At 46.2% G+C, this 57,671-nt stretch carries 49 protein-coding genes (1 of these 49 running past the window's edge); 19 read left to right on the top strand and 30 right to left on the bottom strand.

Annotated features, from left to right (window positions below):
* The first annotated feature begins 124 nt into the window (after window positions 1-124).
* From ROJ03_RS01375 to ROJ03_RS01360, 4 genes are all read left to right on the top strand, one after another.
* The gene (locus ROJ03_RS01375) at window positions 125-616 is read left to right on the top strand and encodes a helix-turn-helix transcriptional regulator (protein ID WP_313725192.1); all 492 of its coding nucleotides are present in this window, start codon (window positions 125-127) and stop codon (window positions 614-616) included.
* Window positions 613-924: a hypothetical protein gene (locus ROJ03_RS01370; RefSeq protein WP_313725191.1), complete on the top strand. Its 312-nt coding sequence runs from the start codon at window positions 613-615 to the stop codon at window positions 922-924. Before ROJ03_RS01375 ends, ROJ03_RS01370 begins: the two co-directional genes overlap by 4 nt.
* Window positions 925-1,107: 183 nt before the next feature.
* Entirely contained in the window at window positions 1,108-1,527 is a 420-nt protein-coding gene (locus tag ROJ03_RS01365) for a hypothetical protein (RefSeq protein WP_313725190.1), read from the top strand.
* Between the two features lie 45 nt (window positions 1,528-1,572).
* Window positions 1,573-2,361 (top strand): transposase, encoded by a 789-nt coding sequence (locus tag ROJ03_RS01360; RefSeq protein WP_313725189.1) that lies wholly within the window; start codon window positions 1,573-1,575, stop codon window positions 2,359-2,361.
* 296 nt (window positions 2,362-2,657) lie between these two features.
* Here ROJ03_RS01360 and ROJ03_RS01355 read toward each other — a convergent pair whose 3' ends face one another.
* Window positions 2,658-3,059, bottom strand: coding sequence for a recombinase family protein (locus tag ROJ03_RS01355; RefSeq protein ID WP_313725188.1), 402 nt, complete (start codon window positions 3,057-3,059; stop codon window positions 2,658-2,660).
* 319 nt (window positions 3,060-3,378) lie between these two features.
* On the opposite strand from ROJ03_RS01355, the gene ROJ03_RS01350 reads away from it, so the two are divergent.
* From ROJ03_RS01350 to ROJ03_RS01340, 3 genes are all read left to right on the top strand, one after another.
* Window positions 3,379-3,828 carry a TFIIB-type zinc ribbon-containing protein gene (locus tag ROJ03_RS01350; RefSeq protein WP_313725187.1) on the top strand — a complete coding sequence of 150 codons (450 nt, stop codon included), beginning with the start codon at window positions 3,379-3,381 and terminating at the stop codon, window positions 3,826-3,828.
* On the top strand, window positions 3,821-4,531 hold the full coding sequence (locus ROJ03_RS01345; protein WP_313725186.1) for a hypothetical protein: 711 nt from the start codon (window positions 3,821-3,823) through the stop codon (window positions 4,529-4,531). The genes ROJ03_RS01350 and ROJ03_RS01345 overlap by 8 nt, the downstream gene beginning before the upstream one ends.
* Before the next feature lie 497 nt (window positions 4,532-5,028).
* The gene (locus tag ROJ03_RS01340; RefSeq protein WP_313725185.1) at window positions 5,029-6,381 is read left to right on the top strand and encodes an ATP-binding protein; all 1,353 of its coding nucleotides are present in this window, start codon (window positions 5,029-5,031) and stop codon (window positions 6,379-6,381) included.
* A gap of 90 nt (window positions 6,382-6,471) precedes the next feature.
* On the opposite strand, the gene ROJ03_RS01335 is transcribed toward ROJ03_RS01340, so the two are convergent.
* The 5 genes from ROJ03_RS01335 to ROJ03_RS01315 form a co-directional block, all read right to left on the bottom strand.
* Complete coding sequence (locus ROJ03_RS01335) at window positions 6,472-7,293, bottom strand: GIY-YIG nuclease family protein (RefSeq protein ID WP_313725184.1); 822 nt, start codon at window positions 7,291-7,293, stop codon at window positions 6,472-6,474.
* 71 nt (window positions 7,294-7,364) lie between these two features.
* Complete coding sequence (locus tag ROJ03_RS01330; protein WP_313725183.1) at window positions 7,365-10,343, bottom strand: DEAD/DEAH box helicase family protein; 2,979 nt, start codon at window positions 10,341-10,343, stop codon at window positions 7,365-7,367.
* Between the two features lie 2 nt (window positions 10,344-10,345).
* A complete protein-coding gene (locus ROJ03_RS01325) occupies window positions 10,346-11,740 on the bottom strand; it encodes a restriction endonuclease subunit S (protein ID WP_313725182.1) in 1,395 nt (464 codons plus the stop codon).
* Complete coding sequence (locus ROJ03_RS01320; protein ID WP_313725181.1) at window positions 11,733-13,742, bottom strand: class I SAM-dependent DNA methyltransferase; 2,010 nt, start codon at window positions 13,740-13,742, stop codon at window positions 11,733-11,735. Before ROJ03_RS01320 ends, ROJ03_RS01325 begins: the two co-directional genes overlap by 8 nt.
* A gap of 321 nt (window positions 13,743-14,063) precedes the next feature.
* On the bottom strand, window positions 14,064-14,954 hold the full coding sequence (locus tag ROJ03_RS01315; protein WP_313725180.1) for a helix-turn-helix transcriptional regulator: 891 nt from the start codon (window positions 14,952-14,954) through the stop codon (window positions 14,064-14,066).
* A 108-nt stretch (window positions 14,955-15,062) separates the two neighbouring features.
* Between ROJ03_RS01315 and ROJ03_RS01310 the strand changes: the two genes are divergently transcribed.
* The 4 genes from ROJ03_RS01310 to ROJ03_RS01295 all read left to right on the top strand — a co-directional run bounded on the left by ROJ03_RS01310 (window position 15,063) and on the right by ROJ03_RS01295 (window position 20,150).
* On the top strand, window positions 15,063-16,412 hold the full coding sequence (locus ROJ03_RS01310) for a sugar ABC transporter substrate-binding protein (RefSeq protein WP_313725179.1): 1,350 nt from the start codon (window positions 15,063-15,065) through the stop codon (window positions 16,410-16,412).
* A 64-nt stretch (window positions 16,413-16,476) separates the two neighbouring features.
* Window positions 16,477-17,382, top strand: coding sequence for a sugar ABC transporter permease (locus tag ROJ03_RS01305; RefSeq protein WP_313725178.1), 906 nt, complete (start codon window positions 16,477-16,479; stop codon window positions 17,380-17,382).
* Window positions 17,379-18,209: a carbohydrate ABC transporter permease gene (locus ROJ03_RS01300; RefSeq protein WP_313725177.1), complete on the top strand. Its 831-nt coding sequence runs from the start codon at window positions 17,379-17,381 to the stop codon at window positions 18,207-18,209. The genes ROJ03_RS01305 and ROJ03_RS01300 overlap by 4 nt, the downstream gene beginning before the upstream one ends.
* A 6-nt stretch (window positions 18,210-18,215) precedes the next feature.
* Entirely contained in the window at window positions 18,216-20,150 is a 1,935-nt protein-coding gene (locus ROJ03_RS01295) for a glycoside hydrolase family 127 protein (protein ID WP_313725176.1), read from the top strand.
* Between the two features lie 281 nt (window positions 20,151-20,431).
* Here ROJ03_RS01295 and ROJ03_RS01290 read toward each other — a convergent pair whose 3' ends face one another.
* The 6 genes from ROJ03_RS01290 to ROJ03_RS01265 form a co-directional block, all read right to left on the bottom strand.
* Window positions 20,432-20,842 (bottom strand): hypothetical protein, encoded by a 411-nt coding sequence (locus ROJ03_RS01290; protein WP_313725175.1) that lies wholly within the window; start codon window positions 20,840-20,842, stop codon window positions 20,432-20,434.
* Between the two features lie 673 nt (window positions 20,843-21,515).
* Window positions 21,516-22,820 carry a hypothetical protein gene (locus ROJ03_RS01285; RefSeq protein WP_313725174.1) on the bottom strand — a complete coding sequence of 435 codons (1,305 nt, stop codon included), beginning with the start codon at window positions 22,818-22,820 and terminating at the stop codon, window positions 21,516-21,518.
* A gap of 112 nt (window positions 22,821-22,932) precedes the next feature.
* Window positions 22,933-23,685: an ABC transporter ATP-binding protein gene (locus ROJ03_RS01280; RefSeq protein ID WP_313725173.1), complete on the bottom strand. Its 753-nt coding sequence runs from the start codon at window positions 23,683-23,685 to the stop codon at window positions 22,933-22,935.
* A gap of 18 nt (window positions 23,686-23,703) precedes the next feature.
* A complete protein-coding gene (locus ROJ03_RS01275) occupies window positions 23,704-25,839 on the bottom strand; it encodes an ABC transporter permease (protein ID WP_313725172.1) in 2,136 nt (711 codons plus the stop codon).
* 199 nt (window positions 25,840-26,038) lie between these two features.
* A complete protein-coding gene (locus ROJ03_RS01270) occupies window positions 26,039-27,322 on the bottom strand; it encodes an MFS transporter (protein WP_313725171.1) in 1,284 nt (427 codons plus the stop codon).
* Window positions 27,323-27,373: 51 nt separating this feature from the next.
* Window positions 27,374-28,000: a TetR/AcrR family transcriptional regulator gene (locus tag ROJ03_RS01265; protein WP_313725170.1), complete on the bottom strand. Its 627-nt coding sequence runs from the start codon at window positions 27,998-28,000 to the stop codon at window positions 27,374-27,376.
* Between the two features lie 344 nt (window positions 28,001-28,344).
* On the opposite strand from ROJ03_RS01265, the gene ROJ03_RS01260 reads away from it, so the two are divergent.
* Window positions 28,345-29,091 (top strand): hypothetical protein, encoded by a 747-nt coding sequence (locus ROJ03_RS01260; protein WP_313725169.1) that lies wholly within the window; start codon window positions 28,345-28,347, stop codon window positions 29,089-29,091.
* Window positions 29,092-29,394: 303 nt separating this feature from the next.
* On the opposite strand, the gene ROJ03_RS01255 is transcribed toward ROJ03_RS01260, so the two are convergent.
* From ROJ03_RS01255 to ROJ03_RS01245, 3 genes are all read right to left on the bottom strand, one after another.
* Window positions 29,395-30,192: an NERD domain-containing protein gene (locus ROJ03_RS01255; RefSeq protein ID WP_313725168.1), complete on the bottom strand. Its 798-nt coding sequence runs from the start codon at window positions 30,190-30,192 to the stop codon at window positions 29,395-29,397.
* A gap of 258 nt (window positions 30,193-30,450) precedes the next feature.
* Window positions 30,451-30,639 carry a hypothetical protein gene (locus ROJ03_RS01250; RefSeq protein WP_313725167.1) on the bottom strand — a complete coding sequence of 63 codons (189 nt, stop codon included), beginning with the start codon at window positions 30,637-30,639 and terminating at the stop codon, window positions 30,451-30,453.
* Between the two features lie 65 nt (window positions 30,640-30,704).
* Entirely contained in the window at window positions 30,705-30,926 is a 222-nt protein-coding gene (locus tag ROJ03_RS01245) for a hypothetical protein (RefSeq protein ID WP_313725166.1), read from the bottom strand.
* Window positions 30,927-31,334: 408 nt separating this feature from the next.
* Between ROJ03_RS01245 and ROJ03_RS01240 the strand changes: the two genes are divergently transcribed.
* Window positions 31,335-32,396: a hypothetical protein gene (locus ROJ03_RS01240; protein WP_313725165.1), complete on the top strand. Its 1,062-nt coding sequence runs from the start codon at window positions 31,335-31,337 to the stop codon at window positions 32,394-32,396.
* A gap of 199 nt (window positions 32,397-32,595) precedes the next feature.
* Here ROJ03_RS01240 and ROJ03_RS01235 read toward each other — a convergent pair whose 3' ends face one another.
* The 4 genes from ROJ03_RS01235 to ROJ03_RS01220 all read right to left on the bottom strand — a co-directional run bounded on the left by ROJ03_RS01235 (window position 32,596) and on the right by ROJ03_RS01220 (window position 37,537).
* On the bottom strand, window positions 32,596-33,384 hold the full coding sequence (locus ROJ03_RS01235; RefSeq protein WP_313725164.1) for a hypothetical protein: 789 nt from the start codon (window positions 33,382-33,384) through the stop codon (window positions 32,596-32,598).
* A gap of 430 nt (window positions 33,385-33,814) precedes the next feature.
* On the bottom strand, window positions 33,815-35,161 hold the full coding sequence (locus ROJ03_RS01230) for an MATE family efflux transporter (RefSeq protein WP_313725163.1): 1,347 nt from the start codon (window positions 35,159-35,161) through the stop codon (window positions 33,815-33,817).
* Window positions 35,148-35,597: a MarR family transcriptional regulator gene (locus ROJ03_RS01225; protein ID WP_313725162.1), complete on the bottom strand. Its 450-nt coding sequence runs from the start codon at window positions 35,595-35,597 to the stop codon at window positions 35,148-35,150. Before ROJ03_RS01225 ends, ROJ03_RS01230 begins: the two co-directional genes overlap by 14 nt.
* Before the next feature lie 116 nt (window positions 35,598-35,713).
* Window positions 35,714-37,537: a transposase gene (locus tag ROJ03_RS01220; protein ID WP_313725161.1), complete on the bottom strand. Its 1,824-nt coding sequence runs from the start codon at window positions 37,535-37,537 to the stop codon at window positions 35,714-35,716.
* Window positions 37,538-38,886: 1,349 nt separating this feature from the next.
* Between ROJ03_RS01220 and ROJ03_RS01215 the strand changes: the two genes are divergently transcribed.
* On the top strand, window positions 38,887-39,522 hold the full coding sequence (locus ROJ03_RS01215; protein ID WP_313725160.1) for a hypothetical protein: 636 nt from the start codon (window positions 38,887-38,889) through the stop codon (window positions 39,520-39,522).
* 300 nt (window positions 39,523-39,822) lie between these two features.
* Here ROJ03_RS01215 and ROJ03_RS01210 read toward each other — a convergent pair whose 3' ends face one another.
* The 9 genes from ROJ03_RS01210 to ROJ03_RS01170 all read right to left on the bottom strand — a co-directional run bounded on the left by ROJ03_RS01210 (window position 39,823) and on the right by ROJ03_RS01170 (window position 50,139).
* On the bottom strand, window positions 39,823-40,479 hold the full coding sequence (locus ROJ03_RS01210; RefSeq protein ID WP_313725159.1) for a VWA domain-containing protein: 657 nt from the start codon (window positions 40,477-40,479) through the stop codon (window positions 39,823-39,825).
* 78 nt (window positions 40,480-40,557) lie between these two features.
* A complete protein-coding gene (locus tag ROJ03_RS01205) occupies window positions 40,558-41,520 on the bottom strand; it encodes a macro domain-containing protein (protein ID WP_313725158.1) in 963 nt (320 codons plus the stop codon).
* 160 nt (window positions 41,521-41,680) lie between these two features.
* Entirely contained in the window at window positions 41,681-42,472 is a 792-nt protein-coding gene (locus ROJ03_RS01200) for a hypothetical protein (protein WP_313725157.1), read from the bottom strand.
* A gap of 353 nt (window positions 42,473-42,825) precedes the next feature.
* Window positions 42,826-43,677, bottom strand: a complete 852-nt coding sequence (locus ROJ03_RS01195; RefSeq protein WP_313725156.1) for a sugar phosphate isomerase/epimerase — start codon at window positions 43,675-43,677, stop codon at window positions 42,826-42,828.
* Window positions 43,678-43,759: 82 nt separating this feature from the next.
* The gene (locus tag ROJ03_RS01190; RefSeq protein WP_313725155.1) at window positions 43,760-44,836 is read right to left on the bottom strand and encodes a substrate-binding domain-containing protein; all 1,077 of its coding nucleotides are present in this window, start codon (window positions 44,834-44,836) and stop codon (window positions 43,760-43,762) included.
* Window positions 44,837-44,956: 120 nt separating this feature from the next.
* A complete protein-coding gene (locus tag ROJ03_RS01185; protein WP_313725154.1) occupies window positions 44,957-46,039 on the bottom strand; it encodes an ABC transporter permease in 1,083 nt (360 codons plus the stop codon).
* Window positions 46,036-47,517: a sugar ABC transporter ATP-binding protein gene (locus ROJ03_RS01180; protein WP_313725153.1), complete on the bottom strand. Its 1,482-nt coding sequence runs from the start codon at window positions 47,515-47,517 to the stop codon at window positions 46,036-46,038. The genes ROJ03_RS01185 and ROJ03_RS01180 overlap by 4 nt, the downstream gene beginning before the upstream one ends.
* 40 nt (window positions 47,518-47,557) lie before the next feature.
* On the bottom strand, window positions 47,558-48,667 hold the full coding sequence (locus ROJ03_RS01175; RefSeq protein WP_313725152.1) for a Gfo/Idh/MocA family oxidoreductase: 1,110 nt from the start codon (window positions 48,665-48,667) through the stop codon (window positions 47,558-47,560).
* Window positions 48,668-48,978: 311 nt separating this feature from the next.
* Window positions 48,979-50,139 (bottom strand): DNA-binding transcriptional regulator, encoded by a 1,161-nt coding sequence (locus tag ROJ03_RS01170; protein WP_313725151.1) that lies wholly within the window; start codon window positions 50,137-50,139, stop codon window positions 48,979-48,981.
* Window positions 50,140-50,471: 332 nt separating this feature from the next.
* Here ROJ03_RS01170 and ROJ03_RS01165 point away from each other — a divergent pair, with 332 nt between their 5' ends.
* Genes ROJ03_RS01165 through phoU form a run of 5 tightly spaced genes read left to right on the top strand, consistent with a single transcriptional unit; the run spans window position 50,472 to window position 55,183 of the window.
* Window positions 50,472-51,473, top strand: coding sequence for a PstS family phosphate ABC transporter substrate-binding protein (locus ROJ03_RS01165; protein ID WP_313725150.1), 1,002 nt, complete (start codon window positions 50,472-50,474; stop codon window positions 51,471-51,473).
* Between the two features lie 37 nt (window positions 51,474-51,510).
* Window positions 51,511-52,386, top strand: a complete 876-nt coding sequence (gene pstC, locus ROJ03_RS01160) for a phosphate ABC transporter permease subunit PstC (protein ID WP_313725149.1) — start codon at window positions 51,511-51,513, stop codon at window positions 52,384-52,386.
* A 1-nt stretch (window position 52,387) separates the two neighbouring features.
* The gene (gene pstA / locus ROJ03_RS01155; protein ID WP_313725148.1) at window positions 52,388-53,647 is read left to right on the top strand and encodes a phosphate ABC transporter permease PstA; all 1,260 of its coding nucleotides are present in this window, start codon (window positions 52,388-52,390) and stop codon (window positions 53,645-53,647) included.
* On the top strand, window positions 53,644-54,474 hold the full coding sequence (gene pstB, locus ROJ03_RS01150) for a phosphate ABC transporter ATP-binding protein PstB (RefSeq protein ID WP_313725147.1): 831 nt from the start codon (window positions 53,644-53,646) through the stop codon (window positions 54,472-54,474). Before pstA ends, pstB begins: the two co-directional genes overlap by 4 nt.
* Before the next feature lie 19 nt (window positions 54,475-54,493).
* The gene (gene phoU / locus ROJ03_RS01145; protein ID WP_313725146.1) at window positions 54,494-55,183 is read left to right on the top strand and encodes a phosphate signaling complex protein PhoU; all 690 of its coding nucleotides are present in this window, start codon (window positions 54,494-54,496) and stop codon (window positions 55,181-55,183) included.
* Here phoU and ROJ03_RS01140 read toward each other — a convergent pair whose 3' ends face one another.
* Window positions 55,184-57,022: an ATP-binding protein gene (locus tag ROJ03_RS01140; RefSeq protein WP_313725145.1), complete on the bottom strand. Its 1,839-nt coding sequence runs from the start codon at window positions 57,020-57,022 to the stop codon at window positions 55,184-55,186.
* A protein-coding gene (locus ROJ03_RS01135) for a response regulator transcription factor (protein ID WP_313725144.1) crosses the window boundary here: on the bottom strand, window positions 57,019-57,671 show its 3' portion. It continues 43 nt past the right edge of the window; 653 of the gene's 696 nt are visible here — the last part of the coding sequence; the start codon falls outside the window, past its right edge; its stop codon occupies window positions 57,019-57,021. Before ROJ03_RS01135 ends, ROJ03_RS01140 begins: the two co-directional genes overlap by 4 nt.

Here is a 57,671-nt window from a genome sequence, read left to right as displayed (position 1 = left end):
TCTTTTATGAGATTGGTTGCAACTACTGCGAGGCTACATATCCTCTTTGTTCTGAAAGACCAATTGAAGCAAAATGCATATATCGTGGCCTAAATAGTAAACGACCTATTTAGGAGGCGATGCCTTGCAATATCAAACCGCACTTTCTTTACTGATGGAACAAAAACAAATTTCAATCAAAACTCTTGTCAAACTAACAAACGTTTCTGAAAGATGGATTGAACAAATCCTGAAGAAGCAAAATTGGAATCCATGGTTAGATACCGTGATCAAAATCTCCGATGCATTAAAAATAAATCCTATTCAATTTATTGAATTTGCAGAAACCCGAGAATTTCCTAAAAAAAAGCATTTAGACCCAGTGAAAATCACTCCAACCAGCATATCCTCAACTTTAAAAAACATCCGTATCCAGAAAGGACTGTCTCAGACAGATTTGGTAAAGTTAACTCATTTTCAATTAAGTTCAATTAGCTTACGTGAGAACTCACGTTACCAAAGCTTTCCAACTTTATCTACTTTAGAAATCTACTGCAAAGCCTTTGAGATATCTGTCTCATCATTTTTATTAATTTCTAACAAAACAATTATAATACCTGAAGGATGTGAAATATGAATTTCCTATCAAGAAACGAAATCAATGCTTCCTATATTTCATTTTTAAGTGCACACCCTCAATGTGGCGAATTACCATATAGTGCTACCTTTGATTACTACCGTTTTTTAAGCCTTGAAGAAGTCGCTTCCCTTTTGGGGTTTGAATCGGCAGATCTTGCGGGTTTCATTTTAGCAAACCCAAAGATAGTTCCTTTCTTGAATTTTGGATCTGATGTATTTTTTGAAAGAGAAAAAATCTTTTCTTGGTTTCTCGAACAAGTCAAACCGTTACTTATGGAGCAAAACCAAAAGAACATAATTTCTTAATCTTTTAGCAATGTATTAAAATCATCAATCTGGAGTTTTTAATCAATGTTCACAACTTAGCGATTCCTAGAGATTAAACTTGCCCTAGAAATAAAAATATTTATATTTCCTGAAAGAAATTAAGACATTTTTTGCTTCTGGCATATAATAACGATATCATTATTAAATAGGTAAAGGTTGTCCATGAATCCTTTTCTCCGCTCTTGGTCCCTCCGTTTCCTTGCCGCTCTCAACGATCCGAAGCTGCTTGTAAGTTCAAGGATGGCAGCCTTCCCCCGTTCATTCACCCGCGAACGCAAGTTGAACTTGCACTCCACACTCCTTACAATGATGGATGTAGGACGTGAGTCAACCAGCCTGAAGCTACACAGACTGTGCAAGCATACCAAGGGATTGGGAGTGACAATGGAAGTCTCGCAGCAAGCCTTCAGAAAGGCAAGGAACCAGATTTCGGTGTACCCTCTCAGGCATCTCTTCGAAACGCAGATTGAGGCTGAACACCATGGGGAGATGGACAGGCTCCCCGCCCGTAGCCCCGACGGCTGGACCTATCTGGCCATCGACGGGATAAAGATAGCGCTTCCCAATCTGCCGCAGCTGTGAGAGAAATACTTCTGCACCGGTGCAGGAGGCTCATCGCCCACTGCCTTGGGTTCCTGCCTGTACGACATCAGCAACAACCGCTTCATCGACGCCGCCTTCTGCGCGAAGCCTGATGAACGTTCCTGTGCCGTCTCCCATATGGAAAGGTATGAGAAACTGCGTCCTGGGGACCAGATGAGCATGTTCATCCTTGACAGGGGGTATCCTTCCATCGGCCTCATCCAGGAATTCGAGAAAAGAGGGATGACCTACCTCATGCGTTGCAGGACCAAGTCCAACTGTGACATCGATGCCCTTCTCCTCGGATGTGACACCACGGTGGACATCGGGAGCTCGCCCGTAAGGGTCGTAAAGTTCGAGCTGGACTCGGGCCAGGTGGAGACAGTGATCACCAATGACACTGGGCACGATGCAGAAGATTTCAGGAAGATATTCTTTCTCAGATGGGGTATAGAAAACTCTTACGATTTGCTGAAAAACCGATTCCAGGTGGAAAACTTCACAGGAAAAACGGAGAACACCCTCAAGCAGGATTTCTGGACGACTATACTTGCCTCTACCATGCTCATGGTCATGGAAGAAGATATAGACGAGCAGCTCCGAAAAGAAAGAGAAGGCAAAGAGAACAAATACGAGTACCAGGTCAACCGTAACAAGTTCATAGGCATCATGCGTGACGACTTCATTCATGCCTTGACGGCAAGAAACCAAGTGACCCTGATAATGAAGAGAGCCCAAACCTTTGTCTGCCCCATCACGCCGGACCGAACAGTACCTAGGGCAAAAAACAAGAGAAAGACCAAATTCCATCACAATCTTAAGTCAAATTGCTGAGATTAAGAGGCCTTCTGGCTAAAGTTGTGAACATTGGTTTTTAATATATGTTACTAACAGTACACATGTAGGTTCAAAATAGATATTTGTACCGTTGATTGGTTGGTGGATAGAACATTAGTTCATCTAAGGGACGTCTTGCCGTGGACTTTGATACAATCATATTGGGATATAAAAAGCTAAAACAGGCCTTAGACGCACTATTTAAAGGTTTTAGTGCTAAAAACTTTTTACTGAGTATATTTTTAGCAGTAAAGATACTTCTCCAAACAGGAAGAATTATAAATTGAAACCTTCTAATAAAGACATAAAGGAAAAACCTTATTGTGCAACAGAAAATTATTGGATGAAAGAATATTATTCTGTCGATGGCCCGTATGGAAAGTAAGGAGGAACTTCCCTGCTTCGCTGAAAAGGAAAAGGTTCTCGTTTTGGAAGAAGACGTCCACCTGGAGTCCCTTCAGACGGCGGAGTGTCATCAGGAAGTCCATGCAGTTCCGGCCAAAGCGGCTGATCGCCTTTGTGTAGATAAGGTCGATCTTCCCCTCCTCACAATCGGCCATCATCTGCTTGAACCCTGGACGGGAGTTGATGCTGCGTCCGGACTTGATGTCGGTATAGGTATCGATGTACTTCCAATGGGGATGGTCCAGTATCTCCTCTTTCTGGAAATCCATCTGGGCCGAGAGGCTGTTCAACTACCTTTCCATCTTCGTGCTGACGCGGCAGTACAAGGCCACACGCTTGCGCCCGTATCGATATGGAATGGGCTTGATTATTGGGATTATACGTCTCTTTCTTTCCGGCTGTCCTTCATCTGGCATGATTGGTCCTGTATAGCACGGATCGTAGGGGATGAATAAATTTGGGCTATCAAATTTATGCAACCTAATTATATTTACTCTTTATTACATGGACTAATGTTTACATATGATATTTATAGGCTTATAGTTATATTGATTTTATAGATTATTTACCAACGATTACCTTAGTACTTTCAAAAAGGGAGGTCTAAGCATGGAATTCTCTATCAGCATTCCTGCCGATGACGATGGGTATGTACTCTTTCAATGTCCATTATGCAAAGAGCTTTTTAAAATCACACCAGATGATTTCCATGATGACAATGTAATGGAAATTTATTGCCCCTCTTGCGGTCTAGTGAATGATAATTACCTCACAGAAGATGTTGTCGAATTGGCGATAGCAAAAACCAAGAACTACATGAATGACCTAATATTCGATAAAATGAAAGCGATGGAACGAAAGCTCAATAATGGCGCGGTTACCTTCAAAGCTGGAAAGAAACCAAAACCAGAATATGAAAACCAGATAGACGCATCAATAGACAACTTGATAATCACAAAGTTCTCCTGTTGCCATCATAACGCAAAGGTCAGCCAATCACTTAGAATCAGTGGGTGTTACTGCCCATTCTGTGGGGTCAGGAATGATGAGTTTGAATAAAAGAGAACTTAAGAAACTGTTGCTTGAATTCAATGGTATTTCAAGTCGATTGATACGAGTAGATTACCAAGACTATAGTGATGTGCTGAAAAAATTCCTGATGTTCATTGAAGGCCAACCTGTCACTTACGACTTTATCATAGACTGTGGGCCCACCTCATATGATGTCGCAGAAGAAATTCAGCATGTTACTCGAGATCAGAGAGCAATTATTGAATTAGGTTCTAGTGAAAAAGAAGAAGTATCCAATATTTACCATATCCTGAAGTATTGTGCTGAAAATCAACTCAATATCCCTACTACAGTTGCAGATTCTTATTCAAGTTCTAACAAATATCAAGATATGTCAGACGAATTCAACAAGCGCGTTGTATATGTATTGATCGGACATATCAGGAAGTATCTTGAGAAGATAGGTGTTGACATGGGTATGGATGAAAATATCAGGTATTCAATCACTACAAACAATGGACAGGTCAATCTGGCTAGCGATCACGCCACAATAAACGCTACCCAGAATAACGGGGTGGATATGGCCATTCTGTTGAAGCTTATCGAGGAAGCGAAGAAAACAATATCCGATAACTTCTCCCCGCAAGAGAAAGAAGAAATTGAGGAAAGCTTGGAAGCTGTAAGAGATGAGTTATCCCAACCTTCTCCCAAGAAAGGTTACATTAAGGGGCTTGCAAACACTTACATTTAAATCAGTGCATTTTGCAGCGGCCATCGCCTCTATAAGTTCTTTCATCATACAAATTCCAGGTATCGGGGGGTGAATAATTGAAAACTAAAACAAATATCATCATTCTTGACTATCAATTTACACGTCAGGCAAATACTCTTCACTACAGTAATCATTAATATGAGTAATTATTTGATAGTTTGCGAGAATCATCCCAGAAGTTCGTATATTTATTTCAAATGCGGTCCTCTGTCCCTGAATTATGTCTTAAAAAATCAAACATCCATCGTAAGTATCAGAGTAATAATTACTAGGAGAAATGATAAAAAGGCAGTAATTGGTTACTGAGGTTCTGTCAGAAGTGTGTTTCATAGAGCATACAAGGTTGGAAGACATATAAGGTACAAGTTCGGCATGTTATATTTCGTCAGAGGCCGATCAGGAGAATGAAGAGTTTTTCCCGAATCATTCAATGGTCACCGTCAGTGATGGCGGATAGTCCGGATAGGAGCTATTACATGGAAATAAAGGAGCCTTTCGCCCAAGCATATTTGAATGAAATATTCAAGATTTCCTCGAAAAGTCCAGAAAGATTAGCCTCAAGGGAAAGTAGTAACCTAGAATTTAAAGAGTCATTTGGGTGGAATAGTTTGGCAAAATATCTCAAAACCAGTGCAGCATATGCTAATACAAAAGGAGGATATATAGTATTTGGTATAGCTAACAAGCCCCACTTGCTTCGAGGCCTCACAGGGGAAAGCTTGATTTTATTTGAAAACGTCGATCCTGAGAAGATATCAAGGAATTTCAACGAACACTTTTCCCCCGAAATAGCTTGGGAAATTCAAGAGTACGAACTTGAAGGCCATATTTTTGGCCTTTTATATATCTACGAGTCAAAAGATAAACCTGTAGTCTGTATAAAGGATGCTGGAAAGGAATTAAAAGAATGTGATATCTATTACCGATATCGAGGACGTACTGAACGCATAAAATATCCTGAGCTAAAAATGATCCTAGAATCAAAAAGAGAAAATGAACAACGTCTTTGGATGCACCATCTCGAAAGCATTGCGAGAATAGGTGTCCGTGAAGCCGGGATTTTTGATATTCACACTGGTAGTGTGACTGGGCTCGGCGGCTCATTTCTAATTGATGAATCATTGCTCAGCCAGCTATCCTTTATTAAAGAAGGTGAGTTTTCCGAAATTGAAGGGAAACCCGTTTTAAAATTGATTGGCACTTTAGAACCTCTTAGCGGAATTATTAGTGGCAAATCCAATAACCGTATTTTGAAAACCAAAGGAATTCGGACTTCCGATATAATTCTCAGCATGCTGAGACAGGACGATATTCCTGAGCCACAAGAATATATCAAGCAAATCTGTTTCGAAACTACTGGGTACCTACCTGTGTACCATTTTATCAGACAATCGGGAATGACCGTATCCAATACTATTGAGATGCTCGAGGGTGTGATTTCAAGATCAGCTACGCGAGGTAAACTTATCGAGCGCCTTAAAGATTCAAAAACTCAACAGCTTACAATCCCAAATAGTAACACAAGTTTAGCTATAAAAAAAAGAGAATATAAAAATCAAATTCTTAACAAGCAAATTAATAAAAACATTGAAGTTAATGACATCATCTATTGTCTACAAGCCATAAGAAGTTTGAATAAAGATGAAATTATCTCCAACTCTGAATATGTAAGAGAACTATTACAGATATGGTTTAACAAACACTATGCATCCGCTAAAGATAAATTAGCTGACAACTTGCGCCGAGCAATTTGTTGGATTGATGAAGGATTGAATCTAGAAGAATGTGTAGCAAGAACCGAAACTCAAAATATAACTCAAGGCCAATAGCGGATATTTAGTTCCTTGTTGCCTATCCTTATCATGAATGGGAATAGGATAATTTTTCCTATCAATCATCGATAAGAACAGGAACCTGATTCAGAATAAAGTGCAAGTCAATACATGACCGTCAATAACGAAAGCGGCAGCATAGGATGGACTCTTGAAGAGAACGTCCTCCTGTAAGATACCGTTTTCATTAACCTTGGCTTTTTGCCGGAATTCTTTAATGCCGGGTGGAATGCTGTCTGAATCATTTAGTTCAATATGACTACCCTTAAGAACAACGAAACCTTCCGTTGTTTGTTTACATTCAGCCTCAATCGTCTGTCTACTCTTGCGGCTTTTCCGTTTTAGATGAAGCAGAAGTCCATCTCCCTCAATAGTAATATCATTATTAATCTCTATAGGATGCTTCACTTCGGTAAGCGATTCAAACACCCTGTGTCCGAGGGTTCCCATCACTATTTTTGAGTAGTCAATAAACTCCTCCAGTTCGCTTTCTTTTTCCTCTGTAATATTGCCGGGTGAAGAGTCGTTTCCATTTTTAACAGCATAGCGTTTTGCTGTCAGAGCCATATTCGTAAAACGATTTTTAAGGTAGCTTATTTCCTTGTTTTCGAAGGAATTATTGGATGTTGTGAATACAACTGCTTCTGTCCAGTAATCTTTATCAGGGTTGCGTTTGTGTTCTTGCAAACGATATAAGGTTCCTTCGCCGTTTTTTCTTACACCTGCCTGGCCGATATAAACAACATTTTCTCCAGTTTGGTCGGATGTACCGAACAGAAAATAGATCCCGCTCTGTGAGAGGTCATCACGTCCCTTGCATAAATCCAGAGCAGTGCATGGATTTTTATAGGCGACGCCCGTCCAGTTGGCGAGGGTGCATTTTATACGCCCGCTGGCTTCCCCATCCATAAAAAAGAGATTTATACTTTTTCCCCGTTTTGAAATGATATTACCTCCAAAGTCCTGTTTTTCAGTGGGGGCTATTCCTGCGGCTTCTCGAATGGTTCACCTTTCTCGTTATATGTCAGGTTGAACACCAAATCCGAGAGCCACTTCTTGAACGACGGGTTGTCTTGGAACTGCTTAAACAGTTCCATATTATCAGCCATTATGCTGAAGATGACCTGCTGCAACGCTCGCTCGCTTTCCATACGAGCGCTTTGCTTGTCGGAGTTCTTCATGGCATTTTGATATTTCTCATCCTTAGATACCATTGCCGGGATCTCAAGAATCTGACGGCGTACATTGTCAGCGTCGTTCCAGTCGATGTTGCCGAACATATCATTAAACGCCATCAAAATAGAAGAGAGCAAGTCCAGCTCAGGGTCACCCATACCACCGACTCTCCCTACAGGAACAGGATCGACTTCCGCATCTGCGTCTTCCTGTGTCAGCGAGATGGCTTCACGTGCTTCAACGCGATAGCTGTCAAGGTCGATTGCCTCTAAAATACCGAGCGATAGGTCGTCTTCCTGTGGTGAAGGCAACTTTGGAACAAGGAAGTTCAGAAAAATGGACAACTTCTCCCATTCGGTGTTTCCATAGGGTAGAATTGCACCGAGAAATCCGTATGTGCGCACAAAGGACTTCGCAGCGCCTTTGAATTTAATTTTATCTTCGTTCTCAAGCTCTTTATACTGTTCTACACAAGCATCGAGAATCGGGTCGAGGCGGTCACGGTCTGCACCGTTCAAGTACAGGCCTACAAGCGTATCGACGTGATCCTGTGAGAAAATCTGGTAGCCATCTATGATGGCTATAATATCGTACAGCTTGTTAGGGTCTGTTTCTGAGGACAAAATAGTCGTCCGATAATAATTCGAAAACGCCTCCTCGATAATGGATGTCTTGTTCGCAAAGTCCAACACGAAAGTATCGTATTTCTTCGGACATGAGCGATTCAATCTGGATAGCGTCTGCACAGCTTTTATGTCAGAGAGCATTTTATCAACATACATTGTATGGAGCAGCGGTTCATCGTAGCCCGTTTGGAACATATCCGCGACAATGAGAAAACGGTATGGATCGGTACGGAATACCTTTTCTATCGTGTTATCGGGGAACCCATTCAACCCGGCAGATGTTAGCGTGGTACCCTTGTGGAATTCACACACACCCGAAAATGCAATAATCGCTTTATACGAACTGCGCCGATTCGCAAGACATTTGTTTATAGCGTAGTAGTATTCGATGCATCGCTTGATGCCGCTTGTCACGACCATAGCACGGGCTTTGCCCCCGATTTTATTCTTTGCGACAACCTGTTCATGGAAATGCTCAATCATCAGCGTGGCTTTTTGCGAAATGGTGAACTCGTCGCTTTCCACAAAATAGCGCAGCTTCTTTTGCGCCTTGTTCTTGTCGAACATCGGGTCGTCTTGCGCTGTTTTTATAAGCTTATAAAAACTGTCCACCGGCGTGTAGTATTTCAACACATCAAGAATAAAGCCCTCCTGAATGGCTTGCTTCATGGTGTAGACATGAAACGGTCTATGCTTGATTACATCACCCTCAGGGTACGGAACACCGAACATTTCAAGTGTTTTGTTCTTAGGTGTTGCTGTAAAGGCAAAATAGCTAGCGTTTTTCAGCATTCTCTTACCCTTGATGCGTTCCTCAATCAGGCGGTTGATGCGGTCTTCATCATCCTCTTCATTTGCTCCGGAGTATTCGCCGGACAGCACAATGTTCATTTTCGCGGACATACTGCCGCTTTGAGATGAGTGCGCCTCGTCGATGATGATGGCAAATTTACGACCCTTGTGTTCGCTTCCAATGCTGTCGAGGATTACCGGGAATTTATGTACGGTGGTTATAATGATCTTCTTACCACTATTGATGGCATCACGAAGATTTCCGGAATGTTCAGCCCATGCGACGGTATTCGATACCTGCATAAATTGTTTGATGGTGTTGCGGATTTGCTTATCTAAAAGAACGCGGTCGGTCACGACAAGAACGGTATCTACAATTGTGCTTCCATCATCTCGTTCTAGCCCAATGAGCTGATGGGCGAGCCAAGCGATGGAGTTTGATTTACCACTTCCTGCGCTATGCTGAATCAGATACCGCTGCCCGATGTCGTTGTGCCGCACGTCCGCGAGTATACTTTCCACGACGGACAACTGATGAAAGCGCGGGAATATCTGTTTATATGTCTTTTTCTTTGTGGCGGGGTCGGTTTCCTCGACGACTTGCGCGTAGTTTTCGATAATATGGGCAAGCATTGTTTTTGTTAATATCTGCTTCCAGAAATAATCCGTCATCAGGCCGTCGGGATTAGGAGGATTGCCCGCACCATCTTTATTGCCTTTATCAAAAGGCAGAAAATACGAGTCTTTGCCGTCCAACTTCGTGCAGAACTTCACACGGACGTCGTCCACAGCAAAGTGCACCATACAACGTTTGAACTGAAAAAGAAGTTCTTTCGGGTCGCGATCGTGTTGATATTGATATACGGCATCGTCAATGTTCTGCTTTGTCAGCTGATTTTTAAGTTCGCAGGTGATGACAGGCAGACCGTTGATAAAAACGCACAGGTCGAGCGCCAATCGTGAGGTATCATTCGAGTACATGAGCTGACGTGTGACACTGAAAATGTTCTTTTTGAACATTTCCTGCGCCTTTTGGTTTTTCAGAGATGGAGTGGTATAGAACATAATGAGGTCGGCGGGATACATCTTCATGCCGTTACGAAGCACGTCAATCACACCGCGTTTGGCAATTTCACCGCGTAAACGGTCAAGGAACTTTGCCTTTTTGAGGTCGCTTGAAAAAACGCTGAGCTTCTCCATCTCGTCCATTTGGGTTTCGGATAGGAAGCGAAGCAGCCGCGTTTCATCAACTGAATGTTCACGGTTATAGTCTGCACTCACGCCTTGTTCATAGCCGTTTTGATCAACCAGCCATTTTACAATCAAGGATTCAAGTCCTTTTTCCATTGTGTCGGTTACTGCCATGTCTATTCCTCCTCATCCACCGTTTCTTCGGTATCGATATTTTCATCATCGGATGCATCGTCGGATTCGTCTGCCATATATTCAAAGTCAGGCACTTCAACATCGCGCACATCAAACTGGCCTGTGACAACATCGGAGATGAGGCGGTTGCGAAGCTCTTGTAGGTGGTCAATTTGAGCCGAATACTTTTCAATTATTAAATCGATTTTTATTAATGTGCTTTCGATAATGTCTGAAATCTTTTCTTGTTCGTCCACAGATGGTAAGGCTATAAGCAAGTCCCCCACCTTATCCCAACTACGGAAATCGCTGGTATTCTTACGGACACCGTTGGATATGGCTTTAAATACCTTTGTGTATGCCATCATCTTTAGGTAGTAGGCTACAAAACGCTTACTCTCCTTACAAGTGCAAACATGAACAACGGGTGTGCACATACCGTCGTACTGTGAAATCGCAATAGCACCGTGCCATGTATCCATCCCATGAATAAGAAGGTCGCCATTTGCAACTCCTTGATATACATCATGCGAGGATGCTACAAGTCCAATTTTACTATTACCACGCTTTTTTACATCACCACTGTTTGAGCAAATTAGAAGTTCAGCATCGTCTGGAATTGATCTTTTTTCCTTGTGAAGAATATGCTTTAGTTTTGTTACCCTCCAATTTTCTGGAACGCAAGTTAACCAGTAAATCTCGCTCTTCTTTAAATTATTGGCATGCAAGCCATGAGTAACATAATAACTTACGGATGCTTGCTTTTTTTCGTTCAACAAAGCAATCTGTTTTTTTAACGATAAGATGAGCTTCTTCACTTTGGACAATTGCCAATCAAGATATCGGACAATTTGGTCTTGCTCCTCACGTGGAGGAATTGGTAGCAATACACTATTTAGGTAATCCATCGAGATACGCATTCTTACTGTATTCAAAGCACCCGTACTTGACTCATGCATGAGTATGCCTTTTCCAAGTCCTATTAGGCTTCTTTGAAAAGTTAGCAAACGAAATATATAATGATAAAACCATATGTTGATGGATTCGTCACGCGGATACAAGGCATAATAAACAGGGCTTATTGCACCATCCCATTTTGATGCTCCTGCTGAACCAGCGACAACATTCATGCAATTTACAAGCAGGTCATTAGCTCGGGCAATATTATATTTTGTCAAGTCATCCTTTGGCTTGTTTCCGCCAACACCTTCTTTTTCTGCGTAGGGCACTACACCTTGCTTCGCAGTAAGAGACAAAATGAAATCCGTTTGTATTGGGTCATTTCGTTCCTTTCTATCTTTAAGAACTCTTCTGAGACGCAAGACAGACCAGTGCGATGGAACAGAATCCATCCATCGCGTTTCAACAGGCGAATATGCACTGTAAGATTTATTCATTACTTACACCTCCGATAATGTCCGCCAGCATACCCTCGGTTTCGGTTTCTAATGTTTTTAAATCCGCAATAATGTCTTTCATCGTGCGTAGCTCCACTATTCTGTAAAAATACTTCGTGAAGCTAATTTCATATCCAATTCTTGTTTGATTATCTTCAGCCCATACATCTGGAGCATACGGTCTCACTTCTTTTTCAATAAATGCATCAATTCCCCCTGTAAAGGAAAACGGTATGATTTCGGTATCACGCAAATCACTATCGGCTTCACCCTCCACCGGCTTTGCGGTCGGATCTTTTTCAGTGATGAATGGGCGCACTTTTTTGAGCAGTGTGGCTTTCATCTTGGTTGCTTTCGAAAATGCCATCCAGTCGTCAAGCGGCGTACCATGCGGCAGGTTGGCAATTGCGGCACAGTAAGCTTTCAGTTCAGCTGCTTTTAATGCAGTTACAGGGATTTGTTTTTTCGGGTCAACACGCAGGCGGAGTGGGCGTTCAACAGTTACGTACCAATATCCAAAGTCGCGATTTTCAAATATTCTACTTACTTCGCTCTCCTCAAAGCGCATATAAATATCAACGATTTGATGGCGCAAATCTTCCGTAAACTCACAATTCTTTTTCCCAAGGTTTTTAGTTAGAGGATACTTCATTGACGTTGCATCAATAAGTTGTATTTTCCCTTTACGTCGAGTTTCCTTGCGGTTCGATATAACCCAAATATATGTGCCAAGATCAGTGTTATAAAACATCTTCTCTGGCACAGCGATGATTGCCTCGACAAGGTCATTTTCAATCAAATAGCGGCGGGCATTACTTTCGCCTGAACCAGCTTCGCCAGAGAACAGCGACGAGCTATTATGTACCTCCGCAATGCGGCTACCAAGCGGTGTATCGGTTTTCATCTTAGCCACGTTGTTCAAGAGAAATAGGAGTTGCCCGTCGTTCACTCTCGGAATCATTGTTAGTTGGGTGCCATCGTCCAAAGTTCCATTGAAGCGACTGTCAAGGATGTCTTTTTTACCGCCCATTTTTTCGGCGTCGGTTTTCCATGTCTTGCCGTAGGGCGGATTTGAGAGCATGAAGTCATACCGATATGTTGCCCATCCGTCGTCGGAGAGGGTCGAGCCGAAATATATATGTTCCGACTGGTCACCGTCGCCTTTAAGGAGCAAATCAGCCTTAGCAATGGCGTATGTTTCAGGGTTGATCTCCTGCCCGAAGAGATGGATGGATACATTCTTGCCGGTGTCATCCGCCAACTGCAGCAGTCTTTCCTGCGCCACGGTTAGCATCCCTCCCGTGCCGCAAGCTCCGTCATAGCAGGAATAGGTAGCATCTTTAATTTTGTCACTAACGGGCGTAAAAACAATGTCCGCCATCAGTTCAACAACATCACGCGGCGTCCAGTGTTCACCGGCTTCTTCGTTGTTCGCTTCGTTGAAGCGGCGGACAAGCTCCTCAAAAATCGTACCCATCGCATGATTATCAAGCCCAGGCATACGAATTTCGGTTTTTGTATCATCCTTGTATATGGGAGAGGGGCTTAAGTTGATTGTCGGAGTTACGAATTTCTCGATGACCGCTCCGAGAATGTCTGCGTCTATCATCGTGTCTATCTGATTGCGGAATTTAAACTTCTCCAGTATCTCCTGAACATTGGGCGAAAAGCCGTCAAGATAAGCGATGAAGTCCGCTTTCAGTGCTTGTCGCTTCGCTCGCGAAGTGAGGTCGCGCAAGCAGAAAGGCGAGCTATTGCAGAAAGACTGGCCGGCGGCATTGCACAGTGCCGGAGTCTGGTTTGTGATTTTTGCGTCGTCCATGCGCTTCTTCATATCGAGAACAGCTTGCTTTGTCGGTTCCAAAACCGCGTCGAGCCGCCGAATAACGACCATAGGCAGAATAACATCGCGGTACTTGCCGCGCACATATACATCGCGCAGACAGTCATCCGCTATACCCCAAATAAAACTTACTATTGTGTTGTGTGTCTGATTATCCATTTACTTTTTCGAGCCCTCCCTTTCCATCAATCATAGTAGCATACTCTTCCTAATGTATGCATGCAATATAAAATAAGACAACCTCCTCTCCCGCCCACAGAGATTCAATCCGATGATAATAAGCATCTAAATCTCGTTAAGACAACAAGTTTTGAGGTTCTCTGTTATCTTTCCTCAGAATATCTGGTATTCCCATTTGCAGTTTCTTTGGCTCATTTGCGTAAAGTGGTCATGAACTCAGGAATCATTTTGGTGGGAAATTTGTATAGGTACCTGTCCTTACTATTTTTGCAGTCTGTTTTCAACCGTTTCCATGGAGTATCAATTACTTGTGATATGAACCGTTCTATGACAGTTACGGTATTCAGAGGGAGTGATATCTTTCCTGAGTTTGAACTGATGAATGAAATTTCTGTATGAGGAGAATCCGGAACCTTCAGCAATGTTGGAAATTGTTTCATCGCTATCAATCAATCTAACAAGGGAATGTTCGATTCTTTTATCAATGATATATTCAACAAGGGATCGTTTCATCAGGGACTTGAAATATCTATTCAAATAATCCGGATTATAGCATAAAGTATCAGCCAAACTTTTTACCGAGAATTCTGAATCCGTACGATTCTCATATACCAATTGAATGATTTTATTCAATAAGCTCTTGTTGACCCCATTCTGTTTTGAATTATTGAGTATATCAATTACCATCTCATTAAGTGAAATGAGCATGAGCTTCACTGTTGCTTGGTATTTTTCTTCAGTAAAGGATCTGTTTTCCTGTTCATAGAAAAGTTCGTGGAATGCCTCTCGAATTATATTCGTATTTATCCTATCCATGTATCTTGGCAACAATAGTGCATCATTCAATCGGGACTTTGCTATTTCCTTATTACTAATGATAATCAACGCTTCTTTTTCTGATAGGAACTGAGGTTTTCCCTTTGTTTTGAAATGTATCCAATAATAGCGGGCCTTTTCATGAATCTGTTCTGTACCCCAATGGTTTTGCCCTTCTGTGAGCAGGCAAAAAGATGATGGCTTGATGGTAAAGACTTCCGATTCCTCTTGAATCTCAACAGTTCCCTGATGCCCAAGAATGAATACGGAGGTATTGATGTTGCGTCTACTGTGGATCCATCCTGGGCTAAGGATGGCTATACCACAATTCGCCGCCCGAAGTTTTGATAAATTTGGCAAAAAAACAAATTCCATCTCGAACTCCAAGAAAGGTAGGATTATTGCATATAATAACACAATTTCCTCTCTTTCGGTTTCTTATTTGTAATGCTTAAATTAGAGAGTATCCAAAAGGAGGATCGTATGAAAAATAGAGTGGTTCTTTTTATCAGTATCCTTATTCTCATAGGAGCTGGATTATGCTTTGCAAACGGACAGAAGGCAGCTTCTTCTGACCAAGTAAAGTTGACGTACATTTATTGGGGCAGCCCGGCAGAAGATGCTGCTGTCAAGCAAGCGTTGGCCGGCTTTGAGGCAGCTAATCCAACCATTAAGGTAGAACCAATGTATCTACCCGGTGATTTGGATGGATCAACCTACAATGCAAAAATGAAAGCATTGGCAGTTTCAAACACCCTTCCGGATGTTGGGTATTTCCGACCAGAGGAATTTGGGAATTATGCTGAAAATGGGTATTTCCTCAAGCTGGACGATTTGATAGCTCGTGACGGAATGGGAGACGCATACTTACCCCAGACTTGGTTAAAAATCAAGGGCGATACATATGGGGCCTATTCTGCAGCTGAATGTCAGGTCATGTGGTACAATAAGAAGGTCTTGCGAGATGCAGGTGTCCCTACCCCTCCAACTGATTACAAGAATGCTTGGAACTGGGACCAATTTGTATCATATCTGAAAATGATCACCATTGATACCAAAGGAAAACATCCTGGTGATTCAGGATTCAATGGAAAGGATATCGCACGATATGGGGTTTCCTATGACTTGTGGTCAGCAATGTACTATCCAAGTGTGTGGAGCAATGGAGGAGATATAATTGGCCTTGATGGCAAGACCGTATTAGTCGACAAGCCGGAAACTATTGAAGCCTTCCAGAATCTGGCGGACTTGATGAACGTGCACCAGGTTATGCCCCATGTAACAGGAGGAACCAACATTTCCCCGACAACGATGCTTGCCAATGGGCAATTGGGTTTTTATGTCACCGGTCAATGGACCTTGCTGGAATTAGGTGCCATGAAGGATTTGGATTTTGGCGTTGCAGCCCTTCCAATAATGAAAAAACCTGCTCAGCTCTATGTCAGTGGTGTTAATGTTGTATTTAACTCAACAAAACATCCTGAAGAAGCCTGGGCTTTGCAGAAGTGGATGATGGATCCTGCCAAGACCCTTGATTTGTATACCTCTGGCCTTTGGATGCCAACAAAGAAATCCTATTACACAGACCCAAGCGATATAGCCAAATGGTTGGAGAATGATGTCCATCCCGAGGGTTTCAAGGAAGCGGTTGTTGACTCTATGGCGATTTCGATTAATGAACCTATTAAAATCAAAAACATCAACCAGATCTGGGGAGATTACCTGAACCCAGCGATTGAAAGTATTTGGATAGGCGACAAGACTGCTAGTCAGGCATTGAAAGAAGCTGCTGGAAAAATCAGAAACTCTGGTTTGCTTCAAGGTAGCTACTAGATAGTAGGTATTGTGATGCTGCCCCTTTCCAGGGGCGGCATATTTCTTCAGATGGAGGCTTCTGATGTCACTTCCCAAGAAAGGACTCAATGCAAAAAGACAAACCCTTTGGGGTTGGATACTCATATCCCCTCTATGTCTAGGGCTGACTCTTTGGGTAGCATTTCCCATGGGGTTAAGTTTTTATACAAGTCTGACAAAATGGGATATGTTGAGCAAAGCTCAGTTCGTGGGGTTCCAAAATTACATTAAGATTTTCACGGAAGATGAATTATTTTTAAAATCTATTCGGAATACCTTGTATTTTACTGTTCTCAGTGTTCCGCTTCAAATGATTATTGCCCTAATGGGGGCTCTCTTATTGAATTCCCAGGTGAAAGGAAAAGGAGTTTTCCGCACTATATTTTATTTACCATCACTTATTCCCATTGTGGTGTCATCCATAATGTGGCTTTGGTTGTTCAACTACCAATATGGATTGATTAATTATTTTTTGCATTTCCTTGGCGGGGGCCGGGTCAAATGGATTGACAGCACACAAATGGTAATTCCGAGTCTTACCATCATGAATATATGGAACATTGGAAATGTGATTATCATTTTCCTTGCAGGATTGCAGGGGATCCCCAATGACCTGATGGAAGCCGTGGACATAGATGGAGGACGATATTGGCATAAATTTCGCTTTGTGATCCTACCGCTCCTCAGTCCGATAATTCTGTACAACATGATTATCAACAGCATAAAGTGCCTACAACTATTTGTAGAGCCATATATCATGACCAATGGAGGCCCTGTCAATTCCTCGTTGAGTTTCGTCTTACACATTTATAATAATGCGTTTAAGTATGGAAAAATGGGAACTGCAAATGCCATGTCATGGGTCTTGTTTATCCTGACCATGTGTATTTCCCTCATTATTTTCAAGACATCCAAGCAATGGATTTTTTGTGAGGGAGACAAACAATGAGAACAAGAAGAACAGGTGTAACTATTTGCATATACCTATTTTTGGTTGTGGGAGCATGCATCTCCCTCATTCCTTTGCTTTGGCTTATCCGCAGCTCCTTCATGTCAACCGAAGATATGTTTAAATTACCATTGATCCTCTTTCCCAGAAAACTCAGGCTAATGAATTATGTGGATGTATTTACCATGGTTCCTTTTGCCAGGTTCTATGCAAATACAATATTTGTGGTGGTGTTCAATATTATTGGAGCAATGATTTCAAACCTCATGATCGCATACGGGCTTGCCAGAATAGAATTCAAGGGCAGAGGTCTTATGTTCTGTCTGAGCATCGGTACCCTTATGCTTCCCGCCAATGTTCAGCTGATACCTTTATTTCTTGAATGGAATTGGTTCGGCCAAATCGATACGTTCCTTCCTCTGATAGTACCAGCTTTTTTCGGGAATGCTTTCTTTATATTTATGCTGTACCAGTTTCTCAGAACCATACCAAGGGATTTTGATGAAGCCGCCTTTATTGACGGTGCTAGTTATCCAGTCATCATAGCAAAGATTATTTTCCCATTGATGAAATCAGCGATGGTAGTTGTAGCCATATTTCAATTCATGTTCACCTGGAATGATTTCATGAGCCCCCTATTGTTTTTGAATTCCGTGAATAGGTATACCCTCGCAGTAGGTCTCAGGGCATTCATCTCAACATTCTATACCCCCTGGGGCGTGCTTATGGCGGCTGCAACACTTACAATCTTACCTTTGATTATATTGTTTTTCATTGCTCAAAGGTATTTCATTTCTGGTTTGACTGTCGGCGGAATTAAAGGATAAATGATAATGAATGTATATATGGAGGAAATGAATCCTCAAAAAATAACATTACGTGACGGCTTTTGGTGTAATAGGAATCAGCTTTTATCAGAGGTAATAATTCCTTATCAATGGGATACGTTGAATAATCGTACCGAAGGTGTTCCCCTAAGCCATGCTGTCGATAATTTCCGGATAGCCGCAAAGGAAATGGATGGAACCCCTGGCGGCACAATTTTTCAAGACAGTGATGTTGCCAAGTGGATTGAAGCTGCAGCATATTCCCTAATGCATCATCCCAACAGCGAATTGGAAAGCAGCATCGATGAGTTGGTGAGATTGATTGGGGAAAGCCAGCACTCGAATGGATATGTGAATACCTTTTATACTGCCAAAGGGATTGAACAACGATGGACTGATCTTGAAATGGGCCACGAGTTGTACTGTGCTGGACATCTGATTGAAGCATCTGTTGCATATTATCAAGCCACCGGAAAACGGAAGCTGATGGACATCATGGTGCTGTATGCGAATCTGATTGCTGAAGAATTTGGCCCGGAAGAGGGAAAGCTTCATTCTTATGATGGTCATCCTGAAATTGAATTGGCTCTGTATCGCTTGGCAGAGGCTACTGAGGATAGCAGATATATGGACCTCGCTGATTACTTCATGAATATCAGAGGTTCTATCAAAAGGGATGCAACAGGAGCCTCAGACAAAGAAGAAAGAAAGCCAAGGTCTAGATGGTTGACGCCTGATTACTTTCTGGAACAGAAACCAATTCGGGAGATGACTGAAGTAACTGGACATTCTGTTCGCGCAATGTATCTCTATGCAGGTGTTGCGGACCAATACCGGCGGACCGGTGACCAAACCCTTTGGGATACCCTCCTCTCCCTTTGGGATAGTCTTGAGCAGAGGAGTGTATACATAACAGGGGGTATCGGTTCCCAAAGCCATGGTGAACGGTTTACCATCGATTATGACCTTCCTCCAGACCGAGGATACACCGAAACCTGTGCTTCGATAGGGCTAATTTTTTGGGCTTGGAGAATGTCCCTCATTGATCCAGATAATCGGTATGCGGACATGATTGAGAAACAGATGTATAACGGAGCCCTGAGTGGTATTTCTTTGGATGGAAAAGCATATTTTTATGTTAATCCTCTGGAGATCAAGCCAAAGGTCGCAGCCTTCAGACAGGATATGGAACATGTATTAACTCACCGAGCCGGTTGGTTTGATTGCGCATGCTGCCCTACAAATATTGCTCGCCTGTTTGGGTCCATAGGGAAATACATCTATAGTAGTACTGATACGAGTATATACATCCACCAATTCATTTCTTCTGAGACAGAAATTGTACTAGGAGATGAACTCGTTTCTCTCAGACAGGAAACCAAGTACCCTTGGCATGAGGAAATCCTAATTTCATGTACAATGGAACACCAGAAACACTTTGGGCTTATGCTGCGGAAACCCCGTTGGTGTGATGCCTGGACCTTGGAAATTAATGGAATGCCCTGTACCTCCTATTGCCTGGAAAAAGGGTATATCCATATAGATAGGATGTGGAATGACGGTGATACTGTCCAACTAAAGTTAGAAATGACAGTAAAGCTTATCCAAGCGGATAGTCGTGCACAAGATTATTGCGGAAAGGTTGCCTTGATGAGAGGACCCCTCGTATATTGTTTGGAAGAATTTGATAATGGTCCGCAATTACAAGAATTGATCATCAATTCAGAAAGCAATTTCGAACTGGAAGAAGAAATATTGCAATCGATACCGTCCATACATATCCTTCTTGATGGATATAGGGAGACGGTCAGGACAGATAGCCTGTATGAACATATGAAGAAAAATGAAAGGATCAAGGTACGGCTTAAGGCAATCCCCTATTACCAATGGGGGAACAGGGCAAAAGATCAGGAAATGCGTGTTTGGAACAGGTTCATATAGGGTTTACCTGTAATATTTGTTGCTTTGCACTCACCAAGCTTGCAAGAGGAGTGCAAGAGCAAAAGGGGAGGAGGCTGTACATCAGCGAAGTTGCCCTGGCCCCTTCCTTGATACCATGGGAAATCCAGTTCTTAGGGCCAAGTTTTAGTACTTTGACCAAACGTTCGCTTGTAATCCTACCAGTAGGATTACGAGGCATCTATGCATCCAGCACATATAGTGAAGTACTAGATGAAAGGTAAGGATTTTCATCCTTGGCCCTTTCTTCATAGCAATACTTCTCACATTTCAAATGAATGATTTTCGGAATCTTCTTTTTCACGATCCGCCAATAATTCAATATAGATGAGAAACTCTTTTCTTGCGAAATTACGGGCTTCACTTAAGGTTCTAAAAACCCCAAATGGCCCAAAATCATAATCTTGAACCCAATACAGTAACCCTAGATTCATGATCTGAATCGTAAATGTATCATCATCGAAGGTTGCCGCTTCTATAGAATCGACAACGCTACTTTCGTTCATGATGGTATCGCTGAGAAAATCATGCACTTTGGCAAGGATATCTTTTTCCCCGTTTTCTAGCCCATGTAGAATTCTTGGAAGATCATCACCGTACCGTTGCACCAAAAAACTGTGAATGGGGGGATCATTCACAGTCTCCATATCTACAATAAACTCAAAATCACTCATACCTAATTATACCATGGCATCTATATTGGTGTTGCCAAATATACGGGTTTCCAACAATTAACGTTGGATTCCTTTCATCTATTCGAAGGAAAAGAACCTGAATATATATTTTGAAACATAAGGTTCCTCCATGCAGGAAGAGAAACATTCATTCATGACAGGAAAGAGGGATTCCTTATAGTTGATGGTGAATTGAAAATATTTTGAGGTGCCATTTTTTGGATTTATTTGGTATTAGCAGACACGCCAACATAGTATCCACTGCAATAAGAGCTGACAGAAAAAGTAATATCTGCTTTATTCCCACAATACGTAACCATGGTTGCGATCTCTGAGAGAGGTTCAAATGCGTTATCTAAAAATGAATGCATTTCCTGAGGGGATAGTTTTGAAAACAATCTCCTATACGCTGCTGTGCTCATTTTATTTGGGAGAAGATGCTGAAAGAAGTTTGGATTGATATATACATATCCATCAAGATCGACACTGCTCCAAAGATAGACATAGCTCACATGCTCACAAAACGTTGTTTCTACATCAATCAAAGAGCCACAAAACGGACAATACACGGAGTCACGTACTGTAATTATCATTCCAACCTCTCAATTACCTTGTCCCTATATGAAAGATTTAGACCTTTCCTAAGGACTAAGTTTCTGTTGTTCCTGTACTATCAATAGTATTCTTTCGCAGTAAAAGAGCCCTCCCCCTTGAGATAACAGTTGAAAAACTCTAACACCAGAGTATTCATTGTCTCTATACAATAGTACTTGTCAACAGTGGCCTTTGTCGCCCCCCCGGACACCCCTGACAGCTGTTTTGCCAGGAATGGGGAAAACAAGGGGAGATCGGTATAGCTCATATGGTTTGTGCCCTTGATGCAGACCTCAAATGCCTTTGCTGAAATCGATGATACATATTTGTTGGGGTATACATACGCTGGGTCTGCTTGTAGTTCATTGATGACATACTCTGAATAGAAATTCAGCAAAGGGAGAGGATAAGGCTCTTCATTGATACCAATCTCATTAGCCTTATTGAGTCTATATTCGCCAAGCATCGAGCCATCCAGATTGATGACAGCACCGATATCATCCCTAACACGCCCAAGCTGTGCTGCTGCAGAGCCTCCAAGGGAGTGTCCGATGAGCCCTGTCTTTTTTCTGTCGATAAGGGAGTAGAACCCTTCATTGGTATTTTGGATGGTGTCCAAAACGAAAGCAATGTCCCCTGTCCTCAGGTCCATCCACTTGGTGTACAGTTCAAACTGCTCCCTTTCGCTAAAGATATTACCGTTGGCATCTATGACCTCTTGCATGAAAGCCTTGCTGCCTAATGTAAGATTCTTATCGGCATCAATGGTTCCGGCAGCATGATACGGATGGTCTATGGAACAGACCACATAGCCGTTGCTGGCAAGGTCCATAAAAGTAGATGCATTGCTCATCCTGACTCCGAATGCACCATGGGAAAAGACAATAAGAGGATATATCCCTTCTGCTTGCCTAGGATACCAGAACTCAACAGTCACTTTTCGCTGTTCGCCTGTGTTGACAAACGTCTCAATACGGCTTTCGTCGGTGAACGTATAGGTTGAAGTATCTACAGCAAATCTTCCAGTTGTCCGGGGATTCTCATACTGAGGGAAGGCAATTGCAGGCATGGTTGCAAGGGTGATAAGCAACACCATACGTATCATTTTACAGACAATACGCCAAGTTCTGTAAGGTTTTTTTCCAAATTTCCTTGTAAGAAGTTTATAAGCACCGATCAGAGCAAATATTGCGAGCACTCCCCCGAGGAAATACCAACGGAAGCCCCAATCGAGCACGGATGTTAGAGTGCCTGATACAAAAGCGACAAAAGCGGCTATCATAACCCAGCTTCTCGTTTTGGTATGGTTCTCTTTTGTTCTTATGCAGTAAACCATGAATGTAATTTCAAACAGTACCGCAATGATAATAATGAAAATCCCCATGAAAAAAACCTTCTTTTTTGTTTATGCTATTTGCTCATACTCGAGCATAATGACAGTAAAAATATTCGAAACCTACGGCGAATATGTACGGATTGTTATGGTGCACGATCCTTCAGAACCCCTGCTTTTGTAACCATTCGGACACAATTTTCTCACGCCATGCTTTTGACTGTTCATCATCCTCATAGGACCCCAGTGCCAGTTCGGCATGGATATTACCATCCATAAGGTAAATCACCCTGCTTGCCCTGGTTGCCACCTTCGCATCATGGGTAACAATGATGACAGTTGTGCCTTCCCGGTTAACAGAATTGATGATATCCATCACCTCTTTAGTTGTGCTGCTGTTAAGGGAACCCGTAGGTTCGTCCCCAAATAAGATATCCGGATGATTGATAAGGGCTCTGCAGATCGCCGTCCGTTGCAACTCCCCACCGGAAACCTGTTTAATATCATGGGAACCCACAGCGTAGATTCCTGTCTTTTTCATGAGTTCATCCGCATTTTGGTTAATCTCTTCCCTAGACAGGGTGCCGGCCTTAAATCCAGGAAGGACAATATTGTCCCGAATGGACAGATTCTTCAGAAGATATGAGTGCTGAAATACAAAACCCATCTGCTTTAGTCGTATCTCACTCATGTCCTTATCATCAAGGCGTGAGATATCCTTGCCACAGAGTAGAACGTTGCCTGAGGTGGGGCTATCCATTCCACTTATGCTATACAACAAAGTCGATTTACCAGATCCTGACTGTCCCATTATGGCAATGAATTCGCCTTCATCGACCTTGAAGGTTATATCGTGCAGCACTTGTTCATCTTCAAAACTTTTACGTAAATTCTTCACTTCTAACACTGTGTTCATAATACACTTCCTGACTTTCTATTCTTTGATGATAGAAACGATAGTATAATTCTCGATTGTTCTTACAACCAGAGCCGTTACCAATAAGACAAGAGCCATAAGCACTATTGGACATATGAGATATTCCATTGCAAGATTTGTGATAAGATGGACTTGTTTAATGCCAAGGCCGGCAATGCCCAAAGCTGCGTTGACAATCTTCTCACCCAAGAAATTCGTTAGGACAACGCCAGCTAGGATACCACTTAGGGAAACCAACCCTATTTTTATCATGTACTGCATATGGATATCCCGCTTGGAAAAGCCTATGGCTTTTAAAATCGTTATTTCAGACAAATCTTTTGCAAGTCGCAACTTCATAAACAAGACCGTGATAAGCATTGCCAACGATGCCCCAAGTAGTGCAATTGCAAAAACCATTGTCCTTAGCTGTTTTGTAACCCCGCCCAGGGTCTGGTTGATGAATGCTTCCATGGGGTCTACCGTCACTCCTGCTCCAAAGATGGCTGCCCATTCAACAGCTTTTCCCACTATCACTGCACTGTCCTTGAGATTGACTGAAAAGGAATATTTTTTTGCAGCAAGAAAAGGAAACTGGCGTTTAGACTTTGCTGTGAGCCCACCACTGGTTACATCTTGGTAGATTCCAGAGATAACAAACTCCTGCTTGGTAGCATGGAACATGAGCTCTACCGTGTCACCTACCCCTTTCTCAAGCTCATCGGCATTAAGGAACGATAGGGCAAGCTCATGTTGCCCTTCAGGAGCCTTACCACTGAGGTACTGCAATCCATTCCCTGCCATGTCCCCACTGTCTATGTCCAGGTTCATGGGTACATGCTTGGAATTGGTGGTCTTCACCCGTGTTGTGCGGTATTCATAATAGTTTTTGATGGAACTGTCATTTTCCAAAATCTGTTTTACCTTAGTGTAGTTGGGTTCAAGTTGTTCCCCATTTTCAACTTCGATCAGGATATCCTCCAACGAACTGCCCATATAGGTGATAAACTCAGGGGCCTCAAAGGTATAAAGCAGGTTGACCGGGACCATAATCATCATTACAGCTATGAGCACAACGGAAAACACTACTATCCAGTTTTTATATGCATGCAGCACCTCACGTGTCGCCATAAGAGAGTTAACGGAAAGTTTCTTTGCTGTATGAAGTCCGTCCTTGATTGACTTCGTATCCTTATCAAAGCCCTTTCCACTCACCAAAGCATCAACCACTGTGAGTTTTCTGATTTTCTTCAATATCTTCTTGCAATAATAGGTTATGAGAAGGAAGACCAGGACACTGACTGCAAGGGACAACACCCCTGTCAAAGCAGAGGTCTGTATGTATCCAAACGTTGAGCTGATATGCTTTGTAATCACATTGCTGCACAGCAATGCAACTACATATCCCACTCCTACACCCACCAAAGCCAATACCCTGTACTTCGTAAGATAGAGAGCCCTAATGTCGGTAAAACTCAGTCCGATGGCCTTCATGGTACCGATCTCCCGCACTTCTTCTTCCAAGGCCGCCATAATGGAAAATTTCACACAGATAAAGGAAACAATGATCAAAAGGATGCTGACCAGAAGCAAGACTAAGACCATGACTATATCTGTCAAAGCGCTCAGGGTGAAAATCATTGCATAGGTTATCGCCTGTCCATTCTGGGCAAGAGAGGCATCCTCGTAGGCGGTCTTGAAATCATTGGCTTGTTTTGTGTTGGAGAAATATGCTTCGACCAGATACTCAATCTCCCCCACAATCCCGACAAGCTCATCAAAATCCTTATCGCTAAGAAGTATCCTTGTTGAAGAAACCATTGGGGAATTCATCATAGAGTCCAGAATGATTTCCTTGACGACAAACTCCTTCCTTACAGAATTGTCTGTCAAAATGATATGTTCCCCGATTGCAATGCCATACATCTCCTTCAAAAGCACAGGGATGCCAATTTCCCCTTGCCCGAGAGTCACTTTTTGGTGACTGGAATCCAAAAGCAGGTCTTTGGTCGCATTCTGTTTCACCAAGCCAATATCAAGACGGCAATCAGAGAGGTCATAGTGAGCATTGGGACCGATGACAGTAAGGTTTTCACCGTAGATGTCAATCATCGTGGCAATTTGGCTATAGGTCACCAGGGGATTTTTTTTCATGAAAGAGCGTATCTCTTCCTGATCGATCTCCCCTTTGTGCATCTGAAGGAAGTGAGGAGGCTGTGCTATCTCATACAATGTAGAAATGGAGGTAAAGGTTTGTACTGCCGTTATTACAGATAACACTGCAAGGCATGTCGAAAACATCATGAATAAAAACAGTGCCAAGTGTATGGTCTTGTTCCTTATGAAATCATTCTTAATTATTGACCATTTCATGTACACCTCTCCTATCCATTTCCCTACTGTCCTTTCTAAAACCAAAGATAAAAGCGAATGCGACCATCACTATCCCTGCAACGATAAGCATCAAGCCAATCCCACGCCCTTCTCCGATACCAATTACTTTCCCAACGCTCTCAGTAAGAATTCCACCCTCGATGAGCATGGGTTCAAACACATAATCGGCCAGTACTCCACACAAGGCGTACGCTGCGACAAAGCCTATCTGGGTCAGCAAGCTTATCAGGCCCCATGCCCTGCCCTGCATAGCATTTGGGATCCTGGTACGGACCAATACATCGGCACAGGTGTTGACAAAGGGTAAAGCGGTAAAAAACATCATGCAGAACGCTACGATCAGCCATATGGTAGTAGTCGTTCCCGTCAATGCCATAAAGACACCGGCGACTATCAATGAGATGGTTAGGATTTTGGAGTAGCCTTTCTTGATGTTTAGGACCCCAATGACGACACTGCCGATCAACATGCCTACAGCACTGAGGGATTCCATGATCCCAAGTGTCTTCTCATCGGCAAAGGAAAGGATCATTGGCGTCATGAGTGTCTGGATGAAACCGATGAAGAAGCACATGAAGGCCATAAGCACTACCAGGCTTCTTACCCCTTTATCGGAAGTTATGCCCCTAAGGCCTTCCTTGAATTCCCTGAAGAAGTTAGGGCTATCAGTACGGGGTTTTGAAATGTGAATGTTCTTCCTTACTAATGATATGGTAAAGACAGTCACAAAGACGGTAGCCATATCGAGGATCAGGATTGTTCTTATATCGGTGACAGAAAGGATAAGGCCAGCAAGAAATGGCGAAATCAGATACTTGGAATTCGCTGCAATCTGCACCAGACCGCTTGCCCTTGCGTACTCATCCTCTGAAAGGAGATCTGTAACAGTAGCCCTGTAGGCCGGTTCAAGCAAGGATACAAAAACAGAGCTTATGGCCACGCCAATACATATTGGCAGGACTTTCCCAGTACCTGTCTGTATGCTGAAAAATATGACAAGAAGTCCTATCACCGAGAGAGAATCCCCCAGTATCATCATCAGGCGCCTGTCGTACCGGTCAGCTAGGATCCCTCCAACAGGACTCAATAGGATCATAGGGAGAAAGGCCAGCAACGCTATGATAGAAACCATTGTGACACTTGCCGTCATCTGATACACATAAATGGCAACTGCAAAGGCTGTCATACCACTACCAATACTTGAAATGAACTCTCCGACCCAAATGGTCATAAATTTCTTCACGAAACCCGCCCCTTTCTCATTTTCAACTCTTCAATGTGTAAGAATTTTTCTTTATTCCTGAGCCTGCATTAACATCTGCATAAATGAATCTTCAGGAGCTTGCAACATTTTCTCAAGCAGGGAAATCAATGCCGCCATAATTTTCATTTGTGATTCACCATCCAATGCAAAGATCCCTTCATCAGTCAGACTTAAGGATGATGCCAAAAAGATCTGCATGTATTGCAAAGGATATCTGCAGTTCCAAACACCTTTTCCGACTCCTTCATCAACTACCATTGCCAGAAGAGGAGCCATGGCCATGACTATCTGGTTCAACATTTTCTGATGCAGCAAGACATTTTCAACTTTATGCATGTCATCAAGCATTTCACTGTCAATGGGATTTGTAATCTTCATCGCCATAAACATACCCATCAGTTTCTCTTCCAGGCTGATATCACTAGCGGCAAGTATCCCATTGACTCTATTGATTATCATCTCTGTATATCGAGCTACGATAGAATCAAGGACTTCTTCTTTTGATGTGAAGTAATGATAAAAAGTACCCTTAGCTATACCAATCGCTGTAAGGATGTCATTGACAGTGCATCTGCCATATCCCTTTACATAAAACAGCTTTTCAGCAGTATCTAGAATCTCGTTTCTCCTATCATCATGTTCTTTGACAATTCTCATAATCTGGCTCCATTTCGTATTAGACCGACGGTCGGTCTATATATACAGTTTTAAGATGTCTCGTGTCAATACCCTTCTTCAAAAAATACAATAAGGCTTTGAAATAGGTGCCAACTGCATATACAATCAGCTTCCCTTACGCCTTGTGACCATTTCCACAAAAAATTGAAACCTTCTAGTATTACAAGTACGAATAATTGCTCTTAGTGGTATACTAATGCACAGAAGAGCTCCACACCATTGCAATTGTTAAGAAGCAAATATGCATGAACCATATCTATTCGGAGCTTGAGACAACACAATGATTGGAAATAAGGTTGAGAGATTACCGTGAGGATTTTTCTATGAAAACCATTTTAGAGCACATTCTCGTGATTATCGGGAAAGACCGATTCAGCAATTCCGAACGAGAAAACATAGATTTCGTCCAACATAACCCTCTTATAAACGCCTTACTTAATGACATTGAACAATACCCTCATGCCTATGTACTTGCCTGTTTAATGGACCGCCAAATTTCAGCTGAGAAGGCATGGTCAATTCCCTACAAAGTCAAGAATGAATTGAAATCGTTTGAGATCAGTGTTTTGGGGACCCTGCCCCTTGAATTCTATCAGAACCTATTTGTTACCAAATCATTTCATCGATTTAATAAGGACATGGGTGAGGTCTTCTATTCAGCGATTCATACCATCCAAGAAAATTATTGTGGAGATGCATCAGGAATCTGGGCAGGAAATCCCAGCAGTGCTACAGTGGTCTATCGCTTCCTTCAATTCAAGGGATGCGGAATCAAGATAGCCACTATGACTACCAACATACTTGCCAGAAGTTTCAAAATCCCCCTTTCCGATTACTATTCGATCGATATCTCTCCTGATGTGCATGTGAATCGTGTCCTAAAAAGAACTGGGTTGGTCCATCCAGACTCCTCTAGAGAAGCCATTATCTACAAAGCAAGGGAGATTAACCCAGAATTCCCTGGCATCATTGATTTTTCCTGCTGGGAAATTGGCCGCACCTACTGCAAACCAACCAATCCTCATTGTTCTGAATGCCCACTAAGTTCAGAATGCAAAAAAAACCTGTAGAATCTTTTCAGCAAAGTATTTTTTGGTCTTGGGAAAATGGGATAACTTTCTTCACCTTCAGTGCTCAAGGAAAGATCTTCACTTCCCTCAATCCTGATTATTGTATCAAGTTATTCTGGACTACCCCGAATCAGATTAGCAGGTTCCTTTACCCTTGTGGGTAGTGGCATAGCACTATCAACATATTGGGATGTGACGGATATTTAGAAAATTCATATCGCAGATTCAGGCTAGAATACCAGCCTAGAATCCATATACCAGCTTTTGCACAGTGGCCAGTTCCTACTTGAATCCACTTTACATCTACATAAGTGACAAAATTCTTCTTCGTCGGAAGGAAAGAGTGTATCTACACTTTGGGTAGTTGGAACAGCCATAAAACTCACCATATCGTCCATGCCTAACTATGAGGTCGCCATTGCATCGGGGACAGATCAAAGATTGTTCCTTTAGTTTCCTTTCATGGATTTGAGTTCTGAGCATATCTACGTGGGCAATCTTTTCGCCCCTTCCCTGGATAGCAGCCTCTTCCAATCTGGCTGAAATATGCCCAACCTGTTCGAGGGATAGGTTGGGCCTTTCTTCAACCTGAATCGTATCCATAAGGTGACGACTATAGATGACGGGGACAGTGGACTGAATATTTTGCAAAACCGCACTACCCGTAAAAACAACAATGGGGAAGTATGCTATTTGCTTATAATCGGAAAGTATCTCTTTCAAAGCATATACATGAGCCCAATTCTGCTTAATCGGGTTCCTGAACTGGTTCTTCCTTTTATAGAAGGTTTGCATCCAGTATTCGGAATTCTCGCTTCCAAAGATCCAACCACTGTAGTCCTTGGTTTCGATTACAAATATACCATGTGTGGAGACAACAACGTGGTCGATCTGGCGGGTCCCTCTTTCCGTCCTTAGCAGAACATCATTGAAAACCCTGAAGCCTTGGTTCTGCATTTCCTCAAGTCTTCTTGCAACACTTGCCTCACCCCGCTCACCTTTAGATCCAAAAATTGGAAAAGCATGAGACGATACGGCAAGTGCCTTTACTATTGCTCCTATCAGGATTACTGCTACAACGGCAGTTACAAAAAACTCCATGCAAGAAGCCTCTCTTGTTTCATCGGGCTAGGATAAAACCTTGGGAATAGAGAAATATCTTGCCAATCATAGCATGGTACTGGCTGAACTCACATGGGTCGCCCCACCAATACAACTTGTAGGAATTGATCGCGGTAGTGGCAAAAGACCAGCTTTCCTATGCTCCGCCGACAGTCCTCTACCGCTATTCCGATACAGGATATATGCTCCTGGCATCCATCATAGAGAGGGTTTCCGGCCTTCCATACCATGGGAATCTCAGACAGGGCCTGGCAACATCATCAGCACACCAAAGGATATTGCCAATTGGGTATGGCCGTTGCTTTCCAGTAGAGGAAATCTCAAGAAGGAACAGGTTGCAAGGATGGTCTTCCTTGCCCCTCTGCCTGCATAGGTATGGCTTTCGTCTGACCCTGTTTGCCCATTGGTGCATACAATTAGAGCCACCCCGTTGCCCTATGCAAAGAAGGGCCTTCTTCCGGGTGGAATCAGCTTATTTGACCTGTTCTCCTTTATTCATAGTGGAACACCCGTATCTCCGAAAGGGGTGCATCCCTTATGCACTCCCTTCCGCTTCCATCGTTGGAACTAATGGTGAAAGTGCCCTTGCCCTTTGGTGAATTGCTCTTGTTGAACGACCAGGAAACATGATATCGCTCGCCATCATACCAAGACCACCCACCTTTCACAAATTCCATTCCCTCAAGAATCTTCTTCCATTTCGAGAGGGGCATACATATATCGGAATTGCAATCATACCCCCACGAAGCGGAAAGCTGTACTTTCTTGACAACTCTCTTTGGTTTTTTCTCAACACTCTTTGGTTTCACCTTGTAATCTCTCCTTATCCACACATGTGCTACGGGTACTTAGAAATTATTACGTAGTACTATACGTCGGGTATTTTTCAGATTCAACATACATTTCAGGCTCTTTGTATAGTGCGAACAAGCTTCCCAAGCTCTTTTCAGCGAGTTTACCCACAGGGGGTCATATTGGAAAAACGCCCCAACCTGAAAGGTATTTCCCCTATCCCCTCCAACTGGGTCGTGCTATAGTCTCACTATGGTAAGAAAACAAAGCTACCACCAGTTCATGGGGCTTCCTGCAACCCGTGGCAGGCGGATGGAAGGAGAGGCCATATGTCCACGCGCATAATCCTCATCGGCTATGGGTGGCGCTCCCTTTTCTACTACAGGATTGCAAAGGCACTGCCCGAGCGTTTCACCCTGGTTGCCTGGGTCCTCAGGACCGAGGAAAGGGCAAGGGAAGTAGAGCTTCTCTATCAGGTAAAAGCTACCTGTGATATCTCTCTGGCCCTTTCCCTCCCCCATGACCTTGCCATCCTCAGCGTTCCTTCCTCAAGCGTGGAAGCGATGCTTGGAACCCTTATGGGATACAATGAGACGATCCTCTGTGAAACCAGCTTCACAGCCCTCCCCTTGGAAACCCTGGCCTCTCTCTACGAACGGTACAAGGCCTCACACAGCAGGCTCTTCATAGCCGAGCAGTATTATCGCTGGCCCTACTATCAGGCCTGCCAGGCGCTGAAAAGCCTTCTGGGGCCCATTACAGGGGTACGTACAGCAAGCCTACATGACCATCATGGTACCAGCATCATCCGCCATTTCCTCGATGAGGGGTTTTCCGATTGCACCATCCAGGCTGCAAGCCATACCAGTTGGATCACCAGGACCGGCAGGCGGGATAGCATCGATACCAACGGAGTCCGTGTCGAGACAAAACGGATAACCGCAAGCCTGGAGTTTGAAGACGGGAAAGTTGGATACTTTGACTTTGACACCATCCAATACCACTCTTCCATCAGGAGCAGCCACTTCAGCCTCTATGGGGAACGGGGGGAGATCGTCGATGAGACAGTCCGATTCCTCAACGAGAAAAACGAGGCGATCATGCAGAGGCTGGAGAGGCTTGAGGATGGGGCCGGGAGCAACAAAGCCCTCTCCCTTCAGGCCCTATCCTTTGGAAGCAGCTATCGCTTTCGTAACCCCTATTGGCCACTACCCTTCAATGATGATGAAATAGCTGTAGCCCTCTGTATGGAGGCTGCAGGCCAGGGCCAAGGATACTCCTTTGCCTCTGCCTTGCAGGACTCCTATCTTGCCCAGTGCATCCATAGAAGTTGCAAAGAGAGCGTACTTGTCAAGACAGAGAAGCAGACCTGGGCTAAAGAGCAGGCTTAGGCAGCAGAACCACTATGCAGAGTGCAAAGCGGGGTAGCCCCTCGCTACACGATGGCCTGCCTAAAGGCAGCTCCCTGTTTGTTTGGGGCCCTGGATTGCAATCTGCTATAGGCCAGGCACAAAAGCAAGGAAGTGCAGGGATATGAGAAGAGGTCCCCCCTTCCGGGAAGACCTCCATGATAGTTGTTCAGAAGAAAAACTAGCGACGAACAGCAGTCAGGGTCCCGTTGACCCCAAGGATGTTGTTCTCGAGGGTCACCATAAGGGAACCATCGAAGTAGTACATTGAGGCAGGATCATCGGCATTTCTGACGATTGCACCGGTCTTTTTGGTGGACTTGTCGTCAACCAACTTGCCACTTGCAACCTTGCTGTCCCATGCTTTTGCCCAGTCGATGGTTGCGGCGGTACCGTCAGCTGAAAAATCCTTGCTGATGACCTGTGGGTCGCTTCCAACGATGTAACCAATAGCTCTCGACTCGAAGGTCCCGTTGGGGAAGCTGAGCTTGCCACTCTTGTCTGTGACAATGCGGTAAGCGGTTCCACGGTGTGCAAACTGGATGGTGATGGTGCCATCAGCAGCCTTGGAGGCATTGAGGTTGTCACCAGTAAGCTGGGTAAAGGGGTTTACTCCGAAAAGGAACAAGCCACGAAGGCCACTGGACATGGTGTACTTGCCTTCCACATCATACAGGTATGCCTGGAACAGGTCTGTTGACCCAAGGACGGAAGCTCCGGTTACTGCATCGGCGTGGTCTTTCTCTACTGCCAGGTAACTGATGTTGCCAGCGAAAGAGAAATAGTTCTCCGCATCTGCTTGTGCAAGGTTAACCTGGTAAGCAATCTTGAGGTCTGCGGAACCGTCAGAAACTGGGGCCTTTACTGCAGCGGCAGGGGCGGCAGGGGCTTGTTTTGCACAACCCATGACTGAAAGGGAGAGAGCGAGTACGATCGAGGCCAGAAGGACAACGTTGATTCTTTTCTTCATATAAACTCCTAAGTGTATTGTTTAGACACAAAAGCTAAAATATATGAATTTATCGACTGAATCAAGATTAAAGCAAACATATTTGATATGAATTTATCAAATACTTATATTATTTTTCTTCAGGCCTAACTTGGTAACTTTACCCTGCCCTATGCCTATCACAAGTCCCAACGTATTCGAACAAGATTGATACTATCTTGGTTCAATCACTATACAATATATCGTTACTCTTTTATCCAATATGAATTGGGTGGATTCTCCATAACCAGGATTGCTGAATACCTTCAGTACGGGAGGCCCACACCTATTCGTTCATGCAATAGATGTGGGGTCCCTCTTGCTCATTTCCTACTGCCCTTCCTCCTAGCAAAATCCTTCTCTATTGCATCCTTCCAGTTGTCATCAAAGCCCTTGCCGCTTCTTGTGGAACTTACAGAGTTTTCCGAGCTTCCTTGCGAAGGATGTGCCACAGGGTGAAGGAAGAAACGAGAAACATCAGCACATCGGTAGCAGGCTGGGCGTAGATGAAACCTTTGAAGCCAAACAATGCATTCAAAAGCAGAAGCAATGGGAGGAAGAACAGCCCCTGCCTGGAAATGGAGAGAAACAACGCAGGGAGAGCCTTCCCAAACGCCTGGACTGTTACAGTACTGAGCATCTGTCCCCCGACAAAAGGAAGCGACACGATCAAGGCCCTTAGGATGATGGCGGCGGTATCTGCCACCTCAGGATTGGTAGTGAATATACCGGTAATCCCCTTGGCAAATATCCCTAGAATGATGCTTAGCACTACCCCGATTGTGGAGGTGATGATGACTCCTTGCACAATTACCGCCCGTACCCTTGCAAAATTCCTGGCCCCATAGTTATATCCTGCAAGCGGCTGGCATCCTGCAGCAAAGCCCATGAAAATGAATGTTCCTATACTGATGATGCGGGTAGAGACCCCCAAACCGGCAACGACAATGTCACTGTACCCTGAGGCAATATTGTTGAGTACGATCAGGGCAATTCCCATCAGCAATTGACTGAGCGATGAAGGCACTCCAATGGAAAAGATCTCCCGAAACACCGTCTTGTCGAAGGAGAACAATGTTGGGTCGATGCGCAACAAGGTTTTATGCTGGGCATAGTGCATCAGGTAGTAGATGAGGGAGATCGAGTTCCCTAGGACGGTGGCAATCGCCGCACCCCGTACACCCATACCAAAGACAAAGATAAAAATGGGGTCGAGGACGATGTTTGTCACTGTCCCCAGGAACATGCCGAACATGGCACCCATCGCATCACCTTCGGCGCGGAGCAACTGCCCCATAGCATAGTTGGTAATGATGGGTATGCCACCAAGAAACAATACCAGAACGTACTCAACGGCAAAACCGGAGGTCTCGGAACTTGCTCCCAATACAGAGACAAGCGACTTGAGAAAGAGTAAGCCTACAATGGTAACCATCACCCCCAACACAACACAGAGGAAAAACCCTATGGTCAGAGTCTTGTCTGCCTGCTCCTGTTTTTTCTCCCCTAGGCTCCGGGAGATATAGGAAGAGGCTCCTGTACCGATCATACCGCCAAGAGCCATCATGAGAATGAATACAGGCATCGCGAGGTTCGCCGCAGCCAGCTGATTGGGGTCCCCCAATTTTCCAATGAAGAAGGTATCCACAAGGTTATACAAAACCTGCACCATCATCCCAAGCACAACAGGCAACGACATCACCATGATCGCCTTGGTCACCGGTGCGTTTGCAAGCAGTTCAATTCTATCGGTTTTCATGTACATCCTTTTCCATATCACTATGGCTCAGCAATTTTGCCTTCTGAGCTACTCGCACCAATGTTCTGAAAAAGACCTCCTGGTCTTCCTCGGAAACACCTTCCAACACCTCTTGTTTCCACGTTTCAGAGACCTCGAATATCCTTCCAACCTCTTCTTTTCCATTTTCAGTCAAGGATACAATCTTCTCCCTTCGGTTCTCTTCATTGACCACCCTCATCACCAAGTTTTTTCTTTCAAGCTTGGTCAACGCCTTGGCGATGGTGCCCTTGTCCAAAGACAGAAACGCTGAAAGACCATCCTGGTTCATGCATTCGTTCCTTGCCAATACCATGACGATGGAATGCTCCGATCCAGCAATATCAATTGTCCTGAGATTCCGATGGGTATAGCCGTACCAGTATCGCGAAATTGCCGAAATATCTTTCATAAACATAGACGCACCTCTTTACATAGTTGCAATGGCAACAGTTGTTATTGCAACTATGGAGAGCACAATATATAGTGCGCACAAAAGAGTCAAGCAGTTCCAACGTGAATTTTTAATTATTTCTACCAAGAACTCTTTGGCTTCTCATTTTGAGCCTTGCGAGGTCTGCCCCTCTTCTTCTTTTCGACATGTTTCTTAGACTTGTAACCAGTGTTGCAGCCCTGAGGGACCTCGAAGCCGAACGCCTCACAGATGACAAGCTGGTTCCCCACAAAGGGGGTGATGAACTTCGCCTTGTGGTTGTGCTCGATGCAGCGTATCGAGCGCATCTCATCCAGTATCTCCAGGGTTGTAGAGACCTTTTCGCACAAGCCTGTGCTCTTCCAGATGTGCTTTGTGTATGAGCTCAGGATAAGACCGACAAAGGCAATGAGCTGCCTGCCTTCATAGCCTTCCTCCGACCAGGTACGGTTCCTGTCGCTCACCATCTGGGTCTTCATCTGTGTGAAGTACTTCTCCTGCTCATCACGCAGCTTGTAGAGTCGCCATATGGCCTTGGCATCACCTCCTACCTTGAAGGAGATGATGGCGATGTAGCCTGAAAGGCGCATCGCCTTGCTCACCTTGGCACTGTTCAGCGCATATCCGGTCAGCCTTTTGGTATCCTTATCAAGGGTCACATCATAGTAGGGGAACTCTTTGCGGAAGGCATCCTCGTCCCTGGCAATGAGAGAATCCTCAAGGGCTTGTGCCAGGTCCAGACGTTGCAGCACAACATCAGACTCGACCTGCATGCATTCGCGGCTTCTTCTCACTGTGTCCAGGTACAGGTTCAGCTTCAGGCCCCTGGTAGGCTTGACGGTGCCATGTATGGAGACCATGTCGTATTGCACATCACACTGGTAATGGTAGACTTCCGCCTCAAGGTCGAGCTCCATGCAGTCGGCCCTGATGCCCGCCTCCATCACCCCGAGGGAGTCGATCACCGAAGAGACGACCTTCTGTGATGTCTTGGTGCACATCACCAGGGGCCTGCCCTTGAGGATATATGTCTCCAGCGTCTCTATCGTCTCATACCCCCTGTCCGTTATCACAGGGATGTCTCTAAATCCTGCATCCTCAAGGTCCTTGTATATCATGGCAAGGGTGCGTGCATCGGTCATGTTGCCGGGGAAGGACCTGTAGTAGACAGGCATATGGGTCCTGAGGCTGTAGACGACGACCTCGTTGGTCTGAGCAAGCTTCACCCCCTCCTTGTTCTTGCCCCACCTGATGTAGGCAAGGGAGTCCCCGTAGGAGCTCTTGCTGGTAGAATCGATTGCTACAATGTCATCGTCCTTGAGTCTGGCTATCCTTCTGCGGAACAGGTCCATCCTGTTCTGCTCGGTGAGGCTCTGGGTGAACACTGTGATAGCAGTAGGGGAAAGGACCCTGTCAGAGGGAGACTTGGCTATGCGCTGCCAACGCTCCACCCGGTTGAAGTTGAATTCGGTGATGTAGGGAAAGATGGCAAGGGTGAGGACATCGTCGACCATCCCCTTGTCCCCATCAAAGACTGACATGAGGTCCTTATACAGGCCGACTTTCTCAGCGACCTGCTGCAGGAACCAGATATCACCATACTGGCGGTTGAGGTCCTTCCCGTCATAGGCGGGCCTCCCTGCCTTTGGCTGGCCTTCCTTATGCATTTCCCTGAGCCTGTCCACAGCGGAGATGTCCCACTCAGCAGGAAAGTCGAGGGTGTCCCATACCTTGGGTGAATTGATGAACCTGAAGTTGGGAAGGAACCTGAGTTCCTCTGTGACATGACCCCAAAGGACCTTGCTGTACTTCTTGCGGCCGGTATCCGGATCTATGGTAAAGGGCTGGGAACAGGCATACCTGTGAGCCTTGTCCACGTGTAGCGTTACGCTGGTTTTCCCGTCTGTTCTTGCTGGTCTGGCCATGTGGTTCTCCCTCTCTAGTTCTTAGTAGATTATACTATAAATTAGCAAGGAAGTATATGAGCCAACCCCTTATTTACACTGGAAATATGAGAAACTTAAGACATTATTAGTAAGTTTTGATAGAAATTCACGAGGAAAGATCTTGAAGCTTTTTTATCAAATCATTCTTTGTTTCACTCATCTTTCTTGAGATTTCTTGGAGTTCAATTATATTCTCATCTATTAAGCTGCTGATATATGCAATGCCAATACAAAGTATTCCAAGTAACAAGCTTCCTATACAAAGCAAAGAGGACTCTGTAAAATAATTACTCATCGTGGACGAGATAAAAGCTTGATAAAAAAAGAACATTGAAACCAAAATAGCAAAGATTCCAATCAAAATAAAAAATAACTCTCATAAATTATTCCTCCGGCCTAAAGTATACCATGCAAACAGAAAAATAAATTAATAAAGTCTCCCCTCTAGTTCTTAATAGATTATACTATTAATTAGCAAGAAAATATATGAGTTAAACCTATGTTAACACTGGAAACATGAGAAACTTAAAATATTATTAGTAGATTTTAATTAAAATTCGCGTTCCAACACAAACCGTATGATAGGCATAGGATTTTGTATCCTGAAAACTACCAGCCATTTCCACCTCACCTATGCATCCCCTGCTGGGAAGATGGATTCCTTGTTGCATTCTGTTTGTATGTATCGTCAGATTTGTTAGCATGGAAACAGCATATAGGTTCAACCAATCTGGCTCATCGTTTCATTTCTCGCTCTTTCATTTCCTTACACGTGTATTGACAAGTAACCAACTAAACGCATAAGGTTAATTGTGGGAAATAATTAACAGTCAGATGCTGGTTAGTTCCCAGAAAGACTCTGTATGGTTGACGACAGAGATCAGCGAAACTTCTACAACCAATTTTGGGAATACCGAAGAAAGTAGTGTAAAAAGGCACCATGGTTGCAACCATACATCTGAGCCTTTGGATAGCAAAAGCATAGTCAAACACACAAGCATTCACTTTCTACAAAGGAAAACTGCCCGTATGATTCCTGATCACTACATGGCTCGTAGGTGAGTGCCTTTGAATGAATACACAAGCGTACAACTTCTGTATCCAAAACCAAAAAATTGGCGGTCACATTTTTGTAAGACAGAGGGAAAATACCTCTGAGGGATTACCAGCACTGGCATGTCTAGAGTAGCAGCTTTAAGCGCAGTCAGTTTCAAAACACCCTGATAGGGTTGCAATACAAGAAATTATTTTTATGTCTACTGCAAGTGGATCTTGTTTTTGCGCTTGTCCTCCTACTGGAAAAATACTGAAAATAAAGAAGAAAAATTATGAAAAAGACATTGCTTACTGTAATGATCATCCTCCTTGCAACCGGGGCCCTATTCGCTTCTCAAAGCTGGATAGGCCTACAGGCCACTGGCTCCTCTGTGAAAGAGACCTCAACGTTTACCATCTTAGGGGTAACAACACCAGAACAGGAACATACTGCCACCCTTAGCGGTGTGAACATCGTAGGTACCATCTATCCGGGCGATTCTTCCATCGGAATTGGATTCCAAGCTGGTTCTGCCAAGACGATAGAAGATAAAAGAGGTTCAAGTGACCAAGATGTATCAGACTATCCGTTAACCATGAATGCTGGTGTTACTGGAACATTCAGGCTCAACATGACAGAAATGATCGCATTTGAACTTGGGGCAGGACTCCTGTATGAACGTATAATCCATACCTATGACGTTTTCGGCACTGACGTTGTGACTTCCCTTGATACTCTCAGTCTCCTGACATCGGCTAATCTTGTGTTTCATCTGTCAGATTCTCTGGCTCTTGTGGGAGGTATCGGCGTTGCATTCCCGCTTACCACTACGGCTAAGGCCACCAACGGAAGTGTGGACTATGATAAAGAGTTTGAAGTCAAAGGCTATACAGCTACTGCCAAGATCGGAGTTGCTCTAGGTTTCTAGAATCACCAATGTATGCTCATGGTGTAACAAAACACAAAAAAGAGACCACACACCTATTGGATTTCTCCGAGGGCGTGGGGTCTCTTTTGTTGACGCTACACCATGGTTGGCGAGCCAACACCTCTATCCCATACCAAGAACTATCATGTAAGGCTTTCTGCCATCGTTACAATTCCAAGGCCCTACAAGGACTGGAGGTAGCACAATCACTCTTGCTGTATCCCAAATATGTACATTGGCTATTCCATCGGTAAGCCAAAAATTTGAGCATAAGCTCCAATAGGAAAAGCTACATGCAATTTATGGGGTCGATCTTTTTCTTCTTCCTGCAAAATCCTTCTCTACTGCATCCTTCCAGTTGTCATCAATGCCCTTGCCGCTTCTCATGGAACTTACAGAGTTTTCCAAGGCCTTGAAGTTGACCGTTACCCCAATAGAATCGGCAAGGTAAGAAGCTGTGCGGTTATGGGCGATGCCCATGGAAGAGGCTGCCTGGAAGGCATCGATGTTGGCCCCCAGGAAGATGAACTCCCAACCACGGCTTTCCTTGCACTCCTCAATGCGAGTGCGGATCTGAGCCAGGGTGTAGTCGCTGCTTGAGTTCTCCTGACCATCGGTGATGATGACAAACAGGACTGAGGGGACCTCTTTCTGTTCCTTGGCGATTCTGTCATAAGAAAAGGCATCGATCGTGCGCCCGACAGCATCAAGAAGAGCTGTCGTTCCTCCCACCTCATACTCCTTTTCCGTCAGGGGTTTCACTTCCCTGATAGGGACCCTGTCATGCAGCATCGTATAGCGATGGTCGAACAACACGGTGGTGACCCTGGCTACCCCCTCTTCCTTCTTCTGGGCTTTCAGGAGGGAGTTGAATCCTCCAATGGTGTCGCTCTCAAGGCCTACCATCGATCCGCTTCTGTCAAGGATGAATACCAGTTCTGTATCTTTTGTTTCCATACTGCCTACTCCTTTCTTTGTAAGGTGTAGGCAGTATAGGAAGAACCTGACTGTAGAAGGTCACCTACAAAGCGACATTTACGAGCCAAGCAGGGGCTGATTATAGGAGAACAGCACCTGGTTGATCTCGTGGATGTCATAGCGTTTATTAGTGATGTAATAGTCGATGATGATGTCAAAGACGTAGCTCTGGCTCAAGGAAAAGCCAGCCCGCTCCAGAAGGTCCTTCGTCTCACCACGATTGAGGTGCAGCGAGATGGCAAAGGCCAGGACGGTCTTCTTCTTTGGTTGGTAGGAATCATCGCTTCGGATCTTGGAAAAGTGCTTTCGGTCGATGTTGGCCCCTTTGTAGACCTCCACCTCATCGAGTTTCTTCTCCTCTATGAGGTGAAACAGCTTGCGGGAGAAGGATTCCTGGGCATTCTGTATGACCTCTTCCAGGTGCTTGCTTGGGGCGACCTTACAGCAATACAGCACTTCCCCACCAAAGGGATCCAAGGAATCGGAGGCGATAGGTTGCTGTTCTGCAAGGTATGTTTCCAGTTTGGGGTCCTGTCCTTCCCTATCCCTGACAAAGCTTTCATGGAAAAGGACCAGGTATACCGTCAACTCATGGTGCTTGAGGAACTCAAGGATGGCCTTGATGGCTATGGCATAGGCCCTCTGCTTGGGATAGCCACAGATGCCGGAGGAGATCAGGGGGAAGGCGATGGATGCAAGGCCCTTCTCCTGCGCCAGGTGAAGGGCTTTGGCATAACAGGAATAGAGAAGGTCATCCTCCCCTTGGCCTCCTCCCTGCCAGACAGGCCCCACTGCGTGGATCACAAACTTTGCAGGAAGGGAAAACCCAGGGGTAATGGCCACATCTCCTGTGGCTACAGGAGAGAGGCGGTTGCACGCCTCTTGCAACGCTACAGCACCAGCAGCCGTAAAGATGGAGTTACATACACCACCGCCTTGTAGCAGCTCCCTGTTGGCTGCATTGACGATGGCATCAACCCTGCGCTTGGTAATATCACCTTGGGTCAGCAAGAATGGCATCGGCTTTCTCCTCACCACCATTCTATCATGGAATGAAGGAAGGAGGGCATGAAAGCTTCTGTTGGCAACGAGGCCTACAGCAAGAAAGAAGCGTTTCCAGACCAGCCAAGCTGGTACGTACTGACCTATTTTTGCCAACTATTCTCAGGATGGAAGGGCTCTACTGATTCCACCCTTCTCGTTTCAGAAGGGCATCAAGACCATTGAGCAGGGAATCGAGATACAACAGCAGGTCCTTCTGCCCGATATGAGCCACTACCTGCTCAATGGAGGTTTCAAGGCCTTCTGGTAGGATGGGGCAGGTTTTCCTGGCCCATGCCACAAGCTTCTTCTCCCCAGGATGTGTCTGGCCATTGATGGCAAAGAGAATGTCAAAGTAGCTTGCAAGCAATGCTGCAGTCCGATGGGCCTGGCTAACCAGGTCATTGCGAATGATCGCATGCTCGATCTGTTCATAGTAGGAGGCCATCAGCTTGGTGCGAAGCAAAGGGTAGTTCTTCCTAAGGATGGCTTTGGCCAACTCCTTGGGATAAGGAGTATCCAACAGCTTCTTGAGTTGGGCAAATCTTCCTGTGTGGTCACAGAGAATCGTGGAACTCTTCAGGTTGTGGATGAAGGCGGTGCTGTAGCCAACAGAGGCATGATGGTGCTGCCAGACCCAGGAAACCTGCTCTTCTGCCCATTGGAGGCTACGGTACATGATGTCCACAGCTGTCCCATCCCTGAGGAAGAGCTCATCGCCTTCATCGAAGAAGCTGTTGCCTACTTCTGAGCTTGAAGCAAAGAGAGCTGCCATCTCGCGACGAACTTCCAAGCCAAGAGGTTTTTCCCCGTAGACATACAGGTCATAGTCGGACATGGCATCGACTACCAAGCCGGTACGGGAACCTGAGAGGACCAAGGCATCAACACCTTCAGTGGTGCAGAGCCAGGAGATAAGGGTGTCTATCATAGGGATGATAGTGGCATAGAAAGGGGGAATGGTGAAGGGTTATAATCAAGACAACCCTTCTTACAATCAAATAGCTACATCAGACTGATAATTGAGCCCAAGACTCAGCTTAGTTGAGATTATACTTTTCTTAAAACGGTCAAGAATAATTAGCAAATAGTAATACACTCTATTCTTTTTATCCTTTCTTCAAGAAAAACCTCTCATCCCCTTCTCACAATTCTCAAGACTTCTTTCTTTTAATCACCTTCTCAGCAGTTACTTGGACACCTAACTCTAAATAACACCACCCAAACACAAGAAAGGCCCTGTCCAGCAAAGGTACAGGGCCTATCAAGGAATCTCGTATCGTGTCAGTTGCAGAAAGTCTTTCGCAGGAACTTGGCACCTTCACGTGCAAGCTCATCCTGGGATGGGGCAAGAGGCCTCCAGATCGAAGCTGCCTTGGCAATCTCTACAGCACCTGGGGTGAAGGACTCAATGACAACCACCCCGTTGTACTCAATATCCTTCAAGGCAGAGCTGATCCCAGCCCAATCCTGATGCCCTGTTCCCGGGGTACCCCGGTCATTCTCACAGGCATGGAAATGGCCAAGCATGCCCTTTCCCAGTTTGCGGATTGTTGCAGGAATGCTCTTTTCCTCAATGTTCCCATGGAATGTATCGATATGGATCTTGTACACAGGGCTATTTACATCGTGAATCAAGGTAACCGCCTGGTCCACTAGGTTGATCATATCACTTTCGAACCGGTTCAGAGGTTCGACACCAATGGTAATGCCACTAGCCTGAGCTGTTTTGGAGATGTCACGAAGGTTCTCGACACACCATTGCCACTCTCGCTTCTTCTGGTCCTCAGATATCATCCTCGTTTTTCCAACTGAGGAATAGACAGGACCCGAAAACAGGTTGCTCCCGATTTTCTCTGCGAATCGGATTCCTTCAAGGATGTAATCCTTTCCAATCTTCCGTATGGCTGGATCTTCATGCGAAATATCACGAGAAGGCCCAAAGGCCCCGCAAACGGTTGCTTCCAGGCCATTGTCATCAAGCATTTTCTTCAGTAGCCGTGCATCGATTATCGATGCATCATCCAATGCGATCTCGATCACATCATATCCCATCTCTTTCACTTTTGGCAGAAGGTTGAAGTTCTCACTCCTAAAGGGGGAAACCCAAACCCACGTATTGATTCCAATTCTCATACAGTCCTCCATAGTCAAGGGACTGGGACACATGCATTCGTGTCCCAGCCCAGAAGTTCATGTTCTCTCAATGGCATCGAATCTATTTATAGGAAGGGTTTTCCTGGAAAATAGGATTCTTGATATCAAAGATGAAGGCATTGGAATCTCTCTTCTTCATGTAGTCATCATGGAAGAAGGGAACCAAGGAATTCACATCGATATTGCGCTTCTCATAGGGAGTTACATATACGTAGACAGCCTTCTTGTACGGCTCTCCTGCAAAGTAAGCCTTGATCTGCTGGTAAGCAATGTCAGCCTCGAGCGTTGCAGTCTCGTTGACATCCATGGTTACGGTTCCATCTGTTACCCATTTCCATGATTTCTCCTTACCGTTACTAGAGCCGAGCCAATATTTGCTAGGATCAAGACCAGCTTCAAGCATTGCCTGGATAGCGCCGGCCATCATCTCGTCATTGTGCACATATGCACCATCAAACCCATTGGGTCCCAGACTTGTTATAGCATCCTGCATAACTTTCTTTGCAGGGTCAGCAAACCAACCACCTGATCCCCAGAACACAACCTGCAGGTCCTTGCCACCGGCACCCTTGACGCCAACATTGTTGAACAGGTTCCCGATGTCTTTTCCCGCTTCCTGATAGGATTTCAAAAAACCCTCAGTCTGTCCGGAAGCAGTACCTTGACCAAGTTTTCCCTCGATCATGATAAGTTTCTTGACATTGTGCTCCATTGCCGATTTTCCGGCCATCTCGCCGATCAACACCCAGTCATACCCAGCAAACCCTGCAAGACCTGGTTCATTTGGGGGATTGTGGGTAAGGTGGAATTCAGGAATCCCTGCAGCCTTGGCAAGCTTCAACGTCTGTGAGGTGGTTTCCGGCGAGTTCTGAACCACTACGAGGGCATCTACACCCTGGGTAATGAAGTTCTCGACAGCTGCCATCTGCTCAGGAGCGGTACCCTGTCCAACAACATCCAAAACCTTCCAACCTTCCCTGGTTGCCAATGTTTTGAACACATCAAATCCGGCTTTATAAAAGTCGTCTGACGCATCCATGTAATAACCGATTACCTTTTGGTCTTCTTTTACGCCTTTGGCAAAGACCATTCCACTCAGAGTCAAAAGAACCAAAAGAATCACTAATACCTTTTTCATACTTTCTCCTTTTCGAAATCCGTCATTTTGCATGGAAAGCACAGTATATGCTCCATATTCACTACAAACACTTCACGTAAACGATGCCCTTTCCACCTCCTTCTCAAAATTGCATGCTCCTCACGTCTTGCTAGCCATTTGCTGGAGTTCTCTCCTCTTTTTCCTGAACTCAGTAATCTTCAAGGAGATATCACCAGCCGAAACAGATATGATTATCACCAAGCCCTTTGCCAGAAACTGTACTTCCGAGGGAAGGCGGAGAAGGTTCATGGCATTGCCGATCGATCCCAGGAAGAAAATACCGATCAAGGTCCCAACAATATTGCCCTTTCCACCACTGAGGGCGGTACCTCCAATGACAACCATGGCAATGGTATCAATCTCCAGATTCTCACCGAGGGTGATGATTCCCGTGTTGATACGGGCCAGAAGCAGCACAGCCCCTATCCCTGTCAGCAAACCCTGGATCATATAGACGGAGAGCCTCATGTTCTTGACATTGATACCCGCAAGGTAGGCAGCATAGGGGTTCGTGCCAATGGAATATATCCGTCGCCCATACTTGGTGTAGGAGAGCATCAGGCCTCCTATGAGGGCGATGACAAAGAAGATCAGGACATAGGGCGGCAGGCGCAGATCAAGTCCTGTTACAGGATCCTTCGTCCCTTCGATGAGGTTCCTGGTAAGGAAGTTCAGCTCACCTTGCATCACAACCTCACGCGAATGGGAAAGCAGCAGTGCTATCCCCTGAAACGTTATCATCCCCCCAAGGGTGATGATGAAGGGCTCTGCCTTCGTTCTTGAGATGATGAACCCCATGATAGTTTCCAGCACCACAGCCGACATGATGCCCAACAGGATAGCCATGGGAACCCCAAGGTTCCATTTGGAAATCCCCAGAGCAGTAATGATGGAAACCAAGGAGGCCAACATACCTACCGACAGATCAATTCCACCGGAGATCATGATCAGCGTCATGCCAACGGCGATGATGCCAGGAACACTCACCTGTTGGAGAATGTTCATGATATTGACAGGACTGATGAAGGTCGGGAACTTACCGATGCCAAAAAGAATGAGCTGCAGCACTATGATCAATGCAATAAATCCCAAGAAAATCAGGAGCACAGTACCATTCTCAAATCTCCTGAAGAAAAGGTTCTTCACTCTATTTCCTGATTTCATCTGTTTCTTCGTAGTCATACCGTATCTCCAATAGAATAGGTCAGAATATTCTCTTCTGTTATCTCGTTACCGACAAGTTGCCCAACCTGTTCACCACTCTTCAGCACTATCACCCGGTCACTCATGGAGATGACCTCAGGCATGTCAGAGGAAACCATCAAAATAGCCATTCCTTTCTTGAGCAAATCGACCATCACCTGATAAATCTCCTGTTTTGAACCTACATCAATTCCATGTGAGGGTTCATCAAAGATGAAGATTTCTCCACCAGTATTGAACCATTTGCCCAAAACCACCTTCTGTTGGTTTCCCCCGGAAAGATTCACTACCCGAGTCTGGGCATCACGAGTCTTGATATTCAGCAACTCTATGAACTTCTGCCCGGATGCATGTGTTTGGCTTGGCTTGACCACAAACCCCTTCGTGTTGATCAGGTTTGCCACGATTACATTCTCAGCCACCGACTGGGGAAGAAACAACCCGGTATTCTGCCGGTCCTCGGTGATGAAACACATCTTGTTCTGTATCGCATCCTTCGGTGAGGAGTGCTTAACCACACTACCCCGTATCCGAATTTCGCCATAATCCAGCTTTGCGCTGCCGAACAATACATTCATCAATTCTGACCTGCCCGAGCCGGCCATGCCGGCTATCCCCAGGATCTCCCCCTGATGCAAATCAAAGGAGACATTCCTGACACCGTTTCCAGTCAAGTTCCTTACCGAGAGGACAACATCCCCAACAGGGACCTTTTCCCGAACATAGAAGGTAGAGGGGTCACGACCCACCATATCCTTGATAAGCATGTTTTTCGTGAGGTTTGCGATAGGATACATGCTTATCTTCCGACCATCCCTGAGGACAGAAACGACATCCCCAATCTTGAAGACCTCTTCCAGGTGGTGTGAGATGTAGATGACACCAATGCCATCATTTTTGAGAGTCCTGATGATTTCCAGCAGGGTATCAATTTCCTGGGATGAAAATGACGCAGTCGGTTCATCGAGGATGATCACATTGCTCTTGAACACCAGGCCCTTGGCAATCTCGACAATCTTCTTCTCGCCGCTGGTGATGTCGCTTACCCTGGCATCGGGAGAGAGGTCACTCTTCAGATATTTGAGGATAGCCTCTGTCTGCTTCCACATCTCCTTCTTCTGCAGGATACCCCTTTTGGTAATTTCAGCACCAGCAAAAATATTTTCGACTATACTGCGGGTGTTGAAGGTTATGTGCTCCTGGTAAATTGTCTGGATCCCCATCTTGATGGCAGTATGAGGGGTAAGGACAACTTCCTTCCCATCAAAAAAGATCTTCCCACCTTCATCGGGTTGGTATGCTCCCGACAGTATCTTGATGAGAGTAGACTTGCCTGCACCATTTTCCCCACACAAACAATGGACTTCTCCTCGATTCAAACTAAAGGAAATATCCTGTAAGGCTTTGACGCCGGGGAAAGTTTTCGAGATGTTTTCCAACCGTAAGATTTCACTCATCTACTTTCTTCCTATACAAACCATCGAAAGCTACTACATTTCATCGTTTGGAATAATCCGGAACATCCACCCTCTCTCCTCCCTTCAAGGCGGACATGTGTGCACAAATTCCGACTGAAGTCCAGTTTGCCGATTGCTCGACGTTGGGGAAGGGGTCCCGATTCTCCAAAAGTGCCGATACGAACTCATGCACCAGATGGGGGTGCGATCCACCATGGCCACCACCTTGCACAAAGGAGAGATGGTCCTTGTCAGCTATCCCATGGGTAAACTTCTGGATTTCCTGGGGAAGAAGATACCCATAGTCGGGAACCTCGACCCGCTCTGCAATCTCCGGCTCAGGTTTCTTTGCCGTATGGAGCACAGGCTTCTCTCCGGTGATAAGCTGCCACTCGAAGGATTTTTTCGACCCATAGACATCGATGCTCTCACGGTACTGGCGGGCAGTATCCCAGAGGAACCTCCACAGGTGGGCTGCAACATCGGAATCCTTGATCTTGATATGGCAGGACTCAACTGCAAAGCTGCTGCCAGACCTTCTGGCGCACTCTTCATTGATGGCCCCTGAACCAAAACAGCTCACATACTCGGCCAGGCCATCCACCATTGCCAACAGGGGGCTAACAACATGTGTGGCATAATGCATGGGGACCATGTCCTTCCAATAATCAGGCCACCCTTCCATATCCTGGGGATGCGAAGCCTCCAGGTATTGGATCTTCCCAAGCTCCCCATTGCTATACATCTCCTTTATGAAGAGATACTCCCTGCTGTAGACGACCGTCTCTGCCATCATATACTTCAAGCCGGTCTCTCTGACCAGTTTTACGATTTCCTTGCACTCCTCAAGGGTGGTTGCCATAGGTACGGTACAGATGACATTCTTTCCTGCCTTGAGGGCAGCAATGGTTTGTGGAGCATGGCTGGGGATAGGGCTATTGATATGGACGAAATCAATATTCGGGTCTGCAAGCATCTGGTCGAATTCCGTATAGCGCGAAGCGATGCCATACCGGTCACCAATCTCATCAAGTTTGCTCTTTGTGCGTTGACATATGGCTACAATCTCGGCATTCGGATGTGCCTGATAGATTGGAATGAACTCTGACCCAAATCCTAGACCTACTAGACCAACTTTTACTGTTTTCATATATCACCTCGCTTGCATTCTACAGTAAGTATAAATTGGTTCTAGGATTAGCAAATGAATATTCACGCTAATAACTTGAGAAATTTCACCGAAATTCAAGCAAAAGCATTGATTATTTTCCCAAGGAATAGACTTTGCTCCTCACTTCCGGCCCGATCTTCACGATATCGGGGACACCAAGGAAAGCGGGAGGTGGTGGCAGATACCCCACTTTCTCCGGATATGGCAGGTGAGGAAATGGCGTGCAGACAAGAAACACTCTGCATCATTTTGGAGGATTTTTAGTCATGAAGCTAGATTGCCCAGAGTTGCTATCTTCTTGACTGGTCGCGGAATTCCTTGGGGGTCATCCCCGTTTCCTTCTTGAAGAATACACTCAGATATTCAGGGTGCTGGATTTCCAGTCTCTCGCTTATGTCGAATAGTGAGAGGTTCGTTTCTGCCAACAGATCCTTCACGGCATTGACCCTCACCCTCAAGATCTCCTGGTGGGGTGTCCTGTCCAATGCACTTCGGAACCTTGTCTCAAACACGCGCCTCGACATGGGAATGTCAGCAAGCACATCCTCGACACGAATATTCTTATGGGCATTTGCCCTGATGAATTTTATGGCTTGGGCAATAAGCGGGTCGCTGACTGCAATCACATCGGTAGAGACCCGTTTCTCAACGCCCAACGGGGCTACCGATAGCTTTTGAGACTGCAATGTCTCCCCCTCCATTAAGCGGTCAAGCAATCCTGCTGCAAGGGAACCCGTCAATTCACCATCGGGCATCACGCTCGACATGCTGGGGGTTGCCAAGTCACAGAGCAACTCGTCATTATCTACCCCGACAACAGCAATGTCCTCGGGAACCCTGAAATTGTAGTACCGGCAGATTTCCAGCAACTGTTGCCCGCATCCATCATAGCATGCAAAGATCCCAACCGGTTTGGGCAGGTTGCTCAACCACTGCCGGATCCTTTCACGCTGGGTCCACCATCTGACCCTTGGCTCGGTTCGCTGGGGCAAGTTGAAAACCATCGGGTTGGGAACACCAACCGGCACAGCCATCAACTCCTCAAACTTCTGTTGCCGCCACAATGACCAGTTATAAAAAGGGTCGCCGAAAAAAGCAAAATTCTTTAGCCCACAATCCTTCAGGTGGTCCATAGCAAGCTTTGTGATCATGGCATCATCGGTTTCCACCCAAGGGATTCCTTCAATCTTACGTGCAGCACTGACATCGACAGTGGGGACATTCATATCTTTAATGATATGGGCCATCAAATCGGTTTCGATTCGTGCAATGACCCCGTCGAACTTCCAACTTCCAGCAAAAGATTCATCTATCTCATGGCGACCATGCTCAGTCAGGTAGAGGGTCCACCCCTTTCGGGCTCGGGCATATTCATGGATACCGTGGAGAAGTCCCCGGGCATAGGCATTCGAGGTTTCAACGATGACCGCAATATTCTTCTCATACTTCACCGAACAACCTCCATCACCAAAAGAATCCTCATCACCATGGTAGTCAGGGTGAAGTCGTTAACTAAGTATACATGGTGAACTCCCAAATATAAAGCTGGTTTATGCATTAGGTTTTATTCCTTGTCATAAAAAAGGTTAGAGCAAGTATACCATCTTGTGGGAAAAGGAACCGAATCTATGGCTGAAGTGTGACCACCCAACCCCCAGGGCAATGGGTATAAGCATGACGGGTATCCTCCTCCCTCAAACTAACAGACTATTCATCCTCCTTGAACACTTTTCTCACACATGGGAAGTAAGGTTTGGTCAACGTTTCAAATATGGAGGAAACAATGAAAAGACTCTTGGTCATCAGCATCATGTTGGTAACGCTCTTGCCTCTTGTGGCAGGAGGAAAGACAGAACAGAATACAACCACAGCCACTGTGAACAACCTAGCCTGGCTCGAAGGGCCTGGGGTTGGAGGCCTTCCTGAAGTAAACCCCCTCAAGGTCAGCGGCAGCATCATCACAGCAGGAAGTTCCACGGTATTCCCTCTCTCGGAGCGAATGGCCGAGAGGTTCAAGCAGGAGGGATACAGTGGGGCCATCACCATCGATTCCATCGGCTCCGGTGCAGGCTTTGAACGGTTTACCGTAGCTGGGGAAACCGACATAGCCAATGCAAGCCGTCCCATCAAGGAGAAGGAACGCGCAAATGCACAGGCCATCGGACGAAAGCCCCTGGAGTTCCGCGTCGGCACCGATGCCCTGTCAGTGGTGGTAAGCAAGCAGAACACCTTTGCCAAGAATGCCACGAAGCAAGAGTTGGCAAAGCTCTTCAGTACAGCCAACACCTGGTCCGATGTGAACCCTGCATGGCCCAACGAAGCAATACAGCGATTCATCCCCGGCACCGACAGCGGCACCTTCGACTACTTTGCAGAGGAAATCTTCACAGCCAAGGCCGAGCCAATGCTCTCAGCCAACAACCTGCAGCTCAGTGAGGATGACAACATCCTTGTGCAAGGCATCAAAGGAAGCCCCTATGCCATCGGCTTCTTCGGATATGCCTACTATGCAGAGAACGCAGGAGAGCTCAACATTCTCGATATCGAGGGAATCCAGGCCACCTCAGCCAATGTCGACAACGGAACCTACCCCCTTGCCCGACCACTCTTCCTCTACAGCGACGCCTCAATCATGCGCAGCAAGCCACAGGTTGCAGCCTTCATAGACTTCTACCTCTCCTACGTCAACGAAGAGATCACCCATGTCGGCTACTTCCCTGCAAACGAACAAGAACTGCAGAAAGGCCGTGCGCTCTGGCTAGAGGCGATGGATGGAATACTTTGAGATGAAAGCTCCCCACCCATTCGGAAGAAAAAGGAGAGTGCATGAAAGGGTCATCGAAACGACGCTGTTCATCTTTGCCTTGCTCTCGATCCTCATCACTGTCGGAATAGCCGTCATCCTGGTCAGGGAGTCCTTTTTGTTCTTCTCTGACCCGGCTGTCCGGCTGCTCGATTTCTTTACCGGCAAGGTGTGGCAGCCCATGATCGGACTCTTTGGCTTCTTGCCCCTGCTGAACGCCACCATGACTACCAGCATCATCGCTATAATCCTAGGGGGCCCTCTTGGCCTGTTTGTAGCGATCTACCTTGCCGAGTACGCGTCAGAGCGAACAAGAGGCATCCTCAAGCCAACCCTGGAGGTACTTGCAGGCATCCCTACCATCGTCTACGGATACTTTGCCCTAACCTTCATGACCCCACTGCTACGCACCCTCTTTGGAGAGACAAACGTGGAGATATACAATACAGCATCGGCAGGCCTGGTGATAGGAATCCTCATCCTGCCGATGATCGCAACGATGGCAGAGGATGCCCTCGTCTCCGTCCCCAAGGAGCTGCGACTCGCCTCCTATGCCCTGGGGGCGACCAAGATCGAGACCACATGCAAGGTCATCATCCCAGCAGCCCTCAGCGGCCTGTCGGCTACCTTCCTGCTCGCACTCTCGCGGGCCATCGGGGAAACCATGATCGTAGCCCTTGCCGCAGGGGCTGGGCCGAAACTGACAGCAAACCCCTTCAAGGCTGCAGAGACCATGACCGGCTACATCGTACGGATAAGTGGAGGGGATGTGAGCTACAACTCGGTAGACTACAACAGCATCTTCGCCCTTGGTCTGGTGCTGTTCGTCATCACCTTCACCCTGAATCTGGTCTCACGAACCGTCTCGGGCCACTTCCACCAGGAGTATGATTGATATGCAGAGACAACAGAGCTTCGGCACCGATGCCGACATCACAAATCTCATGGACCGACGTAAACGGATCGGCATGATCTGGAGGGCAGGCTTGCTCTTCTCCACCACCCTGGCCATCCTCTTTCTTGCCCTGCTGCTGTTTTCGGTACTGGACTCCTCCTTTGGCTATGTGGCCCTACGCAACGAGGTGGAGGTATCCTCCCTGGTCCCGGGCAAAAGAGCGATCGCCGAGCTGAGCCGCCAGGAACTGGAAGCAGTAGCAAAGGCCAATCTCTCAAAGGGTATCCTCAAACGGGTGGAATACGAAAAAAGCCTCGACAAGCGAACAGAACATGACCTGGAGGGGCTGCTGGAGCAGTATGTCATCAAGCCAACAGTACTGAAAACCTGGACATTGTCCGACTCGCTGTTCAGGACAAAGGCCATCCAGGAGTATGTAGAGGGCGAAAGCCGCTCCTACCTGACCTTCACCAGCTGGATAGACCCTCAGTTCATCACCAATGACCAGTCGGCCGACCCCTTGCATGCAGGCATCCGTACAGCCCTCTTAGGCTCGCTATGGATCATCCTCATCACCCTCCTCTTTGCCTTCCCCATCGGAGTCGGCTCGGCCATCTATCTGCAAGAGTATGCACAGGAGAACCGGTTCAACCGGATCTTGCAGCTGAACATCTTCAACCTCAGTGCAGTGCCTTCCATCATATATGGGTTGCTCGGGCTTGCCATCTTTGTCAGGGCTATGGAGAGCATCACCAGCGGAGCCCTGTTTACCGGCATTTCCGATGCAACGGCCAATGGACGGACCATCCTCTCCGGCGGGTTGACCCTGGCCCTGCTGGTGCTCCCGATCATCATCATCAACACCCAGGAAGCGCTGAAGGCAGTGCCTGCAACCCTGAGGATGAGCAGCTATGGCATCGGGGCAACCAAGTGGCAGACCATCTGGTACCAGGTGCTCCCCGCCTGCATCGACCGAATCCTCACCGGGACCATCCTCGCCGTTTCCCGGGCCCTCGGGGAGACCGCCCCGTTGGTCATAATCGGAGCCTCGACCTTCATCAGCGTCGACCCTTCCGGAATCTTCTCGAAATTCACTACCCTCCCGATCCAGATCTACCAATGGTCAGCCCGACCCCAGGGAGCGTATCGCAACATCGCAAGCGCCGCCATCATAGTCCTATTGGTCCTCCTTATGGTTATGAACAGTGCCGCTATCTACATACGGGATACCTTGTCCAAGAAAAAAAGGTGGGAATCATGAAAGCAAGCAATCTGGCAGAGGCCCTATACCAAGACACCGAGCCAACACCACTCGCCCAAGAGCAGAAACCGGTACTGGAACTGAGAAACGTCAACATCAGATATGGGACCTTCCTTGCAGTGAAGGCCGTCTCCATGGAAATCATGCAACAGCAGGTGACAGCCTTCATAGGCCCCTCAGGATGTGGAAAAAGTACCGTCCTGAGAAGCTTCAACAGGATGAACGACATGATCAGGGGGTCAACCATCACCGGCTCGGTCCTCTTCAACGACCACGACCTCTATGCCAAGGATGTCGACCCTGTCCTCGTTCGGAGGAGGATCGGGATGGTGTTCCAAAAACCCAACCCCTTCCCCAAGTCCATCTATGAGAACATCGCCTGGGGGGCCAGGATCAATGGCTTCAAGGGCGACTATGATGCATTGGTGGAGACGAGCCTCCGTTCAGCTGCCCTCTGGACGGAGGTAAAGGACAAACTCAAGCAGAACGCACTGAGCCTCAGTGGCGGACAGCAGCAGAGGCTGTGCATAGCCCGTACCATTGCAGTCCAGCCTGAGGTCATCCTCATGGACGAACCGGCATCGGCTCTGGACCCGATAGCCACCGGCCGCATCGAAGAGCTGATCCTGGAGCTGAAAAGCCGCTACACCATCATCATCGTGACGCACAACATGGGCCAGGCCTCCCGCATCTCCGACCAGACCGCATTCTTCATGGTCGATGAGAAGAGGACCGGCTATCTGCAGGAGTATGCCCCGACGGAACAGCTCTTCCTCAACCCTGTCCACAAGAAGACTGAAGAGTATATCTCAGGAAAATTCGGTTGATACACAAGGAGAATTTGCTATGGAACAAAAACAAGCCAGCACCCTGGATGAGAAGATGCGCTTCTACCAGGAGATGTTGATCCAGATGGTGAACCGGGTGGAGGAAGCAATCTACCAGGCCCAGCATGCGTTTCGCAACCATGACATCGCCTTGGCCAAGAAGGTCATGGCCGATGACTGGTTCATCGACCAACTGCAGGAGATGGTGGAGAATGACGGGGTGAGGCTTCTGGTAAGCGAAGCTCCCTACGGACACTATATGCGACACATTGTCGCAGGCCTCAAGATAGTCTCGAACCTCGAGCGCATGGGCGACCATGCCGCCCATATGGCAAAGATGGCCAGGGAAGAGGAGAATGAAGCGCTCATCCCCTTTGTCGAACGCATCAGTGAGATGGCCCTTCTCGGTGCTACGATGACACGTAAGGCCGTGGAAGCATTCATCGACGTGAAGGCAGAAAAGGCTATGGAGGTTGCGGCCTTGGATGACCAGATGGACAGGGCAAGGGATGCCCTGAACGCAGACCTGTTCAAGCTCAAGCCCGCAAATGCTGCAGAAATGGAACGGATACTGAACCTCTTCTACCTGACCAAGGAGATGGAGAGGTTTGGCGACCATGTGACAACCATCTGCCGTTGGATTGTCTATATGGAAAGAGGACAAAGGCCCAAGCTCAACGGAACCAAGGCCACAGCCCTTACGCTTTGATCATGAAGGATAGAGTGCGTTGCTTTTGGCAGCCATCTGGCTAAGCAGGGCAGAACCACGAGGCAGGTCGATGGAGAACTCACTGCCCTCGCCGACAGTGCTATCCACCGAGACACTGCCGCCATGGACAGCAGCGATGTGCTTGACGATCGAAAGGCCGAGGCCGGTGCCACCCTGGCTCCGGCTTCGCCCTGCATCCACCCGGTAGAACCGCTCGAAGATCTTCTGCTGGTCCTCCTTCGGGATCCCTATGCCCCGGTCCTTTACCGAGATATGGACCCTCTCTTCAGCCAGAGCAAAGGTAAGGACTACCTCAGAGCCAGCCTCTGAATAGGTAAGTGCATTGATGACCAGGTTTGTCAAAGCCTGCACCAGAAGCATCCCATTGCAATACAGTTCCAGGTTTTGTTCATTGATGAGCCTGATGGTGAGGGTACTTCCCTTTTCAGCGAACCGGTATTGGCACGCCTGTTGGGTCTCCTCCAGGATTTGGCTGGCAGCGGTCCAGGTCTTGATGGGAGAGGCATTCTGCTGTTCCAGGCTGGAAAGCAGAAGCAGGTCCTCGACGATATGCTGCATGCGTATTGCCTGGCGGTGGATGATGGTGGAGAAATGCTGAACATCCTCTACCTCTGCAGCTTCCAGCAGGGCCTCGGAGAAGCCCGCTATGGTGGTAATGGGGGTCTTCAGTTCATGGGAGACATTGGCAACGAACTCCTTGCGGATGTTCTCAAGGCGCCTGAGCTCGGTCATGTCGGTGATGGAAAGCACCACCCCTTCAGCTTTCCCTGCTCTGACTACCGGGGAGGCCAACATCCTCAAAGTCTTTGTCTTGCGCTTTCCCACCACCTGTGCAGTCTCCCCGAACAGATGCCCGAACTGTGCGATGGTCAGTGCATGTGGTTTGCCATCCTCAAGAGAGGCATTGCAAAGGCTGGTAACAGCAGAGGAGGTGATGACATAATCAAGCCGTTTGCCGACAAGGTCATCCCCTTCCGATTCGCTGAGTATGGCTATTGCCTCACAGTTGGCCACCTGGATGGCCAGAGCCATATCAAGAAGAAGGATGCCTTCGGACAGGCTCTCAAGGATGGTCTCCAGCTGGTTCCTGTCCGAAGCCACCACCTCCATCTTGGCCTTCAGCAGGCCTGCCATCTCCTGCATGGTGGCGGCAAGTTCGGTAAGTTCCTGGGGAGCTGTTACCGTAGTGTGCGCCTCAAGCTCGCCTAGGGCGTACCGTCTGGAAAGGGCCTTGATCTTCTCTAGCGGGCGGGTAAGCATCGTGATGCTGAAGGTCGTGATGCCAAAGGAGAGCAGCAGCAACAGGGCCACCCCTCCCAGGAAGAGGTCCTGGTAGGTCTGCTGGTAGCCTACCAGCTGGTTGAGAGTCCGCGAAAGCCTAAGGACGGCTATCGTAGGATGGGAATCGATGCGCACGGCATAGTAGAGCACAGGCAGGCCCTGTGTATCGCTTCTTCTCTCACGAGTGGCAAGCCCGTCATCCAAGGCAGATTGGACCTCCTCCCTCCACAGGTGGTTGTCCAGCCCTTCGATGGGAAACTCCGAATCGAAAAGCACGGTTCCTTCCCTGTCGATGAGGGTAAGGCGTGTGGAAGTCGACTCTGCATAGGCCTCAAAATGCCCTTCTACCCAAGGGGTGGAGGAGGAGCCGAGCAAGGTAGTGAGGTAGGTTGCATTGTTTTCCAACTCCGAATAGGTGGACTGCCTCAAGGTGGAGGAGAAGGCTGTGCTTGCGATCCAGACACTGCCAGCAAGGGAGAGGGTGAGGATCAAAACGGTAAGCAGTACCAGGCGGCTTCGGATGCTTCGCAGCCTCATGGCTTGTCCTGGTAGGAATACCCGATACCCCACACCGTCTTCACCATGGTGCCACCCTCACCCATCTTCTTGCGCAGGCTTGCAACCTGCACATCAATGGAGCGCTCGGTGACAGGGTAGTCATCACCACGCATGCCGCTAATCAACTGGTTGCGGGTAAACACCCTTCCCGGATGGGATGCTAGCAACACCAGAAGGTTGAACTCGGTTGCCGTGAGGTTCATCAACTCCTGCTGCAGTTTTGCCTCATGCCGTTCCAGGTCGATGGAGAGTTCCCCCAAGGAGATGGATGTTTCCTTTTCCGGTGCAACAGCAGTAGAGCGACGCAAAAGGGCCTTCACATTGGCAACCAGCACCTTGGGGCTGAAGGGCTTGGAAAGATAGTTGTCAGCCCCAAGTTCCAAGGCTGTGATGATGTCAGATTCATCGGTTCGTGCCGAAACGATGATGATAGGAAGCGCTGTGAGGTTCCAGCTGTAGCGGATGGTCTTCAGCACGTCGATCCCATTGACCAACGGCAGCATCAGGTCGAGCAGGACAAGGTCAGGGCTCTGGTTCTGGACAGCCGTCAGGGCAGCCTTGCCATTGCCGGCAAGCACCGTGTCATACCCTTCCTTCTCCAGGTGGTATTGGATCAGCTCCTGAATAT

The organism is Sphaerochaeta sp. PS (assembly GCF_032144095.1).
In the GTDB taxonomy this organism is placed as follows: Bacteria; Spirochaetota; Spirochaetia; order Sphaerochaetales; family Sphaerochaetaceae; genus Sphaerochaeta.
This window is presented reverse-complemented; position numbering and strand designations above follow the sequence as displayed.

What these genes read in the sequence shown, in the direction of transcription:
- ROJ03_RS01310 (WP_313725179.1), top strand. Translation starts at nt 15,063, where the DNA reads ATGAAAAATAGAGTGGTTCTTTTTATCAGTATCCTTATTCTCATAGGA.
- pstB (WP_313725147.1), top strand. Translation starts at nt 53,644, where the DNA reads ATGAAAGCAAGCAATCTGGCAGAGGCCCTATACCAAGACACCGAGCCA.
- ROJ03_RS01305 (WP_313725178.1), top strand. Translation starts at nt 16,477, where the DNA reads ATGTCACTTCCCAAGAAAGGACTCAATGCAAAAAGACAAACCCTTTGG.
- ROJ03_RS01265 (WP_313725170.1), bottom strand. Translation starts at nt 28,000, where the DNA reads ATGAGAATTGTCAAAGAACATGATGATAGGAGAAACGAGATTCTAGAT.
- ROJ03_RS01190 (WP_313725155.1), bottom strand. Translation starts at nt 44,836, where the DNA reads ATGAAAAAGGTATTAGTGATTCTTTTGGTTCTTTTGACTCTGAGTGGA.
- ROJ03_RS01210 (WP_313725159.1), bottom strand. Translation starts at nt 40,479, where the DNA reads ATGGAAACAAAAGATACAGAACTGGTATTCATCCTTGACAGAAGCGGA.
- ROJ03_RS01320 (WP_313725181.1), bottom strand. Translation starts at nt 13,742, where the DNA reads ATGGATAATCAGACACACAACACAATAGTAAGTTTTATTTGGGGTATA.
- ROJ03_RS01255 (WP_313725168.1), bottom strand. Translation starts at nt 30,192, where the DNA reads ATGGAGTTTTTTGTAACTGCCGTTGTAGCAGTAATCCTGATAGGAGCA.
- ROJ03_RS01330 (WP_313725183.1), bottom strand. Translation starts at nt 10,343, where the DNA reads ATGGCAGTAACCGACACAATGGAAAAAGGACTTGAATCCTTGATTGTA.
- ROJ03_RS01165 (WP_313725150.1), top strand. Translation starts at nt 50,472, where the DNA reads ATGAAAAGACTCTTGGTCATCAGCATCATGTTGGTAACGCTCTTGCCT.
- ROJ03_RS01315 (WP_313725180.1), bottom strand. Translation starts at nt 14,954, where the DNA reads ATGGAATTTGTTTTTTTGCCAAATTTATCAAAACTTCGGGCGGCGAAT.
- ROJ03_RS01205 (WP_313725158.1), bottom strand. Translation starts at nt 41,520, where the DNA reads ATGCCATTCTTGCTGACCCAAGGTGATATTACCAAGCGCAGGGTTGAT.
- ROJ03_RS01350 (WP_313725187.1), top strand. Translation starts at nt 3,379, where the DNA reads ATGGAATTCTCTATCAGCATTCCTGCCGATGACGATGGGTATGTACTC.
- ROJ03_RS01180 (WP_313725153.1), bottom strand. Translation starts at nt 47,517, where the DNA reads ATGAGTGAAATCTTACGGTTGGAAAACATCTCGAAAACTTTCCCCGGC.
- ROJ03_RS01290 (WP_313725175.1), bottom strand. Translation starts at nt 20,842, where the DNA reads ATGAGTGATTTTGAGTTTATTGTAGATATGGAGACTGTGAATGATCCC.
- ROJ03_RS01185 (WP_313725154.1), bottom strand. Translation starts at nt 46,039, where the DNA reads ATGACTACGAAGAAACAGATGAAATCAGGAAATAGAGTGAAGAACCTT.
- ROJ03_RS01280 (WP_313725173.1), bottom strand. Translation starts at nt 23,685, where the DNA reads ATGAACACAGTGTTAGAAGTGAAGAATTTACGTAAAAGTTTTGAAGAT.
- ROJ03_RS01200 (WP_313725157.1), bottom strand. Translation starts at nt 42,472, where the DNA reads ATGATAGACACCCTTATCTCCTGGCTCTGCACCACTGAAGGTGTTGAT.
- ROJ03_RS01225 (WP_313725162.1), bottom strand. Translation starts at nt 35,597, where the DNA reads ATGTTTATGAAAGATATTTCGGCAATTTCGCGATACTGGTACGGCTAT.
- ROJ03_RS01370 (WP_313725191.1), top strand. Translation starts at nt 613, where the DNA reads ATGAATTTCCTATCAAGAAACGAAATCAATGCTTCCTATATTTCATTT.
- ROJ03_RS01275 (WP_313725172.1), bottom strand. Translation starts at nt 25,839, where the DNA reads ATGAAAAAAAATCCCCTGGTGACCTATAGCCAAATTGCCACGATGATT.
- ROJ03_RS01230 (WP_313725163.1), bottom strand. Translation starts at nt 35,161, where the DNA reads ATGAAAACCGATAGAATTGAACTGCTTGCAAACGCACCGGTGACCAAG.
- ROJ03_RS01295 (WP_313725176.1), top strand. Translation starts at nt 18,216, where the DNA reads ATGAATGTATATATGGAGGAAATGAATCCTCAAAAAATAACATTACGT.
- ROJ03_RS01195 (WP_313725156.1), bottom strand. Translation starts at nt 43,677, where the DNA reads ATGAGAATTGGAATCAATACGTGGGTTTGGGTTTCCCCCTTTAGGAGT.
- ROJ03_RS01300 (WP_313725177.1), top strand. Translation starts at nt 17,379, where the DNA reads ATGAGAACAAGAAGAACAGGTGTAACTATTTGCATATACCTATTTTTG.
- ROJ03_RS01340 (WP_313725185.1), top strand. Translation starts at nt 5,029, where the DNA reads ATGGAAATAAAGGAGCCTTTCGCCCAAGCATATTTGAATGAAATATTC.
- ROJ03_RS01215 (WP_313725160.1), top strand. Translation starts at nt 38,887, where the DNA reads ATGAAAAAGACATTGCTTACTGTAATGATCATCCTCCTTGCAACCGGG.
- ROJ03_RS01325 (WP_313725182.1), bottom strand. Translation starts at nt 11,740, where the DNA reads ATGAATAAATCTTACAGTGCATATTCGCCTGTTGAAACGCGATGGATG.
- ROJ03_RS01285 (WP_313725174.1), bottom strand. Translation starts at nt 22,820, where the DNA reads ATGGGGATTTTCATTATTATCATTGCGGTACTGTTTGAAATTACATTC.
- phoU (WP_313725146.1), top strand. Translation starts at nt 54,494, where the DNA reads ATGGAACAAAAACAAGCCAGCACCCTGGATGAGAAGATGCGCTTCTAC.
- ROJ03_RS01220 (WP_313725161.1), bottom strand. Translation starts at nt 37,537, where the DNA reads ATGGCCAGACCAGCAAGAACAGACGGGAAAACCAGCGTAACGCTACAC.
- pstA (WP_313725148.1), top strand. Translation starts at nt 52,388, where the DNA reads ATGCAGAGACAACAGAGCTTCGGCACCGATGCCGACATCACAAATCTC.
- ROJ03_RS01335 (WP_313725184.1), bottom strand. Translation starts at nt 7,293, where the DNA reads ATGGATGGGGAAGCCAGCGGGCGTATAAAATGCACCCTCGCCAACTGG.
- ROJ03_RS01245 (WP_313725166.1), bottom strand. Translation starts at nt 30,926, where the DNA reads ATGCCCCTCTCGAAATGGAAGAAGATTCTTGAGGGAATGGAATTTGTG.
- ROJ03_RS01365 (WP_313725190.1), top strand. Translation starts at nt 1,108, where the DNA reads ATGAATCCTTTTCTCCGCTCTTGGTCCCTCCGTTTCCTTGCCGCTCTC.
- ROJ03_RS01175 (WP_313725152.1), bottom strand. Translation starts at nt 48,667, where the DNA reads ATGAAAACAGTAAAAGTTGGTCTAGTAGGTCTAGGATTTGGGTCAGAG.
- ROJ03_RS01240 (WP_313725165.1), top strand. Translation starts at nt 31,335, where the DNA reads ATGTCCACGCGCATAATCCTCATCGGCTATGGGTGGCGCTCCCTTTTC.
- ROJ03_RS01140 (WP_313725145.1), bottom strand. Translation starts at nt 57,022, where the DNA reads ATGAGGCTGCGAAGCATCCGAAGCCGCCTGGTACTGCTTACCGTTTTG.
- ROJ03_RS01260 (WP_313725169.1), top strand. Translation starts at nt 28,345, where the DNA reads ATGAAAACCATTTTAGAGCACATTCTCGTGATTATCGGGAAAGACCGA.
- ROJ03_RS01235 (WP_313725164.1), bottom strand. Translation starts at nt 33,384, where the DNA reads ATGAAGAAAAGAATCAACGTTGTCCTTCTGGCCTCGATCGTACTCGCT.